Consider the following 53,905-nt stretch of genomic DNA (forward strand, 5'->3'; position numbering starts at 1 on the left):
CGCGTAAGCGTATCGTCGAGAAATCCGACGTGCCTGCGCTGCAGAACTGCCCGCAACGTCGTGGCGTGTGCACCCGTGTGTACACCACTACGCCGAAAAAACCTAACTCGGCACTGCGTAAAGTATGCCGTGTGCGTCTGACCAACGGTTTCGAGGTTTCCTCGTACATCGGTGGTGAAGGCCACAACCTGCAAGAGCACAGCGTGGTACTGATCCGCGGCGGTCGTGTAAAAGACTTGCCAGGTGTTCGTTACCACACCGTTCGCGGCTCCTTGGATACTTCCGGCGTTAAAGGCCGTAACCAGGGTCGTTCGAAGTACGGTACCAAGCGTCCGAAGTAATCGGCCGTTTTGCAGATTTTCATTTTATTGAGTCGATAAGAGTAAGGTCGGGCTTGCATCCACTGGATCTGTCCCGAACTAACCTGAAGACCGCTTGAGGGCTTATCATGCCAAGACGTCGCGTAGCAGCAAAGCGTGAGATTCTGGACGATCCGAAATACGGAAGCCAGATCCTCGCCAAATTCATGAACCACGTTATGGAAAGCGGCAAGAAAGCCGTTGCCGAGCGTATCGTTTATGGTGCCCTGGAAACCGTGAAGGCTCGTAAGGCCGGCACCGATCCCCTGGAACTCTTCGAAAAAGCACTCGACGCCATCGCTCCGCTGGTCGAAGTGAAGTCGCGCCGCGTTGGTGGTGCTACTTACCAGGTTCCGGTCGAGGTTCGTCCTTCCCGCCGTAACGCTCTGGCAATGCGCTGGTTGGTAGACTTCGCCCGTAAGCGTGGCGAGAAGTCTATGGCTCTGCGCTTGGCTGGCGAACTGCTGGATGCTGCTGAAGGTAAAGGTGCTGCTGTTAAGAAGCGTGAAGACGTGCACCGTATGGCCGAAGCCAACAAAGCTTTCTCGCACTACCGCTTCTAATTTTAGCTTCACTAATTTTGCGAGGGCTTTATGGCTCGTACTACTCCGATTAGTCGCTACCGTAACATCGGTATCGTCGCTCACGTGGATGCTGGTAAAACCACCACCACCGAGCGCGTCCTTTTTTACACCGGCAAAAGTCACAAAATGGGCGAGGTGCATGACGGCGCCGCGACCACAGACTGGATGGTGCAGGAGCAGGAGCGTGGTATTACCATTACTTCTGCTGCTATCACCGCCTTCTGGAAAGGTTCCGAGAAGCAGTATGCGCATGAGCACCGCTTCAACGTTATCGATACCCCAGGCCACGTAGACTTCACTATTGAAGTTGAGCGTTCCCTGCGCGTACTCGACGGCGCTGTCGTTGTATTCTGCGGTACTTCGGGTGTTGAGCCTCAGTCGGAAACCGTATGGCGTCAAGCCAACAAATACGGCGTTCCACGTCTTGTTTACGTAAACAAGATGGACCGTGCTGGTGCCAACTTCCTGCGCGTGATCGGTCAGATCAAACAGCGTCTGGGTCACACTCCGGTGCCGATTCAGCTGGCTATCGGTTCGGAAGATAACTTCCAGGGCCAGATCGACCTGATCAACATGCAGGCTGTTTACTGGAACGACTCTGACAAGGGTATGGTTCCTGTTCGCAAGGAAATCCCTGCGGACATGCTCGAGCTCGCCACCGAATGGCGCAGCAACATGGTTGAGGCTGCGGCCGAAGCCAGCGAAGAGCTGATGAACAAGTACCTGGAAGGCGAAGAGCTGTCGATCGAAGAGGTCAAGGCCGCTCTGCGTCAGCGCACTATCGCTGGCGAAATCGTTCTGGCTGTGTGCGGTTCGTCGTTCAAGAACAAGGGTGTTCCCCTGGTTCTCGACGCCGTTATCGACTTCCTGCCTGCTCCAACCGACATTCCTGCGATCAAGGGTTCCAACCCTGATAACGAGGAAGAGGAAATGGAGCGTCACGCAAGTGACGACGAGCCGTTCGCGGCACTGGCGTTCAAAATCGCTACCGACCCATTCGTGGGTACCTTGACCTTCGTCCGCGTTTACTCGGGCGTGTTGAACTCCGGCGACGGCGTGATTAACTCGGTTAAAGGTAAAAAAGAGCGCGTGGGTCGTATGGTGCAAATGCACGCAAACGCCCGTGAAGAGATCAAGGAAGTACGCGCTGGCGACATCGCGGCCCTGATCGGCATGAAGGACGTCACCACTGGTGAAACCCTCTGCAACGCTGACAAGCCAATCATCCTGGTTCGTATGGACTTCCCGGAGCCGGTTATTTCGGTTGCCGTAGAGCCTAAGACCAAGGATGACCAGGAAAAAATGGGTATCGCTCTGGGCAAACTGGCTCAGGAAGACCCGTCTTTCCGCGTTAAGACTGATGAAGAGACTGGTCAGACGATCATCTCCGGCATGGGCGAGCTGCACCTGGACATCCTGGTTGACCGGATGCGCCGTGAGTTCAACGTCGAAGCCAACATCGGCAAGCCTCAAGTTTCGTACCGTGAGCGCATCACGAAGAACTGCGAAATCGAAGGCAAGTTCGTTCGCCAGTCCGGCGGTCGTGGCCAGTTCGGCCACTGCTGGATCCGTTTTGCTCCTGCTGACGAAGGTCAGGAAGGTCTGCAATTCGTGAACGAAGTAGTAGGTGGTGTGGTTCCTAAGGAATACATCCCGGCTATCCAGAAGGGTATCGAAGAGCAGATGAAGAACGGCGTTGTTGCCGGCTATCCGCTGATCGGCCTGAAGGCTACCGTGTTCGATGGTTCTTACCACGACGTCGACTCCAACGAGATGGCGTTCAAGGTGGCTGCTTCCATGGCGACCAAGCAACTGGCCCAGAAGGGTGGCGGTGAGTTGCTCGAGCCGATCATGGCGGTAGAGGTTGTTACGCCTGAAGACTATATGGGTGATGTAATGGGCGACCTTAACCGTCGTCGCGGCATGATCCAGGGTATGGAAGACACAGTGTCCGGCAAGGTTATCCGTGCCGAGGTTCCACTGGGTGAGATGTTCGGTTATGCGACCGACGTTCGTTCCATGTCTCAGGGTCGCGCAAGCTACTCTATGGAATTCAAAAAATACGATACGGCTCCGTCGCACATCGTCGAATCCGTAACCAAAAAACAAGGCTGATTCAGCCCCTTTAGGCTAGGAGTTAATTGTCGTGGCTAAAGAAAAATTTGATCGTTCCCTACCGCACGTCAACGTTGGCACCATCGGTCACGTTGACCACGGTAAAACCACTCTGACCGCTGCTCTGACTCGCGTCTGCTCCGAAGTTTTCGGTTCGGCCGTAGTTGAATTCGACAAGATCGACAGCGCTCCAGAAGAAAAAGCTCGCGGTATCACCATCAACACCGCACACGTTGAGTACAACTCGCTGATCCGTCACTACGCTCACGTTGACTGCCCAGGTCACGCTGACTATGTGAAGAACATGATCACCGGTGCTGCTCAAATGGACGGCGCTATCCTGGTTTGCTCGGCCGCTGATGGTCCGATGCCACAAACCCGTGAGCACATCCTGCTGTCCCGTCAGGTAGGCGTTCCGTACATCGTGGTTTTCCTGAACAAGGCTGACCTGGTAGACGACGCTGAGCTGCTGGAACTGGTTGAGATGGAAGTTCGCGACCTGCTGTCCACCTACGACTTCCCGGGCGATGACACTCCAATCATCATCGGTTCGGCTCGTATGGCGCTGGAAGGCAAAGACGATAACGAGATGGGCACCACTGCCGTCAAGAAACTGGTTGAGACTCTGGACAGCTACATCCCAGAACCAGTTCGTATGATCGACAAGCCATTCCTGATGCCAATCGAAGACGTATTCTCGATCTCGGGTCGTGGTACTGTTGTGACTGGTCGTATCGAGCGCGGTATCGTTCGCGTTCAAGATGCACTGGAAATCGTTGGTCTGCGCGACACCACCACCACCACCTGCACCGGTGTTGAAATGTTCCGCAAACTGCTCGACGAAGGTCGTGCTGGCGAGAACTGCGGCGTTCTGCTGCGTGGTACCAAGCGTGACGACGTTGAGCGTGGTCAGGTTCTGGTCAAACCAGGTTCGGTTAAGCCGCACACCAAGTTCACCGCAGAAGTTTACGTTCTGAGCAAGGAAGAAGGCGGTCGTCACACTCCGTTCTTCAAAGGCTACCGTCCACAGTTCTACTTCCGTACTACTGACGTGACTGGTAACTGCGAGCTGCCAGAAGGCGTTGAAATGGTAATGCCAGGTGACAACATTCAGATGACTGTTACCCTGATCAAAACCATCGCGATGGAAGACGGTCTGCGTTTCGCTATCCGTGAAGGCGGTCGTACCGTCGGCGCTGGCGTCGTAGCCAAAATCATCGAGTAATTCTCTTTTATAGAGTCTGCTTGATGAATTGAAAAAGCCCCCGCTCAGCGGGGGCTTTTTTATTGGGTTGACACCTATCTGGGGCGTCTATAGAATTGCGCCTCCTTTTAACGGGCGTATTGCGCCCGGTGGGAATAGCAGCCGGAGTCTGAAATCCAATGCAAAATCAGCAAATCCGTATCAGGTTGAAGGCTTTTGACCATCGCCTGATCGACCAATCAACCCAGGAAATCGTGGAAACCGCGAAACGTACTGGTGCTCAAGTGCGTGGTCCAATTCCACTGCCTACCCGTAAAGAGCGGTTCACCGTTCTGGTTTCCCCGCACGTCAACAAAGACGCGCGTGACCAGTACGAAATCCGCACTCATAAGCGCGTTCTGGACATCGTCCAGCCAACGGATAAAACCGTTGATGCTCTTATGAAGCTTGATCTTGCGGCCGGTGTGGAAGTGCAGATCAGCCTCGGCTAAGACTCGGTCTTGGTCGTGTAACGCTCTGAAATGGGCGGCCATAGCGGGTGAAAGCCCCGTACACTCATGAGGTTTACAACATGACTATTGGTGTAGTCGGTCGTAAATGCGGTATGACCCGTATTTTCACCGAAGAAGGTGTCTCCATTCCGGTCACGGTCATTGAGATCGAGCCGAATCGCGTCACCCAGTTCAAAACTGAAGAGACCGATGGCTATCGTGCAGTGCAAGTCACTGTCGGCGAGCGTCGTGCTTCGCGTGTAACAGCAGCTCAGGCTGGCCACTTCGCTAAAGCGAACGTTGCCGCTGGTCGCACTACCATGGAATTCCGTCTTGAAGAAGGCGAGTACCAGGCTGGCGATCTGATCAACGCTGAAATCTTCGCCGCTGGTCAACTGGTTGATGTAACCGGTCAGTCCAAAGGTAAAGGCTTCCAGGGTACGATCAAGCGTTGGAATTTCCGCGGGCAAGATAACACCCACGGTAACTCCGTATCCCACCGCGTCCCAGGCTCTATCGGCCAGTGCCAGACTCCTGGTCGTGTATTCAAGGGCAAAAAAATGTCCGGTCATATGGGCGCTGAGCGCGTGACCGTGCAGTCCCTGGAAGTAGTGCGCGTGGACGCTGAACGCAATCTGTTGTTGGTCAAGGGCGCTGTTCCTGGCGCTACTGGCGGCAACCTGGTTGTACGTCCAGCAGCCAAGGCTCGCGGTTAAGGGGAAGCTGACATGCAATTAAATGTAAATGACGCTCAAGCGATCGAAGTTTCCGAACTGACATTTGGCGGCGAATTCAACGAGACGCTGGTTCACCAAGCAGTCGTGGCCTACATGGCCGGCGGCCGTCAAGGTAGCAAGCAGCAAAAGACCCGTTCCGACGTTCGTGGTGGCGGCAAGCGCCCATGGCGTCAGAAAGGTACTGGCCGTGCTCGTGCCGGTACTATCCGTAGCCCAATCTGGCGTGGCGGCGGTACCACTTTCGCAGCTCGTCCACAGGATCACTCCCAGAAGCTGAACAAGAAGATGTATCGCGCAGCAATGCGTTCCATCCTTGCTGAGCTGGTGCGTACTGATCGTCTGGTCGTGGTTCAGGATTTCGCTGTTGAAACTCCGAAAACCAAAGATCTGCTGGGCAAGCTGAACAACATGAGCCTGACCGATGTTCTCATCGTGTCGGACGCTGTTGATCAGAACCTGTACCTGGCTGCTCGTAACCTGCCACACGTAGATGTACGTGACGTGCAAGGTTCCGATCCAGTTAGTCTGATCGCATACGACAAGGTGTTGATCACCGTGTCGGCCGTGAAGAAATTCGAGGAGCTGCTGGGATGAACCAGGAACGCGTATTTAAAGTTCTGCTTGGCCCGCACGTTTCCGAGAAGGCTACGGTTCTGGCAGACAAGAAAGGCCAGTTCGTTTTCAAGGTTGCTACTGATGCAACCAAGCTGGAAATCAAGAAGGCCGTCGAAAGCCTGTTCAGCGTGAAAGTAGAGCGCGTCACTACCCTGAACGTTCTGGGTAAGAGCAAGCGCACTGCTCGCGGTCTGGGCAAGCGTAATGACTGGAAGAAGGCAGTTATCTCCCTTCAGCCAGGCCAAGATCTCGATTTCAGCAGCAGTGCTGAGTAAGGAAGGGGTGCATCATGGCAATCGTTAAATGCAAACCGACTTCCCCTGGCCGCCGTTTTGTGGTCAAGGTGGTCAACCAGGAGCTGCATAAAGGCGCTCCTCACGCACCGCTGCTCGAGAAAAAATCGAAGACTGGTGGTCGTAACAACAATGGCCGTATTACCACTCGTCACATCGGTGGTGGTCATAAGCAGCATTACCGTATGGTCGATTTCCGTCGCAACGACAAAGATGGCATCGTCGCCACTGTCGAGCGTATCGAATACGATCCAAACCGTACTGCTCACATCGCACTGCTGTGCTACGCAGACGGCGAGCGCCGCTACATCATCGCCCCTAAAGGCGTGAGTGCTGGCGACCAGCTGATCGCAGGCGCTCTGGCTCCAATCAAGCCAGGCAACGCTCTGCAACTGCGCAACATTCCAGTCGGTTCTACCGTACACGGCATCGAACTGAAGCCAGGTAAAGGCGCACAGATCGCTCGTTCCGCTGGTGCTTCGGCTCAGCTGATCGCTCGTGAAGGCGTGTACGTTACCCTGCGTCTGCGTTCCGGTGAAATGCGTAAAGTCCTGGCTGAATGCCGTGCGACCCTGGGCGAAGTCTCGAACTCCGAGCACAGCCTGCGTTCGCTGGGTAAAGCTGGTGCCAAACGCTGGCGTGGCGTTCGCCCAACCGTTCGTGGTGTTGCCATGAACCCGGTTGACCACCCACATGGTGGTGGTGAAGGTCGTACCTCTGGTGGTCGTCATCCGGTATCGCCATGGGGCTTCCCGACTAAGGGCGCGAAGACTCGTGGTAATAAGCGTACCGACAAAATGATCGTCCGTCGTCGCAAGTAAATAGAGGGATACGACAGTGCCACGTTCTCTGAAAAAAGGTCCTTTTATTGATCTTCACCTACTGAAGAAGATCGAAGTGGCGGCGGAAAAGAACGATCGCAAACCAATTAAAACCTGGTCGCGTCGTTCGATGATCCTGCCACAAATGGTCGGTCTGACCATCGCAGTACACAACGGCCGTCAGCACGTCCCAGTTCTCGTGAACGAAGACATGGTTGGCCATAAACTGGGCGAGTTCGCCGGTACCCGCACTTATCGTGGGCACGTGGCTGACAAGAAAGCCAAGCGTTAAGGGGTAAGGAAATGGAAGTAGCCGCTAAGTTGTCGGGCGCTCGAATCTCCGCCCAGAAAGCCCGCTTGGTCGCCGACCAGATCCGCGGGAAGAAGGTGGGCGAAGCGCTCAACCTGTTGGCTTTCAGCAGTAAGAAAGCCGCCGAGATCATGAAAAAAGTGCTGGAGTCGGCCGTAGCCAACGCCGAGCATAACGAAGGCGCAGACGTTGATGACCTGAAGGTCAGCACCGTTTTCGTCAACGAAGGGCGTTCGCTGAAGCGCATCATGCCACGTGCCAAAGGCCGTGCTGATCGCATCGTCAAGCGGTCTTGCCATATCACTGTCAAGGTTGCTGACAAGTAACGGAGTCGAAGAGATGGGTCAGAAAGTACATCCCATTGGCATTCGCCTGGGAATCGTCAAGGAGCACACCTCCGTCTGGTACGCAGACGGTCGGACTTATGCGGACTACTTGTTCGCTGATCTGAAGGTGCGTGAGTATCTCCAAGACAAACTAAAAAGCGCGTCCGTAAGCCGTATCGATATCCATCGTCCGGCCCAAACTGCACGTATCACCATCCACACCGCTCGTCCAGGTATCGTTATCGGGAAGAAAGGTGAAGATGTTGAGAAACTGCGTCAGGACCTGACCAAGCAAATGGGTGTGCCTGTGCACATCAATATCGAAGAGATCCGCAAGCCGGAACTCGACGGTATGCTGGTTGCGCAGAGCGTAGCTCAGCAGCTGGAGCGTCGCGTAATGTTCCGTCGCGCTATGAAGCGCGCAGTACAGAACGCCATGCGCATTGGTGCCAAAGGCATCAAAATCCAAGTGAGCGGTCGTCTCGGCGGTGCTGAAATCGCACGTACTGAATGGTATCGCGAAGGTCGTGTGCCACTGCACACCCTGCGTGCCGACATCGACTATGCCAACTACGAAGCTCACACCACTTATGGTGTGATCGGTGTAAAGGTTTGGATCTTCAAAGGCGAAGTAATTGGTGGTCGCCAAGAAGAGCTGAAGCCACAAGCACCAGCGCCTCGTAAAAAAGCTGCTAAGTAAGGGGTACGCCAAATGTTGCAACCAAAGCGTACGAAGTTCCGCAAGCAGATGACCGGCCACAACCGTGGTCTGGCACTGCGCGGTAGCAAAGTCAGCTTCGGCGAGTTCGCGCTGAAGTCTGTTGCTCGTGGTCGTCTCACCGCTCGTCAGATCGAGTCAGCGCGTCGTGCTCTGACCCGTCACGTAAAACGTGGCGGCAAGATCTGGATCCGTGTATTCCCGGACAAGCCGATCTCCAAAAAACCTCTCGAGGTTCGTATGGGTAAAGGTAAGGGTAACGTGGAGTACTGGGTTGCCCAGATTCAGCCAGGTAAAGTCCTGTATGAGATCGAGGGTGTTTCTGAAGAGCTGGCGCGTGAGGCTTTCGCCCTGGCTGCTGCAAAGCTGCCGCTCGCCACCTCCTTTGTTAAACGGACGGTGATGTGATGAAAGCGAATGAACTTCGTGAAAAATCCGCACAGCAGCTGAACGAGCAACTGCTCGGCTTGCTGCGCGACCAGTTCAATCTGCGCATGCAGAAAGCAACTGGCCAGTTGGGGCAGTCTCATCTGCTCTCGCAAGTTAAGCGTGACATCGCTCGCGTGAAGACTGTGCTCAACCAGCAGGCAGGTAAGTGATCATGGCTGAAGCCGAAAAAACTGTCCGTACGCTGACTGGCCGTGTTGTCAGCGACAAGATGGACAAAACCATCACCGTTCTGATCGAGCGTCGCGTTAAGCACCCGATCTACGGTAAATACGTTAAGCGTTCGACTAAGCTGCACGCGCACGACGAAACCAATCAGTGCCACATCGGCGACAAAGTCACTATTCGTGAAACTCGTCCGATGGCCAAGACCAAGTCTTGGGCGCTGGTTGATGTTCTCGAACGCGCTGTGGAAGTCTAAGGGCTAGGGGTCGGAGAAATTATATGATTCAGACTCAATCCATGCTCGATGTGGCCGATAACAGCGGCGCTCGCCGCGTTATGTGCATCAAGGTGCTGGGTGGCTCCCATCGTCGTTACGCTGGTATCGGTGACATCATCAAAGTTACCGTGAAGGAAGCAATTCCTCGCGGTAAGGTGAAAAAAGGCCAAGTGATGACTGCTGTTGTAGTCCGCACTCGTCACGGCGTACGTCGTGCTGATGGCTCCATTATCCGCTTTGATGGCAACGCTGCTGTTCTTCTGAACAACAAGCAAGAGCCGATCGGCACCCGTATCTTTGGGCCAGTGACCCGTGAACTTCGTACTGAGAAGTTCATGAAGATCGTCTCGCTCGCCCCAGAAGTGCTGTAAGGAGATCCGACATGCAAAAGATTCGTCGTGACGACGAGATCATCGTGATCGCCGGCAAAGACAAAGGTAAGCGCGGTAAGGTGCTGAAGGTTCTTGCTGACAACCGTCTGGTTGTTGGTGGTCTGAACCTGGTCAAGCGTCATACCAAGCCTAACCCGATGTCGGGCGTACAGGGCGGTATCGTCGAGAAAGAAGCGCCACTGCACGCTTCCAACGTCGCCATCTTCAACGGCGAAACCAACAAGGCTGACCGCGTTGGTTTCAAAGTAGAAGACGGTAAGAAAATTCGTGTCTTCAAGTCGACCCAAAAAGCGGTTGATGCTTGAACACTGCTAGGTAGAAGACCATGGCACGACTAAAAGAGATTTACCGGAAGGAAATCGCTCCGAAACTTAAGGAAGAACTTAAGCTTTCGAACGTGATGGAAGTTCCGCGCGTTACCAAAATCACCCTGAACATGGGTCTGGGCGAAGCGATCGGCGACAAAAAAGTCATCGAGCACGCTGTTGCTGACCTGGAAAAGATCACCGGCCAAAAAGTCGTTGTGACCTACGCTCGTAAATCCATCGCTGGCTTTAAAGTCCGTGAAGGATGGCCGATCGGCGTCAAGGTGACTCTGCGCCGTGAGCGTATGTACGAGTTCCTGGATCGTCTGCTGTCGATCTCCCTGCCTCGGGTTCGCGACTTCCGCGGCCTGAATGCCAAGTCCTTCGATGGTCGTGGCAACTACAGCATGGGCGTGAAAGAGCAGATCATTTTCCCGGAAATCGACTACGACAAGATCGATGCTCTCCGCGGTCTGGACATTACCCTGACCACCACTGCCAAGAACGATGATGAAGGCCGCGCTCTGCTGCGTGCTTTCAAATTCCCGTTCCGCAACTGATTGGAGTAGGAAAATGGCCAAGAAGAGCATGAAAAACCGTGAGCTGAAGCGTCAGCTCACTGTTGCCAAGTACGCCACCAAGCGTGCAGCGCTGAAAGCTATCATCGTCGATCTGAACGCAAGTCCAGAAGCGCGTTGGGAAGCTACCGTAGCTCTGCAGAAGCAACCACGTGACGCAAGCGCTTCGCGCATGCGTAACCGTTGCCGCCTGACTGGTCGTCCGCACGGCGTTTACCGCAAGTTCGGCCTGGGCCGTAACAAACTGCGTGAAGCGGCAATGCGTGGTGACGTTCCAGGTCTGGTTAAAGCCAGCTGGTAATCGCTGTCAAAGCCTTGATGGTCGGGGTCGCAAGAACCTGACCATCGGTGGCCTTGAATCTGAATCAAGCCCCTTTTGGGGCTTGATTCATTTCTGGGGTGTGTCTAGAATGACCGGCTCGCCTGAGCCCGTGTTTTTCATGCCCGGAGTTTCTCGGCGACAAGTAGTAGCCGCAAGGCTAATTTTTCTGTATTAGGAGCGTCTAGCCCATGAGTATGCAGGACCCGTTAGCGGACATGCTAACTCGAATCCGTAATGCCCAGATGGCTGAAAAGTCCGTCGTAAGCATGCCTTCTTCCACGTTGAAGGTGGCTGTAGCTAAAGTCCTGAAGGACGAAGGTTACATCGCGGGTTATCAGATCAGCAGCGAAACCAAACCACTGCTGTCTATCGAGCTGAAATATTTCGAAGGCCGTCCGGTTATCGAAGAAGTCAAGCGCGTTAGCCGTCCAGGCCTGCGTCAGTACAAGTCCGTCGAAGATCTGCCTAAAGTACGTGGCGGTCTCGGTGTGTCTATCGTCTCCACCAACAAAGGTGTGATGACTGATCGTGCTGCGCGCGCTGCCGGTGTCGGCGGCGAAGTTCTTTGCACTGTGTTCTAAGGGGGGATAAGCATGTCTCGCGTCGCTAAGAACCCCGTTAAGCTGCCAGCCGGTGTCGAAGTAAAATTCGCAGGCCAACAGCTTTCGGTGAAGGGTGCCAAGGGTACTCTTGAACTGAACATCCATTCGTCCGTTGAGATCGTTGAAGAAGCTGGTGAGCTGCGTTTCGCTGCTCGCAATGGCGATCAACAGACTCGCGCAATGGCCGGTACCACGCGTGCGTTGGTAAACAACATGGTCCAAGGCGTAAGCCAAGGCTTCGAGCGCAAGCTCCAGCTGGTCGGTGTTGGTTACAAGGCGCAAGCAAAAGGTCAGGTGCTGAACCTGGCTCTTGGCTTCTCGCACCCAGTGGATTACGAACTGCCGGAAGGCATCACCGCTGAGACTCCTAGCCAGACCGATATCCTGATCAAGGGCATCGACAAGCAGCTGGTAGGTCAAGTGGCCGCCGAGATCCGCGACTTCCGTCCACCAGAGCCGTACAAAGGCAAAGGTGTGCGCTACGCGGACGAAGTCGTCCGTCGTAAAGAAGCCAAGAAGAAGTAGGGCATAGCAAATGACCGACAAAAAAGTTACTCGACTGCGTCGCGCTCGCAAAGCACGCCTGAAAATGCACGAACTCGAAGTCGTGCGTCTCTGCGTGTTCCGCTCTTCGCAGCACATCTACGCCCAGGTCATTTCGGCCGACGGCAACAAAGTCCTGGCAAGCGCCTCGACTTTGGATAAAGAACTGCGTGATGGCGCCACTGGCAACATCGACGCGGCCACTAAGGTTGGCCAGCTGGTCGCTACGCGTGCTAAGGCCGCTGGCGTCTCGCAGGTGGCTTTCGACCGCTCTGGCTTCAAGTACCACGGCCGCGTTAAAGCGCTGGCTGATGCTGCTCGTGAAGCTGGGCTGGAGTTCTAAGTTATGTCAAATAACGACCAAAAGCGCGACGAAGGCTACATCGAGAAGCTGGTTCAAGTTAACCGCGTAGCCAAAACCGTTAAAGGCGGCCGTATCTTCACTTTCACCGCGTTGACCGTGGTTGGTGATGGTAAAGGGCGTGTTGGCTTCGGCCGTGGCAAGTCGCGTGAAGTGCCTGCTGCGATCCAGAAGGCAATGGAAGCTGCTCGCCGCAACATGATCCAAGTTGACCTGAACGGCACTACCCTGCAGTACGCAATGAAGTCCGCTCACGGCGCTTCGAAGGTGTACATGCAGCCTGCTTCTGAAGGTACCGGTATCATCGCTGGCGGCGCTATGCGTGCTGTCCTCGAAGTTGCTGGCGTTCAGAACGTTCTGGCCAAGTGCTACGGCTCGACTAACCCGGTAAACGTGGTTCACGCCACTTTCAAGGGTCTGAAAGCCATGCAATCTCCTGAGTCCATCGCTGCCAAGCGTGGCTTGACTGTCAAGGAGATCTTCTGATCATGGCTACCGTTAAAGTAACGCTGATCAAAAGCATGACCGGCCGCATCCCTAACCACAAACTGTGCGTTAAGGGTCTGGGTCTGCGTCGCATCGGTCACACTGTAGAAGTCCAGGATACTCCCGAGAATCGCGGGATGATCAACAAGGCCTACTACATGCTGCGTGTCGAGGGTTAATCGATGAAACTCAATGATCTGAGTCCAGCGCCGGGTTCCCGTCGCGAAAAGCATCGTCCGGGCCGTGGTATCGGTAGCGGTTTGGGTAAGACTGGTGGCCGCGGCCACAAAGGTCAAACCTCCCGCTCCGGTGGCACCATTGCTCCAGGCTTTGAAGGCGGTCAACAGCCGCTGCATCGTCGCCTGCCGAAGTTCGGTTTCGTTTCCCTGAAAGCCATGGACCGCGCAGAAGTGCGTCTGTCCGAGCTGGCTAAAGTGGAAGGCGACATCGTCACCGTGCAGTCCCTGAAAGATGCCAACGTGATCAACGTCAACGTACAGCGTGTGAAAATCATGCTGTCCGGTGAAGTGACTCGCGCTGTCACTATCGGCAAGGGAATCGGCGCCACCAAAGGTGCGCGTGCGGCTATCGAAGCAGCTGGCGGCAAGTTCGAGGAATAAATGGCTAAGCAAGGTGCTCTCTCTGCGCTCGGCAAAGGCGGTATGTCTGAACTCTGGGCTCGTCTGCGTTTTCTGTTCCTGGCGATTATCGTCTACCGAATAGGCGCACACATCCCGGTTCCAGGTATCAACCCTGACCGACTCGCAGACCTGTTTCGACAGAATGAGGGGACCATTCTTAGCTTGTTCAACATGTTCTCCGGCGGCGCGCTGGAACGGATGAGCATCTTTGCACTGGGGATCATGCCGTACATTTCGGCATCGATCATCATGCAACTGATGACAGCCGTCAGCCCGCAGCTGGAGCAGTTGAAGAAGGAAGGTGAAGCTGGCCGTCGCAAGATCAGCCAGTACACCCGCTACGGCACCGTCGTCCTCGCTCTCGTTCAGGCTATTGGCATGTCCATTGGTCTGGCGGGGCAGGGCGTTGCGTTCACTGGTGACTTTGGCTTCCATTTCGTCGCGGTATCCACTTTTGTGGCTGGTGCGATGTTCATGATGTGGCTGGGTGAGCAGATTACTGAGCGTGGTGTAGGCAACGGTATCTCGATGTTGATTTTTTCGGGTATCGTCGCCGGTCTTCCGAGAGCAATCGGGCAGTCTTTCGAGTCTGCGCGTCAGGGTGATATCAATATCTTCGCCTTGGTTGCCATCGGTTTGCTGGCAGTAGCGATTATCGGTTTCGTGGTGTTCATTGAGCGTGGTCAGCGTCGTATCGCTGTTCACTACGCCAAGCGTCAGCAGGGCCGCAAGGTTTTTGCTGCGCAGACAAGCCACTTGCCGCTGAAGGTGAACATGGCCGGCGTTATTCCGGCTATTTTCGCGAGCAGCATTTTGCTGTTCCCGGCTTCGTTGGGTGCCTGGTTTGGTCAGTCTGAAGGTATGGGCTGGTTGCAGGACATCTCGCAGTCGATCGCTCCTGGTCAGCCGTTGAATATTCTGCTGTTTAGTGCAGGGATTATTTTCTTCTGCTTCTTCTATACGGCGTTGATGTTCAATCCGAAAGACGTAGCGGAAAACCTGAAGAAGTCCGGTGCCTTTATTCCGGGCATCCGTCCAGGTGAGCAGTCTGCGCGCTACATTGATGGCGTACTGACTCGCTTGACCATGTTCGGTGCTCTTTACATGACGGCCGTGTGCCTGTTGCCCCAGTTCCTGGTGGTTGCAGCAAACGTTCCGTTCTACCTTGGCGGGACCTCGTTGCTGATCGTGGTCGTGGTTGTGATGGACTTCATGTCCCAAGTACAATCGCACCTCGTTTCGCACCAGTACGAATCCCTGATGAAGAAAGCCAACCTGAAGGGTTACGGCAGCGGCATGTTGCGCTGAGTACCCATAAGGTTCGAGGAGTTGGTGATGAAAGTTCGTGCATCGGTGAAAAAGCTGTGCCGTAACTGCAAGATTATTCGCCGCGAAGGTGTTGTTCGAGTAATTTGCAGCGCGGAACCGCGTCACAAACAGCGCCAAGGCTGAGTGTGATTGTGCTTCAAGCCCGGCAGCTAGTGCGCTGCCGGGTTGATTATTTGTTATTACAGCGATATTATCTCGCGCCCTATTTCTTGGCTTCCGGGGCGTAGGTAGCTGTCAATTGGAGTCCCACTGAATGGCCCGTATTGCAGGCGTTAACATTCCAGATAACAAGCATACTGTTATCTCGCTGACCTACATCTATGGTGTTGGTCGCACTACTGCGCAGAAAATCTGTGCAGACACTGGGGTAAACCCAGCAGCAAAGATCAAAGATCTGAGCGACGAGCAAATTGAACAGCTGCGTGGCGAAGTGGCGAAGTTCACCACTGAAGGTGACCTGCGTCGCGAAATCAACATGAAAATCAAGCGCTTGATGGACCTCGGTTGCTATCGCGGTCTGCGTCATCGTCGCGGTCTTCCAGTACGCGGTCAGCGTACCAAGACCAACGCGCGTACCCGTAAAGGTCCGCGTAAGCCGATCCGCAAGTAATCGCCCCAGCGAATCGACAGGAATTTAATCATGGCAAAACCTGCTGCTCGTCCTCGTAAAAAAGTTAAAAAGACAGTGGTTGATGGCATCGCCCACATCCATGCTTCTTTTAACAACACCATCGTGACCATTACCGACCGTCAAGGTAACGCTCTTTCCTGGGCTACCTCCGGTGGTTCGGGTTTCCGCGGTTCCCGCAAGTCCACCCCGTTCGCTGCTCAAGTAGCTGCTGAGCGTGCTGGTCAAGCTGCGCTGGAATACGGCCTGAAAAACCTCGACGTTAACGTCAAGGGTCCAGGTCCAGGTCGTGAATCCGCAGTCCGCGCTTTGAACGGCTGTGGCTACAAGATCGCCAGCATCACCGACGTGACGCCAATCCCGCACAACGGGTGCCGTCCGCCGAAGAAGCGCCGCGTGTAATCCAGGAGATTGTAAAGAATGGCTCGTTACATTGGTCCAAAATGCAAACTCGCTCGTCGCGAAGGCACCGATCTCTTCTTGAAGAGCGGCGTGCGCGCGATCGAATCGAAGTGCAACATTGAAGCAGCACCTGGTATCCACGGCCAACGCCGCGGTCGCCAGTCCGACTACGGCACCCAACTGCGTGAAAAGCAGAAGGTCCGTCGTATTTACGGCGTTCTCGAGCGTCAGTTCAGCGGCTACTACAAAGAAGCTGCTGGCAAGAAAGGTGCAACCGGTGAAAACCTGCTGCAACTGCTCGAATGCCGTCTGGACAACGTTGTATACCGTATGGGCTTTGGTTCGACTCGTGCCGAATCCCGTCAGCTGGTATCGCACAAGTCGATCAGCGTTAACGGTCAGACCGTAAACGTTCCGTCGTATCAGGTTCGTGCTGGTGACGTGGTCGCAGTTCGCGAGAAAGCAAAAAACCAACTTCGCATTGTCCAAGCTCTCGATCTGTGTGCCCAACGTGGCCGCGTAGAATGGGTAGAAGTAGACACTGAGAAGAAGTCGGGCGTTTTCAAGAACGTTCCTGCTCGCAGTGATCTGTCCGCCGACATCAACGAAAGCCTGATTGTCGAGCTCTACTCCAAGTAAGGGCTAGAAAATAGGTGCATCCATGCAGATTTCGGTAAATGAGTTCCTGACACCCCGCCACATTGATGTGCAGGTTGTCAGTCCAACCCGCGCCAAGATCACTCTCGAGCCTCTCGAGCGTGGTTTTGGCCACACCCTGGGCAACGCGCTGCGCCGCATCCTGTTGTCCTCAATGCCCGGCTGCGCAGTAGTCGAGGCCGAGATTGACGGTGTGCTCCACGAGTACAGCGCCATCGAAGGTGTACAGGAAGACGTAATTGAAATCCTGTTGAACCTTAAAGGTCTGGCCATCAAGCTGCACGGTCGTGACGAAGTTACGCTGACCTTGTCGAAGAAGGGTTCGGGGGTGGTTACCGCTGCCGATATTCAGCTGGATCATGATGTCGAGATCGTTAACCCCGATCACGTAATCGCTAACCTGGCGTCTAACGGCGCCCTGAACATGAAGCTCACCGTAGCTCGTGGTCGTGGTTATGAACCAGCCGACTCGCGTCAGAGCGATGAAGATGAAAGCCGCAGCATTGGTCGCTTGCAGCTTGACTCTTCGTTCAGCCCGGTTCGCCGTATCGCATACGTGGTGGAAAACGCCCGTGTCGAGCAGCGTACCAACCTGGACAAGCTGGTTATTGATCTGGAAACCAACGGTACTCTGGATCCTGAAGAGGCTATCCGCCGCGCTGCAACCATCCTGCAACAGCAGTTGGCTGCGTTCGTCGACCTCAAAGGTGACAGTGAGCCAGTGGTTGTCGAGCAGGAAGACGAGATCGATCCGATCCTGCTTCGCCCGGTTGACGATCTGGAACTGACTGTACGTTCGGCTAACTGCCTTAAGGCGGAAAACATCTACTACATCGGTGACCTGATTCAGCGTACCGAAGTAGAGCTGTTGAAGACTCCGAACCTGGGCAAGAAATCCTTGACTGAAATCAAGGACGTTCTGGCCTCCCGCGGTCTGTCCCTCGGCATGCGCCTCGACAACTGGCCGCCTGCAAGTCTTAAGAAGGACGACAAGGCGACTGCCTGATCGTCGTAATCACCGAACGTAGTGTTTGGTAAGGAATGAACCATGCGTCATCGTAAAAGTGGGCGTCACCTGAGCCGCACCAGCTCGCACCGCAAGGCCATGTTCCAAAACATGGCGGTGTCGTTGTTCGAGCACGAGCTGATCAAGACTACTCTGCCAAAAGCCAAAGAACTGCGCCGCGTTGCCGAGCCGCTGATCACTCTGGCCAAGACAGACAGCCTGGCTAACCGCCGTCTGGCTTTCGACCGTACTCGTTCGAAAGCTATCGTTGGTAAGCTCTTCAACGACCTGGGCAAGCGTTACGCTACCCGTGAGGGTGGCTACCTGCGCATCCTCAAGTGCGGTTTCCGCGCTGGCGACAACGCGCCTATGGCGTACGTCGAGTTGGTTGATCGTGCTACTGCTGGCGAAGCTGTATCCGCCGAGTAAGACGTCAGTCTGAAACGAAAAACCGGGCCTAGTGCCCGGTTTTTTGTGTCCGCAAGAAAAAGCGCTGTTCGTACAAGATTTTGACATTGTTCAGTTGTCACTATGTGCTGGGAAACATCATTAGTAATTATCTATCGATGGTTGCAAGTTAATGAATTTGTAGGTGTCACATCGATGATCAATACTTCCCAGCAAGCCGATTAGCCGGCAGTTTCAAGACTGACAGAGGAAGAAGACCGTATGAGCCAGATCAAAACGCTTACGACCGCCAGTGGCGCACCTGTCGCTGATAACCAGAATTCTCGCTCCGCCGGCCCTCGTGGCCCGTTGCTGCTCGACGATTTTCACCTGATCGAGAAGCTTGCCCATTTCAACCGTGAAAATATTCCTGAGCGCCGCGTACACGCCAAAGGCTCGGGTGCTTACGGTACTTTTACTGTTACCCGCGACATTACCGAGTACACCAGCGCCAAGCTGTTCGAATCTGTAGGCAAACAAACCCCGACATTCCTGCGTTTCTCTACCGTTGGCGGTGAGCGTGGTTCGGCTGACACCGAGCGTGATCCGCGCGGTTTTGCCCTGAAGTTTTACACCGAGGAAGGCAACTGGGACATCGTTGGCAACAATACTCCGGTGTTCTTCATTCGTGACCCGCTGAAGTTTCCCGACTTTATCCACACCCAGAAGCGTCTGCCGCAGAGCAACCTGAAAAGCGCGCAAATGATGTGGGACTTCTGGTCGCATTCGCCTGAAGCGCTGCACCAGGTGACCATCCTGTTCTCGGATCGCGGCATCCCCGACGGCTACCGTCATATGCACGGTTTTGGCAGCCACACCTACAGCCTGATCAACGCAAGAGGCGAGCGTCACTGGGTGAAATGGCACTACAAGACCCAGCAAGGGATCAAGAATCTCGCGCCGGCTGAAGCTGCTCGTCTGGCCGGTACCGATCCGGATTACGCGCAGCGTGACCTGTTCGAAGCCATTGAGCGTGGCGACTTTCCGAAATGGCGTGTGTGCATTCAGATCATGACCGAAGCTCAGGCTGCGGCGCATTACGAGAACCCGTTCGACGTGACCAAGACCTGGTCGCAGAAGGAATTCCCGCTGATCGAGGTCGGTGAGCTGGAGCTGAACCGCAATCCGCTGAACTACTTCGCCGAGGTTGAGCAAGCTGCATTTGGCCCTAGCAACATGGTGCCCGGTGTCGGTCTGTCGCCGGATCGCATGCTGCAAGGCCGCGTGTTCGCTTACGCCGATGCGCACCGTTACCGCGTGGGTACCAATCACCAACAATTGCCGGTAAACGCGCCGCGCAGCCCGGTGAACACTTATCAGCGCGACGGTTCGATGGCGTTCGGCAGCAACGGTGGTGCAGCGCCTAACTACGAACCTAACAGCTACATCGAATCACCGAAGCAAGCCCCGCACTACGCCGAACCCGCGCTGGCCTTGAGCGGTGCTGCTGATCGTTACGATCATCGCGAAGATACGGACTACTACAGCCACGCCGGTGCGCTGTTCCGCCTGATGAATGACGAGCAGAAGGCCTTGCTGGTCAGCAATATCGCCGGCGCCATGAGCGGTGTTTCGCCTGATGTGGTTGACCGTCAGTTGCAACATTTCTTCAAAGCTGACCCGGCGTATGGAGAAGCAGTCGCAAAGCTGCTCAACGTACAGCTTAACGAAGTCTAAACGAGAAGCAGAACCGCCCTCATTAGGGCGGTTTTTGCGTTATTTAGGCTGATTTTCTCAGAATATCTTCGCTTTTATTGCGCGAAACGGGGTGACCTTCCGGTCAGCTTGGTTCAAACTACAGACTTTCAAGCAGGGAGATGTAGGGCGATGCAAGGCCACCCAGACGTTATCGATTACCTCAACACGTTGCTGACCGGCGAACTGGCCGCGCGTGACCAATATTTTGTGCACTCGCGGATGTATGAGGACTGGGGTTTCACCAAGCTCTACGAACGAATCAACCACGAGATGGAAGAAGAAGCAGGTCACGCAGACGCATTGATGCGCCGGATCCTGATGCTCGAAGGCACCCCGCGCATGCGCCCGGACGATCTCGACGTCGGTACCACCGTGCCGGAGATGCTTGAAGCCGATCTGCGTCTTGAATACAAAGTTCGCGCCGCACTGTGCAAAGGCATTGAGCTGTGCGAGCAGCACAAGGACTACGTCAGTCGCGAGATTCTGCGTGTTCAGCTCAACGACACCGAAGAAGATCACACCTACTGGCTGGAAAAGCAGTTGGGCCTGATCAAACTCATCGGTCTCGAGAATTACCTGCAATCCCACACCTGATTGCACAGACACAAAAAAGCCCCTGTCACTGTTGAAGTGACAGGGGCTTTTTCGTTCCTGGCTTTTAAGCCCGGTCGCGAATCAACAACGGCTTGAGGTAATGACCCGTGTGAGACTGCTTCATCTCGGCCACTTCCTCAGGCGTGCCGGTGGCGATGATCTGCCCACCCTTGGAGCCGCCCTCCGGCCCTAGGTCCACCAACCAGTCGGCAGTCTTGATGACGTCCAGGTTGTGTTCGATCACCACCACGGTATTGCCGTGGTCGCGCAAGCGATGCAGCACGTCGAGCAACTGCTGGATATCGGCGAAGTGCAGGCCGGTGGTCGGCTCATCGAGGATATACAGGGTCTTGCCGGTGTCGCGCTTGGACAGCTCGCGTGACAGCTTGACCCGTTGCGCTTCACCACCGGACAGCGTGGTCGCCGACTGCCCGAGTTTGATGTACGACAGGCCCACATCCATCAACGTCTGCAGCTTGCGCGCCAGCGCCGGTACCGCGTCGAAGAACTCCCGGGCTTCCTCGATGGTCATCTCGAGGGTTTCGTGGATGCTCTTGCCCTTGTATTTGATCTCAAGGGTTTCGCGGTTGTAGCGTTTGCTCTTGCACACATCGCAGGGCACGTAGATGTCCGGCAGGAAGTGCATTTCCACTTTGATCAAGCCGTCGCCCTGGCACGCCTCGCAGCGACCGCCCTTGACGTTGAACGAGAAACGCCCCGGGCCGTAACCTCGGGAGCGTGACTCGGGCACGCCGGCGAACAGTTCGCGGATTGGCGTGAACAGCCCGGTGTAGGTGGCCGGATTGGAGCGCGGCGTACGGCCGATCGGGCTTTGGTCAATGTCGACGACTTTGTCGAGATGTTCCAGGCCTTTGATGCTGTCGTGCGCGGCCGCTTCCAGCGTGGTCGCACCATTAAGTGCAGTAGCGCTCAACGGGAACAGCGTGTTGTTGATCAGCGTCGATTTGCCCGAGCCGGAAACGCCGGTCACGCAGGTCAGCAGGCCGATCGGGATTTCGAGGTCGACGTTGCGCAGGTTGTTGCCGCGCGCGCCCTTGAGCGATAGCGTCAGCTTCTTGTTACGCGGCGTGCGTTTGGCCGGCACTTCGATCTTCACCCGGCCCGACAGATATTTACCGGTCAGGGAATCCGGGTGCGCCATGACTTCGGCCGGCGTACCTTCAGCCACGATCTGCCCGCCGTGCACCCCGGCGCCCGGGCCGATATCCACCACATAGTCAGCCAGACGAATCGCGTCTTCGTCGTGCTCGACCACGATCACCGTGTTGCCGATGTCGCGCAAGTGCTTGAGGGTGCCGAGCAAACGGTCGTTATCGCGCTGGTGCAGACCAATGGACGGTTCGTCGAGGATGTACAGCACCCCGACCAGACCGGCGCCGATCTGGCTCGCCAGACGAATGCGCTGCGCCTCGCCACCGGACAGGGTGTCGGCGCTACGATCCAGCGACAGATAGTCGAGGCCGACGTTGACCAGGAACTGCAGACGCTCGCGGATTTCCTTGAGGATCTTGTCGGCGATTTCGCCGCGACGGCCGGTCATCTTCAGCTCGCCGAAGTATTCGCAGGCATCGCCAATCGGCAGGTTGGTCACTGCCGGCAGGGTTTTCTCGCCAACCCACACGTGCCGCGCCTCGCGGCGCAGACGAGTGCCGCGGCAATCCGGGCAGGCTTGGGTGCTGAGGAACTTGGCCAGTTCTTCACGCACGCTGGCCGATTCGGTTTCGCGGTAGCGACGCTCAAGGTTCGGCACGATGCCTTCGAACGGGTGCGAACGTTTGACGATGTCGCCGCGATCGTTCAGATATTTGAAGTCGACATTCTGTGAGCCGCTGCCATGCAGAATGTGTTTCTGCTGTTCGGCGGTCAGCTCGTTGAACGGCTTCTCCAGGCTGAACTTGTAATGCGAAGCCAGCGAGCCGAGCATCTGGAAGTAATAGACGTTGCGCCTGTCCCAACCGCGAATCGCGCCCTCGGCGAGAGTCAGTTCACCATTGACCAGGCGCTTGATGTCGAAGAACTGCTTCACGCCCAGACCATCGCAGGTCGGGCAGGCGCCGGCCGGGTTGTTGAAGGAGAACAGCTTCGGCTCCAGCTCGCTGATGGCATGCCCGCAGATCGGGCAGGCAAAGCGCGCGGAGAAGATCATCTCTTCACCCGGCTCGTCGTCCATCGGCGCAACCAGGGCAATGCCGTCCGCCAGCTTCAGTGCGGTTTCGAAGGATTCGGCCAGACGCTGCTGCAGGTCGGCACGTACCTTGAACCGGTCGACGATCACATCGATCGAGTGCTTCTTCTGCTTGTCCAGTTTCGGCAGTTCGTCGAGCTCGCAGATCCGGCCGTTGACCCGGGCGCGGACGAAGCCTTGGGCGCGCAGTTCTTCGAACACCGACAAGTGTTCGCCCTTGCGCTCGCGGATCACCGGGGCCAGCAACATCAGTTTGCTGCCTTCCGGCTGGGCCAGCACCAGGTCGACCATCTGGCTGACGGTCTGCGCTTCCAGCGGAATGTCGTGATCGGGGCAGCGCGGCGTACCTACGCGTGCATAGAGCAGACGCAGGTAGTCGTAGATTTCGGTGATGGTGCCGACCGTGGAACGCGGGTTGTGCGAGGTCGACTTCTGTTCGATGGAGATCGCCGGCGACAAACCTTCAATGGTGTCGACGTCGGGTTTTTCCATCATCGACAGGAACTGCCGGGCGTAGGCCGACAGGGATTCGACATAGCGGCGCTGACCTTCGGCGTACAGCGTGTCGAAGGCCAGGGACGACTTGCCGGATCCGGACAGGCCGGTGATGACGATCAGTTTGTCCCGTGGCAGGGTCAGGTCGATGTTCTTCAGGTTGTGGGTACGGGCCCCACGTATCAGGATCTTGTCCAAAGTGGCCTCGCTCGGCGGGCGTCGAAAACGTAGGAGTATACGGGCAAATACTGGATGGATGCACACTATCAAACGAAGGGTTTTTTACCTTGCATGAAGAGAGTTTCATCTATACGCGTCATAGCGTCGCGATATACCCCGTCTTTCGATGGGACTGGTAGAATCGCCGCCGGTTCACACGAGGTTTTTCCATGCACGATCCCCACAGCGAACGCATGAGTGGCAGCGAGACCCGCGCAGCGAGCGGTCTGGCCCTGGTGTTCGCCTTCCGTATGCTTGGCATGTTCATGGTGTTGCCGGTACTGGCGACCTACGGCATGGACCTGGCGGGAGCGACCCCGGCCCTGATCGGGCTGGCGATTGGCGCTTACGGCCTGACCCAGGCGATTTTCCAGATTCCCTTCGGGATCATTTCCGACCGCATCGGCCGGCGTCCGGTGATTTTCCTCGGGCTGGTGGTGTTCGCCCTCGGCAGTGTGCTGGCGGCCCAGGCCGATTCGATCTGGGGCGTGATCGCCGGGCGCATCTTGCAGGGTGCCGGGGCGATTTCTGCTGCGGTGATGGCCCTGCTCTCCGACCTGACCCGTGAACAACACCGCACCAAAGCCATGGCGATGATCGGCATGACCATCGGCCTGTCGTTCGCCGTGGCCATGGTGGTCGGGCCGCTGCTGACCCGCGCATTCGGCCTGTCCGGGCTGTTCCTCGCGACGGGCGGCATGGCCCTGTTCGGGATCGTCATCGTGATGTTCATGGTGCCGAAATCCACCGGGCCGTTGAGCCATCGTGAATCCGGCGTGGCGCGTCAGGCCTTGATGCCGACGCTCAAACATCCGGATCTGCTGCGCCTGGATCTGGGCATTTTTGTGTTGCACGCGATGTTGATGTCGAGCTTCGTCGCCCTGCCGCTGGCACTGGTGGAAAAGGCCGGGTTGCCCAAGGAGCAGCACTGGTGGGTTTATCTCACTGCGCTACTGATCTCTTTCTTCGCCATGATCCCGTTCATCATCTACGGCGAGAAAAAACGCAAAATGAAACGAATTTTGCTCGGTGCCGTCCTGACGTTGATGCTCACTGAGCTATTCTTCTGGCAGTTCGGTGACAGCTTGCGGGCCCTGGTGATCGGCACGGTGGTGTTCTTCACCGCGTTCAATCTGCTGGAAGCTTCGTTGCCGTCGCTGATCAGCAAGGTTTCACCGGCAGGCGGGAAGGGCACGGCCATGGGCGTGTATTCCACCAGCCAGTTCCTCGGTTCGGCACTCGGCGGGATACTCGGCGGCTGGCTGTTTCAGCATGGCGGTCTGTCGGTTGTGTTCCTTGGATGTGCCGGTCTGGCTGCCATCTGGCTGGCCTTTGCTGTTACCATGCGCGAACCTCCCTACGTGACGAGCCTGCGCTTGCCGTTGTCGCCCGAGGCGATCCGCGAAGCGGGTCTGGTCGAGCGCCTCAAGGCCCTCGTAGGGGTAACAGATGCAGTGATAGTTGCTGATGAAGCGGCTGTTTACATCAAACTGGACAAAGAATTAGTGGATCGCGACACCCTCGAACGCCTGGTGAACAACCCGGCCGAGGCTGCTTGCGAAGCCTAGGAGAACGTTATGGCCCGTGGGGTTAACAAAGTCATATTGGTCGGCACTTGCGGCCAGGATCCCGAAGTTCGCTACCTGCCTAACGGTAACGCCGTGACCAACCTGAGTCTGGCAACCAGCGAACAATGGACCGACAAGCAAACCGGTCAGAAGGTCGAAAAGACCGAGTGGCACCGTGTTTCGATGTTCGGCAAGGTTGCCGAAATCGCCGGCGAATACCTGCGTAAAGGTTCACAGGTGTACATCGAAGGCAAGCTGCAGACCCGCGAGTGGGAAAAAGACGGTATCAAGCGTTACACCACTGAAATCGTGGTCGACATGCAAGGCACCATGCAACTGCTCGGCGGCCGTCCTCAACAGGGCGATCAACAAGGCGGTGGCAACAACTACCAGCAGCAGGCGCCACGTCAACAGGCTCCACGCCCGCAGCAGTCGGCTCCACAACAGCGTTCAGCCCCGGCTCCACAGCAGGCTGCACCGCAACCGGCTCCGGATTTCGACAGCTTCGATGACGACATTCCGTTCTGATTCGATGCTGCATCCGCGCTGAATAAAAAGGCCCGTCGTTCAACACGACGGGCCTTTTTTGTGGCGCAAGGTCCGCGATTAGCACTGATCTCCTGTGGGAGCGGGCTTGCTCGCGAAGGCGTCGGGTCAGTCAAAGCATTTGTTGAATGGCAGTCCGCTTTTGCGAGCAAGCCCGCTCCCACAGGTGCGGATGTATGCCTCAGTCGAGGATCAGGTGCGGCAGAAACCGGCTCGAATCCTTGGTGATCAGACTGTTGTCTTCGCGCACACCAATCCCAGCCGCTTGATCACCAATCACCCACGAGCCGATCAGGGTGTAGCTGTCATCGAACTTCGGTAATGGCGCAAATTCCTGCAGGATGAAGGGCGCGTCGGTGTAGGGCCCGTCCTCTTTGACGATCAGACCTTCCGCCGTTTGCAGTTCGATGTTGGCACCTTCGCGGGAGAAGTACGGTTTGCGTACCCATCCCTTGGGCACCGCACGGGTCGGATTCGGATCAAGGTGCGCCGCAAGCAGATTCGGATGCCCCTTGTGCAGCTCCCACAGCAAAGGCAGCGCGCCTTTGTTCGACAGGATCGATTTCCACGCCGGCTCAAAGAACTGCGTATCGCTGTCGGCAATTGCAGCACCGAACGGCTCGTGGAAGATGAATTCCCAGGCGTGCAGTTTGAACAGGTGCGGGATCCAGCGATCTTGCAGATCGACGAAGCGACCCTCGGCGGTCAGGCCGATGTCTTCGATGTCGATATGCCGGGATTCGATGCCGACTTTTTCCGCGATCAGGCGCAGGTAATCGGTGGTGCCCTTGTCTTCGACCGAGTCTTTCATCGAGGCAAAGTAGAACGGCCGCTTGAGCTGCAATTCGGCAAAGGCCTGATGCAACTTGGTGTCGATGCTGTTGAACTGGTCGGCGTGACGCGGCAGCATCCCGCGCTCGATGCACTGTTCCAGCCAGCCCCACTGAAACGCCGCCGCCTCATAGAGGCTGGTCGGCGTGTCGTAGTTGAGCTCCAGCAGCTTCGCCGGGCCGTTGCCGCTGTATGAAAAGTCCATGCGCCCGTACAGATGCGGATGACCTTCCAGCCAGGACGTGCGGATCATGTCGTAGTACGGCGCCGGGATGCTCAGGCGATCCAGCAACTCTTCGCTATGCACCACGCGATCGACCAGGTCCATGCACATCTCGTGCAGTTCGGTGGTCGGATCCTCCAGATCGTTTTCAATCTGCGCGAGCGTGAACTGGTAGTAGGCGCTTTCGTCCCAGTACGGTTCGTCATCGATGGTGTGGAACAGAAAGCCGAGGCTTTCGGCCGTCTGTTTCCAGTCGGGGCGCTCGGCGCAGTGGATCTTCTTCATGGTCAGCTGCTCGAACTGCCCCAGCCGCCCCAACCGCTGCGGGCGGAAGATTGGCTGCCGAAACCGCCGCGGGATGTCGACGAAGCGACGTTGACCGGTTTGCTTCGGGAGTTGTCGTAGCGGGTGTCGGTGCGAGTTGCCGGCGCCGATTCGATTTTGCGGTACTGCGCCGAGGTGTTGTAGGTCTGGCGGGTATCGCGGTCGCGATAGACCGTGCGGTTGGCGTTGTTGCTCATCGCATTGCCGATCAACCAGCCTGTGAGCCAGCCGTTACCTGCACCACCGGAACCGGAAGAGTGGGAGGTGCTTTGCGCATTCTGCGCAGCGGCGGTTTCACCGGCAGGCATCTGCGCATTGGCAATTGCATTCAGGTCCTGCGGCGCCTCACCGCTCTGTGGCACCTTGAAACCGCCGAGCTTCGGCACGAAGCGACCGTCGGAGTTTTTCTGGCACCAGTCGGCGGCAAAGTCTGCGTCGCACTTGGCTTTGTCGTCGTAGGCCGGTGCAATGCGTCGGTGCTCGGTCAATGCCGCGACATAGGCGTTCGAGCAGACATCGGCGGCCACTTCGGCGCCGACGCACTCCTCGACAGTTTGAAAGCGTTGCTGATCCTGCGCGGCAACCTCGCCGGAAATCGCCAGCGCCACCGAAGCGGCGAGAGACAGTTGAACGTACTTGCTGCGTTTCATCGAAGGCTTCCTGCCGATCAGTTGGACGGGGTCATGCACGCGGCGTTGAGCATGCCGACGCTGATGGCCACCGCGGCCACGTAGATACCGGAAGCGATTTCACCGTTGGCGATGCGCTGGGACGTGCCTTTGAGCACCAGCCCTGTGGCGAGGAAGGCCAGCAGTTGCACCACGGCCGCAATCACTGCCCACAGCACGAAATCGAGGACGTTGACCGAAAACGCGATCACATTGCTGGCCGGAATCGCGAAACCGATGATCGCCCCCGCGAGGGCAATGGCGGCGGCGATGTTGCCGGAGCGAATCAGCTCGAACTCTTTGTGTGGCGTGATGCGGGTGTAGACGAACTGAAACAGCATGAACAACAGCACGGCGCCGAGCAGGTAGACGACGAAACCGACCAGCGCGGTCTTGTTCAGGGAAACGGCCAGCACTTCCAGCATGGAAAACTTCCTTTTTTAAATGGTGCTCAAATCAGTCGTGTACAGCGAAATGCCCAGCGAGGTGCTCAGGCTGACGGTGCCTTCCTCGTCCTGTTCGACGGAGAACAGCAGCAGCTCGCGGCGATCGGTCAGGCCGGTCTCGCGGGCGTAGAGCATCGAGTGGTGTTCGATGGTGTAGGACTCGTCCGGGTTGATCACGTGTTCGGTCAGCGGCACCAGTTCGGTCTGGCCCTGCTCGGTGCCCCATTCGCGGCTGTACTGGACGCCGTCGTGGGTGTAGGTCGGCAGGCCGATCGGGCTGGCGGGGCCGGCGAGGCGCTGCAGTTCGGCGTCACTGTTGACGGTCACGTAACTGAGGTAGTTGAACAGGGTGACCGACTCGATCTGGTCGTCACCGGTGACGTGGATCTGTAGCCAGAAATCCTCGTCATTCATGTAATAGCGGTGCAGTTTGTTGGATTGGCCGAGGTCGACCCAGCCGGCGCTCCAGATTGCCTGATCGAATGGCACTCGCACTGACGTCGAGCCGTCGAGCAGCAGGGCGAGGGTCGAATCGAATCTGACAGCCTTGCCTTGCGCCATCCCGAGTGGGCCACTGGCAACGGTTGGCGTTGGCGCAGCGGACTGCCAGTTGCTGGTGCCCAGCAAATCTTTGAACCATCCCATGGGTACATTCCTTGAGGCGGGTGGAGGTGTGCGTCGTAAAAAGCGCCGCTAGTGTACCGGGCCGGGCGACGAACGAGCAGAGTCATTTGCACAGCACAAACCATGTGGGAGCGGGCTTGCTCGCGAATACGGTATGTCAGCTAGCAAATTGTTCACTGATACAGCGTATTCGCGAGCAAGCCCGCTCCCACAGGTTTTTTATCGCGGGGTTACTGCGTGGACTTCTGCTTCAGACGCTCAAGAATCGCATTGGCGCTGCCTTCGTTCGGCGTGATGCCGGCGTCGCGCAGTTTGCGTTCCAGGTCGTTGCCGGTCGAAGCGTCAGCCAGCTCATCGGCGGCACTCAGCTCGGCGGCGCGTTGCTGTTGCTTGGCCTGCAGACGGTTCAGGGTGCCGACCGCGGTTTCCAGTTTGCCGTTGGCGCCACCGCTGGCGATGGATGCGCTGACCTGCGCCTTCTGCACGCTTTCACGGGCCTTGGCCATGTCCACCTGCTGGCGCAGGCTCTTGATTCGCGACTCGGCCTTGCTGATGTCCTTGCGCATGTTTTCGGCATAGGTGCCGAACTCGTCGCTCTGGGCTTTCTCGGCGGTCAGATCGTTGGTCAGGGTCGAAATCGCTTCGGCCACTTCCATCGCCAGGTCTTCGCGGCCGGCGTTCAGCGCGGAAACAGCCTTGGCTTCCAGATCCTTGATCTTCGCGTCGTACTCGCTCACGCGGTCGGCGGCCAGCTTGTGCTTGGCCATGATGGTGACCAGCTCGCGGCGGGCGTTGGACAGCGCGGTGTCGGCGTCGCGGATTTCCTGGTCGAGGATGCGCAGGGCCTGTTGGTCGACGATCGCTTCGCCGACTTCATTGGCGCCGCCGCGCAGAGCGGTGAACAACTTGCTCCAGATGGACTGAGTCATTGGATATTCCCTGTTGATTACTTGAAGAAGTGTTCGAAGGCTTCACTCGCGCGCTGCACGTTGTCGACCAGGGTTTTCACCTCGGTGACGACGTTGGTCAGGCTCGAGTCGGCGCTGAGGGCGCCAAACATGTTGTAAACGGTCTGGCCGTTAGGCATCGACTCGATACCGATCGACGACAGCGGGAACATTTCCCGGCTGCGCAACACGGCGTCGTTGAAGGCGCGCACGTCAGTGATCGAGTCGATGTCCACCAGCACGGTGTCGACGATGATCTGTGCACCGGCCACGGCGATGTGAATCGGCAGACCGCCGAATTCGTTCATTTCCAGCTTGATGCTGGGTTCGGAGCTCTGGATCAGAGACAGCGTGATCTCGTGCGAAGCCACCTCGTCCAGTGCCTTGAGGGCGTTGAAGAGGCTATCGATGTTCCAGTTGTTGCCTGCGCTCATGTAATTCTCCGACATGAATGAGCCAGCCAGAATCGGTTGGCGTAGCTGTTGCTCCATCTGCTTGAGCAAGCTTCGGTTTTCCGGAAGTACCCAAGTTTCGTGTTTCACATAACCGGCGGCAGCCAGGCCCGCGCGCATCTGCTTCATGTAGAAGCTCGACGGCTTTTTCGCGGACAGTTTCGAGCGCTCTCCCTGTGGGCTCTCTGATGCAACGGTGGGGGAGCGACTTTTCATGGCAATGACTCCGTTATGAACATCTCACGCGTGAGCCACACTACAAGCAATTCAAAGTGCCATCAATGGCTCACGCGTGAGATTTTTATGACAGGCGAAAAAGCGGCGAATATCTAATGTAGGAGTGAGCCTGCTCGCGATTGCATCTGTCAGCTGGAAATCAGGTGACTGTTCCAACGCTATCGCGAGCAGGCTTACTCCTACAGGGTTCTGTGTGAGCAGCGGTCGTGCAAATTGCCGCGAATTTGCGCTGTTTCGTGCAGATTGAAACGGGCGTGGTGCCATCACCGGTTTAGCAAACCTTTGATCGGCCAGAGTTTTCCACAGGACGGTCGTTGGCCTGATCTCTGCACCCTTCACCGCTACATTCACCGAACCGCTGCAAGGGGGACGCATGACCCCGACGCCAGGCAGAAAAATCGTCGTCGCACACTCGGTGCGCGCTGGCGCGCCGCAACATGAAGTGCAGACCAACAAGGCACTGGCCCGTTGGCTGGCGCAAATTCTCGGGCTCAAATTTGCTGGCAGCTACGACCCGGAAAAACACCGCGGTCGTGACCTGTACTGGCTGCCCACGCAAACCATTGTCGGCGCCAGACAGGCGCAGGCACTGGGCATCAAAGGCGCACAGGACTTGTGGGGCGGATTCGTCGAACACGATTTCATCTGCACCAAAGCCATCAGCCACGGCCTGCGCAGTCATCTGGCCTACGCCCCGCGAGGCTGGGCGCCGCTGTTCTCCGAGCGTGTGCGCGACGTGGTGCTCGATGGCTTGACCGTGTTTGCCGTGGAAGATGCGCGACCCGCTGCCGAGCATCTGCTGTACAGCGGGCCGATCCGTCTGAAGCCGATTCACGCCTGCGCCGGTCGTGGCCAGGAAGTTATCAACAGCCTCGACGCGTTCGATGAAGTGCTCGCCCGAGCGGAGGTCGCCGAGCTGTTCCGCGATGGCGTGGTGCTGGAACAGGACTTGAGCAATGTGTTCACCCACAGCGTTGGCCAGTCATTCATCGGCGACAAAGTGCTGAGCTACTGCGGTGATCAATACTTGACCAAGGATGCTCAGGGTGAAGACGTCTATGGTGGTTCGAATCTGTTGGTCGTGCAGGGCGGTTATGCGGATCTGCTGGCGCTGGACTTGCCGGGCGATGTGCGCCTGGCCATCGAGCAGGCGCAGATTTTTGACCGGGCGGCAGACGAGGCCTATCCGGGTTTCTATGCCTCGCGGCGCAACTATGACGTCGCCCAGGGCCTGGACCACGATGGCAAACCTCGTAGCGGGGTACTCGAACAGTCCTGGCGCATGGGCGGTGCCAGCAGTGCGGAACTGGCCGCGCTGCAAAGCTTTGTCAACGATCCAGATATGCCGGCGATCCGCGTGTCGACGGTGGAGACCTACAACGATCAGACCCTGCCGGCCGACGCCATCGAAATCTATCGCGGGCCAGCGGAGAACAGCGACTTCCTTCTTAAATACGTAACGGTCAAATCCTATGACGGCTAGAAGCGAAAGTATTCAGATCGACATTGATGATGAACAGATGAGCGGGACGTTTCTCAGTCCAAAATCGAAAGTCCCCGGCGTGTTGTTTGTGCACGGTTGGGGCGGTAGCCAGGAGCGCGATCTGGAGCGCGCCAAGGGCATCGCCGGGCTTGGCTGTGTCTGCCTGACCTTCGACCTGCGTGGGCACACCGGTGGCACCGGCATTCCGTTGACTCGGGTCACGCGCGAGGACAACCTGCGCGACTTGCTCGCCGCCTACGATCGCCTGCTCGCGCACCCGGCGCTCGATACCTCGGCGATTGCGGTGGTTGGCACCAGTTATGGCGGTTACCTGGCTTCGATCCTCACCTCGTTGCGCCCGGTGCGCTGGCTGGCGCTGCGAGTGCCGGCGCTGTATCGCGACGAGCAATGGCACACGCCCAAGCGTGATCTGGACAAGGCTGACCTGCGGGATTACCGGGCGACGTTGGTCCGTGCTGACAGTAATCGTGCGCTGCACGCCTGTTCGCAATTCACCGGGGATGTGTTGCTGGTGGAATCGGAAACCGACGACTACGTGCCCCACGCGACGATCATGAGTTACCGCGCGGCCTGTCAGCAGACCCATTCGCTGACGCACCGGATCATCGACGGCGCCGACCATGCCTTGAGCGAGCCGGTTTCGCAGCAGGCCTATACCTCGATTTTGGTGGACTGGATTACCGAGATGGTGGTCGGTGAGCGGTTGAGCATTATTCAGTCCACATGATCTTTGGTGCCCTTTCGGACGCCATCGCGAGCAGGCTCACTCCTACAATTTGAAATGCGCTCCCCCTGTAGGAGTGAGCCTGCTCGCGATAGCCTTTTCAGTTTCACAACAAAATCAGGACGGTTTCTTCTCGATCCGCAACGCCTTGGCCTTGGCCTCCACCAGCAAATACATCACCACCGTAATCAGCAACGGCAGCAGAAAATAAATCGCCCGATACGCCAGCAACCCCGCCACCAGACTCCCGCGTGAAGCTTCGTGCTGCAGCAGCGCGACGAACACCGCCTCCAGCACCCCGAGTCCCGCCGGAATGTGCGTGATGACCCCGGCTATCGCACTGATCAGCAATACGCCGAGCACCAACGGATAATCCAGTTTGCTCGGCAGCAGAGTGAAAATCACCGCCGCCATCAGCGACCAGTTCAATGCGCCGAGCAGCAATTGCAGCACGGCCATGCGCAGTGACGGCAGGTTGATTTCCACCCCGCGAATCGACCACTCGCGGCGCTTCGAGAACTGGCACGCGGCGAGGTAACCGGCACTCAACAGCAGTAACAGCACGCCGATGCCCTGCAATGCATCGCTGCTGATTTTCCAGCCCGGCGGCATGCTCACCAGACCGCTGCTGAACACCGCGCCGGCAATCGTCATGTAGCCGAACCAGTTGGTCGCCAGGCTCAGGCCGAGGATTTTGGCGATGTTGCCTTTGCTCACACCCAGGCGCGAATACAGGCGATAGCGCATGGCGATCCCGCCGACCCAGGCACTGAGATTGAGGTTGAACGCATAGCTGATGATCCCCACCGGCAGGATCTGCTTCCAGGTCAGGTCCTGGCGAATGTAGGTGCGCCCGATCAGGTCGAAACTGGCGTAGGTGAGAAAGCTCAGCAGGGTCAAGCTGGCGGCGATGATCAGCGTGCGGACCTTGAAGTCAGCCAGGGTTTGCAGGACTTCCGCCCATTCGATGCGGCTGGCGAACATCGTCAGCAACACGATCAGCGCGAGGAAGAACAGCAGGGTCAGCGGGCGTTTCCAGCGACTCCAGCGAGAATGCACGGCAGGCGCCGATTGCGCATGGGAATGGCTCATGGGATATCTCCCCGAAACGGCTTGAGCCGCGGTTTGTGCGCCGGCAACCAACCGGCCATCGACGGGAAATGCCGCAGGAAGTGAAACACCAGAAATCCCGCGGTCATGTGCCAGATCCGCCCGCGTGGGGACATGTCGGCGTCCATCGCCTTGCAATGGTTCTGGCTCAGGTCTTCGAGGCGCTGGAACAAATGCTGATTGAACGCGCGGTCGCGGATCAGCACGTTGGCTTCGAGGTTGAGCGACAGGCTCAGCGGGTCGAGATTGCTCGAGCCGACCGTGCTCCATTCCTCATCCACCAAGGCGACTTTGCCGTGCAGCGGGCGCTGGCAATATTCGTGGATCTGCACGCCGGCCTTGAGCAGGTAGTCGTAGGTCATGCGCGCCGCCAGTTTCGCCACCAGCATGTCCGGCTGGCCTTGCAGGATCAGCCGCACCTCGACGCCACGGCGCGCCGCATTGCGGATCTCACGCAGCAGGCGGTAGCCGGGGAAGAAGTAGGCGTTGGCGATCACCACCCGACGTTTGGCCCGGCGCAATGCCTGCAAATACACGTCTTCGATGTCGGTGTGATGCTGATCGTTGTCGCGAAACACCAGCCGTACCTGACCGTCGTGATCGTTGAAAGCCATGTCCGCCCGGCGCTGACGGCGGCGCTGCCACCAGAACCGCGCACGCCCCGGCCTACCACTTTGCAGCAGGGCAAAATGATGAATGTCAGCGACCGCCGGCCCCTGAATCTGCACCGCGTAATCCTGTTTCGCCTCGGGGCCGAAATCGGCCAGGTGATCGCCGGAAAAGTTGATCCCGCCAATGAACGCGATCAGTCCGTCGACCACCACGATCTTGCGGTGCAGGCGGCGGAACCAGTTGGAGCGAAAACCCAGATGTTTGGGCGCCGGATCGAACATCTGCAGGTGCACGCCGGCATCGCTCAATGCCGCGAGATAACCGGTGGTCAATTCGCCACAACCAAAACCGTCGAGGCTGACAGTGGTGCGCACGCCGCGCTGGGCGGCGTCGATCAGGATCTGCTGCAACTCGGCACCGACCTTGTCTTCGAAAACGATGAAGGTCTCCAGCAGGATTTCACTCTTCGCCGCACGCATGGCGTCGAACACCCGGGGGAAATATTCCTCGCCGTTTTCCAGCAACTCGACGCGGTTGTTGCCCTGCCAGCCGTACTCGACATCGACATGCCCGGGCTCGCGCACCGGCGGGTTGATGCTGATCGGTGCCACGGCGGATTTCTCCAGCGGTGCGCTGCTCATAATTCGATCTCCACCGATAACGGGGCGTGGTCGGAAAGGTGTGACCAGGGCCGATTCGCCAGGACTGTCGGCTGGCTGGCCTTGAGGTTGCGCACGTAAATGCGGTCGAGCCGCAGCGTCGGCAGGCGTGCCGGAAAACTGCGCGCCGGTTTGCCGTGATGCTCGGCGAACACCTCGCGCAGACCGCAGGGTTCGAGCAACGCATCGGCGCGTTGACGCCAGTCATTGAAGTCACCGGCGACGATCACTGGGGCGTCAACCGGCAGCTCCGCCAGACGCTCGCCGAGCAGCTTCAGTTGTGCATTGCGATGGCTTTCGCGCAGACCCAGATGCACGCAGATCGCATGCACCTCGACGCCATCACCGGGCAGGCGCAGCACGCAATGCAGCAGGCCACGGTTTTCGTGGCCGCTGATCGAAACGTCGAGGTTGTCGTGGCGAATGATCTGGAATTTCGACAGCAACGCATTGCCGTGATCGCCCTCCGGATACACCGCGTTGCGCCCATAGGCGAACTGCGGCCACAGGCTGTCGGCGAGGAACTCGTATTGCGGCATCGTCGGCCAGTTGCTGTAGCGTTTTGGATGGTGTTCGTGGGTGCCGTGGACCTCCTGCAAAAACACCACGTCGGCCGCCACGCTACGCACCGCTTCGCGCAACTCCGGGAGGATGAAGCGTCGATTGAGGGCGGTGAAGCCCTTGTGGGTGTTGACCGTCAGCACGGTGAAACGGCGCACCGACACTTCAACGCTGGTCTGCTCGTCGGTGACCCCGACCGGCTCTGGAATACTCATGCCAACACCCCTTCGGCTGCCGGTTCGCCGGGGGTGGTGGCGAGCGTTTTATCCAGCTCAAAACGGTGCAGCAAACTGCGGGCGTCGTAGGGCGCGCGGACTTTGATGTCGTTGTCGAAATAGCAGAACACTTCACGGGATTTACGGGCCCGAGGCTTGAGGCGCGGCGCGATCAGATGCGCATCGCGCGGTTGCTGACCGTGGTGCCAGGCGTCGATGCGTTCGGCCCAACTCTGCAGCGCCGGTTCGCTATAGCCGCTGGCGTAAAGTGCCTCGGCACCGTGCAGACGCAGGTAGACGAAATCGCTGGTGAGGTCTTCGCGGTACGGCCACTTGCCGGCGGTGTCAGCAATCACCAGCGCGGTGTTGTAGCGTTTCAACAAGCGCACGAAGTCGGGGTCGATGAAGCTGTCGTTGCGAATTTCCACGGCATGGCGCAGCGGTTTTTTGCGCCAGGCCTTCAGGCTGGCGTGGCCGTGCAGGTGCGAGTCATGCTGGCGGGCGAGGGCGGCGGCCGCTTCAGTGTCGTGAGGGAGCAGGGCGAGGAAGTGTTCGAAACGCTCGGGATCGAATTTGAAGTTCGGCGGGAACTGCCAGAGGATCGGCCCGAGTTTTTCCTTGAGTTCCAGCACCCCGGAGGCGAAGAAATTCGCCAACGGTTTTTCGATCTCGCGCAAACGGCGAATGTGGGTGATGAAGCGCGGCGCCTTGACGCTGAACACGAAGTCGTCGGGCGTTTCGGCGTACCACTGGGCATAACGTTCGGGCCGTTGCAGGGCGTAGAACGATCCATTGATTTCGATGCTGTTGACGGCCCGCGAAGCGAATTGCAATTCGCGTTTCTGCGCCAGTCCTTTCGGGTAGAAATCCCCGCGCCACGGGGCGTAGCGCCAGCCGGAAATACCGATGTGAATCGTTGCCATGTCGCCCTCCCGTTGTCAGTCCTCGTACAGCCTGTGTCTGTTGATGACTGTGGGCGGTTCGGGAAAGTTTCGGTGGCGTTACGGACGGTACATCCCTGAGAGCAACACAAAGCTAATGTGGGAGGGGGCTTGCTCCCGAAAGCGGTGTATCAGTCGCCATTGATGCTGACTGACCCTCCGCCTTCGGGAGCAAGCCCCCTCCCACAGGGTTACTCAGTGACCCGTGAATACTCGGCCTTGAGCCGGTTCGGCATAGACCGGGCCGAGCCGATCCAGTCGACCGCTCCATGCGGTGAGTGCCAGCGCCACCAGCACCACCAGACCACCGATCCACGCCGTATGAATCAGGCCCAGATGCTCGACGATCAGCCCGCCGCCCCACGCCCCGCCGGCAATCCCGAGGTTGAACGCAGCAATGTTCAGCCCCGATGCCACGTCCACCGCCTGGGGTGTGTGATGTTCAGCCTGACGCACCACATACACCTGCAGACCCGGCACGTTGCCGAACGCCACCGCGCCCCACACCAGCACCGTGGCCAGCGCCAGCCATGGATTGCCGGCGGTGAAGGTCAGTACGAACAGCACGGCGGCGAGCAGGGCGAAGATGATTTTCAGGGCACTGATCGGCCCGCGTTTGTCCGCCAGTTTACCGCCCCAGATGTTGCCGACCGCCACCGACACGCCGTACACCAGCAACACCAGGCTGACGGTGCCGGCGCTGAAACCGGAGATGTCCTGAAGGATCGGCGCAAGGAAAGTGAAGGCGATGAACGAGCCGCCGTAACCGATCGCAGTCATGGCGTACACCAGCAACAGACGGGGTTGCTTCAGCACTTGCAGCTGTTGCAACAGGGACGCCGGTTTGCTGTGGGCGATGTTGTTGGGCACATACAGCAGGCTGCCGATGAAGGCGATCACACCCAGCGCCGAGACGGCGAGGAAGGTTTCGCGCCAGCCAAAATGCTGACCAATGAAAGTGCCTAGTGGTACGCCGGTGACCAAAGCCACGGTGAGGCCGGTGAACATGATCGCAATCGCACTGGCGGCTTTTTCCTTGGGCACCAGACTGGTGGCAATGGTCGAGCCGATGGAGAAGAACACCCCATGCGCCAGGCCGGTAACGATCCGCGCCAGCACCAGCGATTCGTAACTCGGCGCCATCCACGCCAGCAGGTTGCCGAGGGTGAATAGCACCATCAGCGACAGCAGCAACAGTTTGCGCGGGACTTTGCCGGTGAGGGCGGTCAGCACCGGCGCGCCAATGGCAACGCCCAATGCATAGAGGCTGACCAGCAGCCCGGCGGACGGCAGGCTGACACCGAGATCGGCGCCAATGGTGGGTAGCAGGCCAACGATAACGAACTCGGTCGTCCCGATGGCGAATGCGCTGAGGGTCAGCGCGAGCAAGGCAATGGGCATGACAGCACTCCGGTAGAGGTTTGAATGGAGCGCAGTGTCGGGGTTTGGGTTGTGCGGAAAAATACGGGGTTGGGCATTTGATATTTGCCTTGGACGCAAAGGTCAAAAGCGCTCCCCCTCACCCCAACCCTCTCCCCCAAAGGGGCGAGGGGGAAGGGAGCTGATCTCGGTTGCACTCAATATTGAGTTCGGCTGGATATTTCAGGTCGATGTAGCTCGAGAGCACAACTCGGTCGGCTCCCTCTCCCTCGGGGAGAGGGCTGGGGTGAGGGTGCTCTTGAACTTGCCAGACAATTACCGATCAGTTCCTTACAGGTTCAGCCAAGAGGGATCGGAGTTTTGATCAAGTTCAGGGTCGCTGTTTTGCTGGGGGCGCTGCTGTTGGGCGCTGGCCAGATGGTGCAAGCCGCCGCGTTGCCGGGCGTTCCGGCCACCGCTGAAGAACCGGCCAAACCCGAGCCGATCGTGCAGGGCGGCTTGCTCGGCGCGATCAGTACAAGCATCGACGACGTGCAGGACAAACTCGATCTCAACGAGCATCTGGTCGACGCCTGGCGCCTGCGGGCCGATCGCGCAGCGGACGAGGTCGACAAACTGGTCAACCAGCCGTCGGATCGTTCGGGCTGGAGCGTCGCCGGGGATTTCCTGATGTTGTCCGGCGTCTGGCTTGGCACTTTTGCGCTGCTCACGGTGCTCGGCAGCCTGCTGGCCAAGCGGCTGAGTCAGGGTCGTTGGCTGCGCACCCGCCAGCGCAGTCAGGACCTGGTGGGCTACCTGCTGCCGTACACGCTGCCAGCGCTGATCTGCTTGCCGCTGACGCTGTACGTCAGTCACTTTCTGCAAGCCTCGGTTGGGCGGGCGCTGGCGCTGTGTTTTGCCTACGCCACCAGCAGCGGGATTTTCTCCACCTCGATGCTGTTGTGCGTGGTGGTGATGTTCAACGTCGGCCACAAACGGCCCGCCGCGCGGATCATCCGCGACTACTGCCCGAAACCGCTGTTCCTGATCGGTTTTCTTGCTGCCCTCAGTGACGCGTTGACCAGCCCACAGATCGCCCGTCAATTAGGCGGCAACATCACCAGCAGCGTCGCGGTGTTCACCGGGTTGATCGCCTCGATCATCTTCGGTCTGCTGGTGATTCGCCTGCGCCGGCCGGTGGCGCACCTGATCCGCAACCGACCGCTGGCGCAGCGTCTGAAACAGCCGTCGTTGCAGGAGTCGCTGCGGATTTTTTCCGGGCTCTGGTACTGGCCGATCGTGTTGATGGTGCTGGTCTCGGCGGTCAATCTGATCGGCATCGGTGAGGACAACCAAAAGGCCCTGCGCTGCGCGCTGTTCACCACGGTGCTGCTGATCGGCACGGTGTTTCTCAGCACCATCCTCCAGCATTTGTTCAAGTCACGAAAAGCCGAAGCGATCCAGCGCAGCAGTGCCTACAAGGAGCGCTTTCTTAGCCTGTTGCATGCGTTGCTGCGGATCGTCATAGCGATTGCCTTCATCGATATTCTCGGGCGGATCTGGGGCGTCTCACTGCTCGATTTCGCCCAGAGCAGCACGGTCGGACGGGCGATCAGCAATGCGTTGAGCAGCATCGGCCTGATCTTCCTCGTCACGTGGCTGTTGTGGGTGGTGCTCGACACGGCGATTCAGGAAGCGCTGAAACCACCGGTCAGCAAACGCTCGTCGCGCCAGCCCAGCACTCGGGTGAAAACCATCCTGCCGCTGCTGCGTAACGCGATCAAAATCATCCTGGTGGTGATCTGCGCGATCACCACCATGGCCAACCTCGGGATCAACGTTGCGCCACTGTTGGCCGGTGCCGGGGTGGTCGGTCTGGCCATCGGTTTCGGTTCGCAGCAACTGGTGCAGGACGTGATCACCGGGTTGTTCATCATCATCGAAGACACGCTGTCGATCGGTGACTGGGTGGTGCTCGACTCCGGTCACGCCGGCACCGTCGAAGGCCTGACGATCCGCACCCTGCGCCTGCGTGACGGCAAGGGTTTCGTGCACTCGGTGCCGTTCGGCCAGATCAAGGCAGTGACCAACCAATCACGGCAGTTTGCCTACGCGTTTTTCTCGGTGCAGTTCACCTACGACACCGATGTCGACAAGGCCATCGAACTGATCCGCGAGACCGGCGATTCGATCCGCGAAGACCCGTTCCTCAAGTACAACCTGCAAGGGCCGCTGGATGTGTTCGGGGTGGACCGGATGGACTTGAACGGCGTGGTGCTGACGGCGCAGTTCCGTACCGTGTCGGGCGGGCAATATGCGGTGAGCCGGGCGTTCAACCAGCGTTTGAAAAAGCTTGTGGATAACAGTCCTGACGTGCACTTCGCGCAGACTTATCCACAGCAGGTTTTGTTGCCCAAGCGGCAGGGTGAGAAGGAGTTGGTGGCGAGCGAGGTGCCACAACGGTCGAGTACCTGACCGCCGGATTTTGTGGTGGGATTGCCGGCCTCTTCGCGAGCAAGCCCGCTCCCACATTGGATTGGTGAACGCCGCCGATCCCCTGTGGGAGCGGGCTTGCTCGCGAAAGGGCCGGAACTGTCGACATCAATGCCGGATCAGCTTGCTCCGCGCCTGTTCCATGGCCACCTGATCCAGCTCTGTCCAGAAAACCTGTTTGCCGGCAATCTCGGCAGCAACCGGCGCCCCATCGCGATACACCAACCGATTGCTCGCCAGCGCCGGCACTTTCGCCCCCGGCAACAACGTTCCGGCCAGGTTCAACGGATCCACCCCGCACACCGCGATCAAGCTGCCGTCATGTGCCCGGCGGCGCACTTCGCGCAGCAACGGAATCGCCTCCGGCAAGGCAAACTGTTCCCCCGCCAGACCACTGACAAACCGCCCGCCGCGAATCTCGCCACGGGCCTCCAGCCGATGAAACGTGCGCAGCAATTCGCGCCAGCTCGGCAGCCAGTCCGCCTCGCGCTCCAGCAGGCGCCAGAACACCACGCCGTAGCGGCGCAGCAAAGTCATGGCGACATGTTCGAGGGTTTCCGGCGAAGCGCTCTGGCTGTTCTCCATGAGCGGCCCGCGTCGCAATAACGCCCAGCGTCCGGCATCGTCCATGCCGCCGATAAACGCTCCACGTCCGCGACGACTGCTGCGTTGCTGGCGCTTGCTCGCCGGGGTGATCAGCGCACGCAGACCGGCGAAGCTGTCGGCGTTTACCAGGCCGGCGCCGACCAGTTCCTGCAAGGCGATTTCCAGCTCGGTGCGCAATAGGTGCGCTTCATGGATCAGTTCATCGAAAAACAGCGCACCGTGCTGACTCAGCGCCTCGTAGACCTTCTGCGTTTTCGCTGACAGTTCGCTGACCGGCGTTTGCTCGGCCAATCCACTCCACAACCCGACCTGACTGCGCGGCAGCAGCACAATCGGCGTACTGCGCAACGCCGTGCCGCTGACTTTCTGTCGGGCGCTGAGGCGCGTCCACACCAGTTTGCCGTTGCGGCACAGCTCATCCAGCCAGCTCGGCGAGTAGTCCTTCAGGCGTGCCGGGAGAATGTCGCTGTCCCACGCGGAGGCCGCCGCCGGGTAACCTTCGAACTGACCGACAATCGCCGGCAACACCACGTTGCCCTGACCTCGCGTAGCGGGGGACAGATGCTGCCAGTCGAACAGAAAACGCATGAAATCCTGCAGGGCCACCGGCTCGATTTCCCGGCGCAGACGCTTGACCGTGTAGCGATGAATGCGCGCCAGCAGATGCCGTTCGCACCATTCTTCAACGGCCACATTCGGAGTGAAATGACCGCGCAGCACATAGCCTTCCCGCTCCAGTTGCGCGAGCGCCTGCGCGACTTGTGTGGCGGGCAGCGCCAGTGGTTCGGCAATGGCGGCTAACGGCAGCGGGCCAAATGCGCCCAATCGCGCGCGGAGCACTTCGACCAGCGCTTCCTCGAACGTCCACGGCTCGTTGAAACCAGGCAAGGCCTGCTGCTGTGGTTGCAGCGTGGCGTGTGGATAAAGCGCCAACAGGCAGGTCAGGCGTTCTCGCGCCAGCCACAACGAGCCAGGCTGTGGATGTGTAGTGACGGTGAGGCCGTCTTCGCGAGCAGGCTCGCTCCCACAGTTGACTGTGTTCCAACTGGCGGAACCCGGTTGAATGTGGGAGCGAGCCTGCTCGCGAAGCTTTTCTTTTGCCGTTACTGGCGGAACGGCCAAGCGGCAGGCGCGACCGCTCGCAGTCAGCGCGTCAAGCCATTCGCGCCAGTGTTCGCCAGCCTGAACTTCAAGGTCGCTGATGCAGGCCAGGCTCATCAACGCCTCGTGCATTTCATCGATGTTGGCCGGCGTCGGCCACGCTTCTTCACGCACCGCGTTGATGGCGTCGGCGTCCAGCGCACCGAGATCATCGGTGGATTGCGGGTCGCTCCAGCGCCGGTTGAGCACCGCTTGGGTGCGGCGTTCTTCCAGCGGCGCATCGTCGAGAAAGCTGTACGGCCGCGCGCTGAGAATTTCTGCCGCCAGCGGTGACGGCGCCGGCAGGTCGCGGCTGATCAACCGCACCTCGCCGCGCTCCATGCGCCGCAGCAGATTGAGCCAGCCGTCGCTGTCCATGGCCTCGTGCAGGCAATCGTCGAGGGTCTGTTCCACCAGCGGATGTTCGGGAACCTCCCGTTCGCCGGCGAGGTTTTCCAGGCATGCGATCTGGTCGGGGAACACGCTGGCAATCAGGTCCTCGCTTTTCATCCGCTGCAATTGCGGCGCAACTTTGCGCCCGCCGGTAAAACGCGGCAACGCCAGCGCCACCCCGGCATTCCAGCGCCAGCGCACGCCGAACAACGGCGCGTCGAGAATCGCCTGAATCAGAATGTGCTCGGCGCTGTTGCTGTGCAGGTACCGCCAGACATCATCCAGCTCGAAACTGTGGCTGGTGGACAGCGACAGGACAATCGCGTCTTCGCTGGCAGCAGCCTGCAACTCGAAGTTGAAGGTGCGACAGAAACGCTTGCGCAGGGCCAGGCCCCAGGCGCGGTTGATGCGGCTGCCGAACGGTGAATGGATGATCAGTTGCGTGCCACCGGATTCATCGAAAAATCGCTCCATCAGCAGTGTGTCCTGCGAGGGCAGGGCGCCGAGGGTCAAGCGGGCGCGGGCGAGATAGTCCACCAGTTGTTCGGCGCTGGCGTGGTTCAGGCCGAGGGTTGCGGTCAGCCAGTCGAGCGCCGGTTGCAGATCACCGGGGCGGGCGCCGAGCAGGTCGTCGAGGGTCGCTTGCAGGCGCGCCACTGCCGCAGACAATTCATCACTGCGCCCCGGTGCTTCGCCGAGCCAGAACGGAATGGTCGGCGGCTGGCCTTGGGCATCCTCGACCCGCACCTTGCCGGTTTCCACCCGCAGTATTCGGTAGGAGGTATTGCCGAGCTGGAACACGTCACCCGCGATGCTTTCCACGGCAAAGTCTTCGTTGACGCTGCCGATGTTCAGACCCTGTGGTTCCAGCAGCACGCTGTAGTCGGCGTTGTCGGGGATGGTGCCGCCGCTGGTCACGGCGGTCAGTTGCGCGCCACGGCGGCCACGCAGGGTGCGGCTGACCGCATCGCGATGCAGATAAGCGCTGCGGATGCCCTGACGACCGTTGTAGCCTTCGGCGAGCATCGTCAGCAGCGCCTGATAGTGTTTTTCGTCGAGATCGCGGTACGGCGAGGCTTTGCGAAACAGCGCCAGCAGCGCATCTTCCGCCCATTCCCGGCAACTGACTTCAGCGATGATCTGCTGCGCCAGCACATCCAGCGGCGCTTCGGGGATGTGCAGGGTGTCGAGTTCGCCACGGCGTACGCAGTCGAGCAGGGCGGCGCATTCGATCAGGTCGTCGCGGGTGGTGGCGAACAAGCGACCCTTGGGCGTGCCGCCGACCTGGTGCCCGGAGCGACCGACTCTTTGCAGGAAACCGGCAATCGAACGCGGCGAGGCGATCTGGCAGACCAGATCGACTTCGCCGATATCAATGCCCAACTCCAGCGACGCAGTGGCGATCAGCACTTGCAGTTCGCCGCGCTTGAGCCGCTGTTCGGCGTCGAGACGGAACTCCTTGGCCAGACTGCCGTGGTGCGCCGCCACCGCCTGTTTGCCCAGACGTTCACTGAGGTGTCGGCTCAGGCGTTCGGCCAGACGCCGGGTGTTGACGAAAATCAGCGTGGTGCGGTGCTCGCGGGCCAACTCGGCGAGGCGGTCGTAGACCAATTCCCAGACATCGTTGGCCATCACTGCCGACAACGGCACCGGCGGCACTTCGATGCCCAGATCCCGTGGCCGGGCGTGGCCGATGTCGATGATCTCGCAGGGGCGATCGGTGCCGACCAGAAACCGCGCCACGGCATTGATGGGTTTTTGCGTGGCCGAAAGACCGATGCGGGTCAGTGGTTCTGCGCACAGCGCCTGCAGGCGTTCGAGGCTCAGCGCCAGATGACTGCCGCGTTTGCCAGCCGCGATGGCGTGAATCTCGTCGATGATCACCGTACGTGTGCTGCCGAGCATTTTGCGTCCGGACTCGGAGCCGAGCAGCACGTACAGCGATTCCGGGGTGGTCACCAGAATGTGCGGCGCGCGCTTGCGCATGGCGGCGCGGTCTTTTTGCGGGGTGTCGCCGGTGCGCACGGCGGTGGTGATTTGCAGTTCGGGCAGGCCCATCTGGCGTAATTGTTCGGTGATTCCCGCCAGCGGGTTCTGCAGGTTGATGCGGATGTCGTTGGACAACGCCTTGAGCGGCGAAACGTAGACGACGAGGGTTGCGTCGGGCAGGCCTTCGGGGTTTTCCAGGCCACGGTGGACGAGGTCGTCGAGCACGGCGAGGAATGCGGTGAGGGTTTTACCGGAGCCGGTGGGCGCGGCGATCAGTGTCGAGCGGCGCTGGCGGATCAACGGCCATGCGCGGGCCTGGGCGGCGGTGACCGTCGGGAAGGTGCTGCTGAACCAGGCGCTGACGGCGGGGTGGAAGCCTGCCAGGGCCGCGTCCTTGGGAATGGGCAGATTCATGGCTCAAGTTATGCGGGTGGGGGCGGGAAGATGCAAGTACCGCTGGGATCTTCAGCGTCTGGCCGGGCCTCTTCGATAGCAAGCCCGCTCCCACAGGGGAACGCGATCAACTGTAGGCGTGAGCCTGCTCGCGATGGGGCCAGTTGATTCAGCACAATTCCCGGCGATCTACACTTTACGGGTGACGGTTGCGCACTAAACCCGCAAAATGCAACGATTCCGGCAATTATCGATGACGGTGTCACCAGCACCGTCGCTAAAGCCATCGTTCCAATCAGACTGGGCCTGCTGACTCTATGCGAATGCGCCTTATGTTACTGGGCGGCGGAAATGCCCTTGGGCAGGCGCTGATTCGCCTCGGTGCGGAAGAAGACATCGGTTTCCTCGCCCCCCGCCCGCCAGAAGACGGCTGGGATGCCGCGAGCCTGACGCAACTGCTCGACGATACCCGTCCGGATGCGTTGATCAACCTCGCCTACTATTTCGACTGGTTCCAGGCCGAGACCGTCAGCGAACGCCGTCTGGCCGGGCAGGAACGCGCCATCGAGCGGCTGGCCGAACTGTGCCAGCACCACAACATCATCCTCGTGCAGCCTTCCAGCTATCGGGTGTTCGACGGTTCGCGGGCGACCGCCTACAGCGAGAAAGACGAGCCGGTGCCGCTGGGCTTGCGCGGTCAGGCGCTGTGGCGCATCGAGCAAAGTGTTCGCGCCACTTGCCCGCAACACGTGCTGCTGCGCTTCGGCTGGCTGCTCGATGACAGTCCTGAAGGCACCCTCGGGCGCTTCCTCGCCCGCGCCGAACAACCGGACGAATTGCTCATGGCCGATGACCGCCGGGGCAATCCGACACCGGTCGATGACGCGGCACGGGTGATCATTTCGGTGCTCAAGCAACTCGATTGCGCCGCGCCGCTGTGGGGTACTTACCATTACGCCGGCCACGAGGCGACCACGCCGCTGGCGCTGGGTCAGGCGATTCTGAGCGAAGCGCGCAACCTGCATCCGCTGGCGATCGAAGCGCCGACCGCGCAGGCCCATGCCGCGCGGCCGGACGCTGCCGAGGAACCGCAACACGCGGTACTCGCCTGCAAGAAAATTCTGCACACTTTCGGGATCAAGCCCCGCGCCTGGCGCGCCGGGCTCCCGGCTTTACTGGATAGGTTTTATCGTCATGGCTGAAGGCCCTGTTTTAATCACCGGCGGCGCCGGTTTCATCGGCTCGCACCTGACGGATGCATTGCTCGCCAGCGGCCATTCGGTGCGGATTCTCGATGATCTGTCGACCGGCAAACGCGCCAACCTGCCGCTGGACAATCCGCAGGTCGAACTGATCGTCGGTGGCGTTGCCGACGCCGCGCTGGTTGCGCAGGCCATGCAAGGCTGCAGCGCCGTCGCGCACCTGGCGGCGGTGGCCTCGGTGCAGGCTTCGGTGGACGATCCGGTGAAGACCCACCAGAGCAATTTCATTGGCACCCTGAATGTCTGCGAAGCGATGCGCCAGGCCGGAGTGAAGCGTGTGCTCTACGCGTCCAGCGCAGCGGTGTACGGTAACAACGGTGAAGGCGAGTCGATTGACGAAGACACGCCAAAAGCCCCGCTGACGCCGTATGCTTCGGACAAACTGGCCGGCGAACACTACTTCGATTTCTATCGTCGCCAGCATGGCCTGGAGCCGGTGATCTTCCGCTTCTTCAACATCTTCGGCCCGCGCCAGGATCCGTCTTCGCCGTACTCCGGGGTCATCAGCATCTTCAGCGAGCGGGCACAGAAAGGTCTGCCGATCACGGTGTTCGGCGATGGCGAGCAGACCCGTGATTTCCTCTATGTCGAGGATCTGGTCGACGTGCTGGTGCAGGCGATCGACAAGCCTGAAGTGGAAGTGGGGGCGATGAACGTCGGCTGGAATCAGGCAATGAACCTCAAGCAGATGCTGCAAGCGCTGCAGGAAGTGGTCGGCGAGTTGCCCCCGGTCAGCTACGGCCCGGCGCGCTCCGGCGACATCCGCCATTCGCGGGCGAACAACGCGCGTTTGCTGCAACGCTTCCAGCTGCCAGAGCCGACGCCGATGCGTGTGGGACTGGCGCGGTTGCTCGGCAAGTAGGTTTATCGCAGACATGAAAAAGGCGCCTTTTTACAGGCGCCTTTTTCACGGCCGGAATTTGTCGCTAATCCTGTGGCGAGGGGATTTCTCCCCGATCGATCACGAAGTGATCGTCGTCAGTTCTAAGCCTGCTCACCCAAAGCCTCATTCACCACCACGCGAATGTTCGACTGTTGCTTAGAACTTGTAGCCCAGACCCACCATGTACACAAACGGATCGACATCCACATTCACCTTGGCACGGGTGCCCGGCGCCACGGCGTTGTTCTCGACAGTCGCACGGGTGTCGATGTCCATGTAACGCACTTGGGCGTTGAGCATGATGTTGTCGGTCAGCATGTAGTCGGCACCGACCTGCCAGGCCAGGCCCCAGGAGTTTTTCGCCTTGAAGTTGCTGAAGCCGTTGGACTGGGCTTCGCTGCCGACGTGCTCGTCATAGATCCAGGTGTAGTTGATGCCGCCGCCGATGTACGGCTGGAACGGCGACTTGGAATCCAGCGGGTAGTACACGACGCTGAGGGTCGGCGGCAGGTGTTTCAGCGTACCGAGTTTGCCGTTGGCAGCTGGCAGCGCGGTGCCTTTGATTTTCACGTCATGCTCGAACGGCGAGGCGGCCAGCAACTCGATACCGATGTTGTTGGTCAGCATGTAGGCGAAGTTCAGACCCAGTTGGGTGTCGCTGCTCATGGTCGCCTTGCCGCCCAGGTTGGTGCCGCTCAACGGACCCTGATCGACCTTGACGCTGGAGCTGTCGGCTTTCGGGTTGACGGTGATCGCACCGGCGCGAACGATGATATCGCCGGCTTCGTGGGCGTGGGCGAGCGGGGCTGCGAGCGCGACTGCAAACAGCGCAGCGCTGAGCAAGGACTTGTTCATGGGAGCTCCAAAAGGACGTTAAAAATGTCTGATGTCCTATGGTATGAAGCCAACTGATACGGTCTTTTGACTCAGCTCAATGAAACAGTGAAGGGATGGTTTTTTGTGGAACCTTGGCCGGCCCCATCGCGAGCAGGCTCACTCCTGCATTTGGAATGCGTTCCCCTGTAGGAGTGAGCCTGCTCGCGATAGCAACTGATCCGGCAACTCAAAACCTCCGGGTATTACTCCGGCAGCTCATACACATAAATCTTGTCCGCCGCCATCTGATACCCGGCATCGGCCAGTTCGCTGGTGGACGCCTTGACCTGCAACGGTCCCTCGACCCAGTACGGCTGATACAGCTCGTCGAGCTTCACGCCCAACTCGCTTTTCACATGCACGATCTGGTTCGACGGCGGTGGCGGCACATGGATGCAGGCGCCGAAGTACGGCACCAGCAGGAAATCGGTGGTGCGGCCCTCTTCGTTGACTTCCAGCGGCACGATGTAACCCGGCAGGCGGATGTTCTGCCCGTCGAGACTCTGCACCACCGGAGCATTGGGCATGTCCTGTTTCGCCGCCGGCGCCGACTCGGCGGACAGCGCATCACTCATCTTCGACATGTCGTGCAACGGCGTCATGTTCGGCACTTCCGGCGCGGCGTCCGGCGGGATCATCTCCGACCAGGTCAGGTCTTTCGGCGCCGCCGCCCACACGGGCAGGGCAACCAGCAACAGCAGCGCAAGCACGGCGCGGGGCATGGTGAACATCCTCATAAACGGATCGACAGGCCATCGGCCAGGGATTGGCGATACGCGCGCCAGGCCGGCACGCTGCCCATCAGCAGCGCGGCAGCCAGAATGCCACCGAGCAGCGTCCATTCATACTCGCTCGGCCACGCCAGTGGCAGATACAAACCGTAATTGGCCTGCACATAACCCTGCGCGGCGGCGATGCCGATGTACAGCAATGCCAGTCCGGCGATTACGCCGGTCAGCGCCAGGGCAAAGGCTTCCAGCACCAGCAGGCTTGCGATGTGCCAAGGCCGCGCACCGACCGAACGCAGAATCGCCATCTCGCGGCGACGCTCGTTGAGGCTGGTGAGAATCGCCGTGAGCATGCCGATCAACCCGGTCAGCACCACGAACAGCGAGACCACGAACAAGGCTTTTTCCGCAGTACTCATCAGGCTCCACAACTCCTGCAAGGCCACGCCCGGGAGGATCGCCAGCATCGGCTCACCACGGTATTCGTTGATCTCGCGTTGCAGGGCGAAGGTGGAAATCTTGCTGTTGAGGCCGAGCATGAACGCGGTGATCGCCTGTGGCGTCAGGTCCATGTTGCGTGCCTGATCCGCCGTGATCCGGCCGTTGCCGCGCGCCGGCACGCCGTTGTGCCAGTCGATGTGAATCGCCTCCATGCCGCCGAGGCTGATGTGCAACGTGCGATCCACCGGGGTGCCCGTGCGCTTGAGAATGCCGACCACGGTGAACGGCTTGTCGTCATGCTTGACCAGACTGATCGCCGCCACGCCGTGGGCCAGCACCAGTTGGTCGCCGAGCTTGTAATGCAGCGCTTCGGCCACTTCGGCGCCGAGCACCACTTCGAACGGATCGGTGGCGAAGGCGCGGCCGTCGGCCAGTTCCAGGTGCTGCTGGCGACCGTACTGGTAATGCTCGAAATAGGCTTCGGTGGTGCCCATCACGCGGTAACCGCGATGCGAGTCGCCGAGGGACATCGGGATCGCCCACTTCACTTTCGGGTTGCTGGCGAAATGTTCGAAGCTGTCCCAACGGATGTTGTTGGTCGCGTTGCCGATGCGGAACACCGAGTACAGCAGCAGGTTCACCGAGCCGGAGCGGGCGCCGACGATCAGGTCGGTGCCGCTGATGGTGCTGGCGAAACTGGCCTTGGCCTCGGTGCGTACGCGCTCGACGGCGAGCAACAGGCAGACCGACAGGGCAATCGCGAACGCGGTGAGCAGGGCGGTAAAGCGGCGGTTGGCCAGGCTGGCCATGGCCAGACGAAACAGATACATCTCAGACCTCGGCAGACGTGGCGGCGCGATTGAGCTCGGCCAGGGACAGGTGACGGTCGAACAGCGGCGCAAGGCTCTGGTCGTGGCTGACGAACAGCAAGCTCGACCCGGCTTCGCGGCATTCGGCGAACAGCAGACGAATGAAGTTTTCCCGAGCGTCGTAATCCAGCGCCGAGGTCGGTTCGTCGGCGATCACCAGTTCCGGTTGGCCGATCAAGGCACGAGCGGCGGCGACCCTTTGCTGTTGACCGATCGACAGCGAATCGGCGCGACGACCGAGGATGCTTTCGTCCTTCAGGCCCAGATGGGCGAGCAGGGTGGCGGCGGCCTGATCGACGCTGCCGTGGCGCTGTTTCGCCCGTTCGGCACGCAGTTTGGAGAAGTGGCAGGGCAACTCGACGTTCTCGCGTACCGAGAGAAACGGCAGCAGGTTGAACTGCTGGAAGATGTAGCCAGTGTGATCGACGCGAAAGCGGTCGCGGGCGCCGGCACCGAGTTCGGTCAGTTCCTGGCCGAGCAGACGAATGCTGCCGCGCCCGGGTTTCTGCACGCCACCGAGCAGGCCGAGCAGGGTGGTCTTGCCACTGCCGCTGGGGCCTTTGAGGAACAGGGTTTCGCCCGGCTCCAGGCGAAACGCCGGGATGTCCAGCAGCGGCGGGTGACCGGGCCAGTTGAAGCCCAGGTCGGACAGTTCGATGAGTGCTTGGGTCATGGCACCAATTTCATGAAGTGAACACGTAACCCCTTGTGGGAGCGGGCTTGCTCGCGAATGCGGTGGATCAGCCAAATCCATGTTGACTGACCCACCGCATTCGCGAGCAAGCCCGCTCCCACAGGGGATTGTCGGTGTGATCAGAATTTCAGGGCAGCAGCCTTGGCCGTCACTTCCGTACCTTGCTGGCCGTTCGGGCCGATCAGTTGTACCTGAATTTTCTGGGTGGCCGGGAAGGTATTGAAGAGGTTCGCCAGATCCAGAGTCTTCAAGGCCCCCGGTGCAGCGCAACTGAATTGATAGTGCGCGTGGATTTCGCTGTGTTCATGGTGATGCGCTTCACCGCCCTTGGCATCGTGATCATCATCGTCATGGTCGTCGGCATCCGGTTTGTCGCCGAACAGCGGGCTTTCCAGTTCCTGGCTGGCGACTTTGCAACCAGCGGCGGCCGGCAGGCTGAACAGCGCCAGCGGGTTTTCCAGTTTGGCGCGGGCGGCGGCGACTTTGGCCTTGTCGGCGTCGCTGGTGGCGGCGTGTTCGAAGCCCACCAGGTTCATCGCCGGGCTCTCCAGTTCCAGTTCCAGGGTCTGGCCGTCGAGTGCGGCGTTCAGTCGGCCGACGCCATGTTCGTGGGCGCCGAGGCTGCCGTGCTCATGGTCATGATCGTGCTCATCGGCGGCATGGGCGATGGCCAGCGGCAACAGGGCAAACGGCAAAGCGAGCAGCAGACGACGCATGGCGGTCTCCGGAAAGTAAAGTGAAGAGTTTGTTATGTAATCTTATAACGAAAGTCCGCAGAGTTTGCCCGTGCGCTTGGCGTTGCACAAGTCCCGTGGGAGCATGCAGGTCAGAAATGTGCAGGAGCGAAGCAGATGTTGCGGATACGCGGAACCGTCGGCGCGATGCCGGTGGATTTGACGGTGGAGCTGGATGACAGCGATTGGGCAAAGCTTGGCGCAGCCCTTGGTGCGCAGTCGCAGGGCGATCAGCCTGAAGCGGCATTGAGCGCGCCGGCAGCGAAAACGCTGAACCAGGACGATGCGTTGTGGCAGGTCGCGCAGGATTTGTTGCGCAAGGCCAGGCAACTCAGCGGGCCGGATCTTCTGGAGCAGCTTGAGGGCCTGACCGGCAGCGCGGCGGCGGGCAAACGCCTGCTGGTGCGATTGCGCCACAGTTCACAGGTGAAAGTGGTGAGCGGCGGCGATACGCCGCTCTACAGCTGGAGCGAGTGAGCCGCAAAAGATCGCAGCCTGCGGCAGCTCCTACAGGTTCAGCGTTCATCCGCAAATACGGGTGAACACGATCGAATGGAGCTGCCGAAGGCTGCGATCTTTTGATCTTAATAAAGCGCAGCGAATACTTTACGGCGGTAAGCGGTCACCAGCGGGTGATCGTTGCCCAGCAGCTCGAACACCTGCAGCAACGTCTTGTGCGGCAGGCCCTCGCCATAGCTGCGGTTACGGATGAACAGCTTGAGCAAGGCCTCCAACGCCGCTTCGTATTGCTGACGCGCCAGTTGCTGGATCGCCAGTTGATACACCGCTTCGTCGTCCTGCGGATCTTTGGCCAGGCGCGCCTTGAGGTCGGCAGCGTCCGGCAGATCACGGGCAAGTCCCAGGAACTTGATCTGCGCCTTGGCCCCGGCCAGTTCAGCCTTGTGCTCATCGCTCTTGACCGCGTCGAGCACGGTTTGCGCTTCGCCCAGTTCGCCGCGTTCGGTCAGGCAGCGGGCGTAGAGGATCAGCGCCTTGGCGTTGCTGTTGTCTTCGGTAAGCATCACCACCAGCGCGGCTTCTGCTTCAGCGAAACGCCCTTCATCGAACAGCGCCTGCGCCTGTTCGAACGGATCGGCGGCGGCCGGCGGCGGCATTTGCACATGCGGCTCAAGCAAGGCGCGTACGGCGGATTCCGGTTGCGCACCGGCAAAACCGTCCACCGGTTGACCGTCCTTGAACAGCACCACGGTCGGCAGGCTGCGGATACCGAAGCGGGCCACGATGTCCTGCTCGATGTCGCAGTTGACCTTGGCCAGCAGCAGTTCGCCCTGATAGCTCTCGGCAATGCCTTGCAGCATCGGCATCAACGCCTTGCACGGCGCACACCACTCGGCCCAGAAATCCACCAGCACCGGTTTGTTGAAGGAAGCTTCGATCACCGACTGGTCGAAATCGGCAGTCGTGGCGTCGAAGATGTACGGCGTTTGCTGACTCATGGGGGATCTCGTAAAAGCGTGGATGGGGCAACTATACGGCTTGGCAGGGGGGCGGAAGCGGGGGCAGGTTTAGAGATGTGTTGCCTGATAGGACGCCTTCGCGAGCAGGCTCGCTCCCACATTTGGAATGCGTTACCCCTGTGGGAGCGAGCCTGCTCGCGAAGCTTTTAGCCACGCCGCGCATGGTAAAGGCTGACATGTCTGAACTCTTCCGGCTCTGCCAGATCCGGCAAGGTCATCGCCTCAAGCATTTCGATGCGCTCATATAACGGATGACGAAAATCCCGAACCCGCGAATCCGCCACCAGCGCCTCGCGGCCACGGCTGAGAAACGCATCGAGCAGCGGCAGGTTCTCACGGTCGTAGAGCACATCCGCCACCAGAATCAGATCAAAACGATCAGCCTCGGCAAAGAAGTCCGTCGAATAGCTCATCTGCACATCATTGAGTTCAGCATTGGCCCGGCACGCAGCAATCGCCAGCGGATCAAGATCGCAAGCCACCACCTCCAACGCCCCGGACTTCACCGCAGCAATCGCGGCGATCCCGGAACCGGCGCCGAAATCCAGCACCCGCTTGCCGCGCACCCACTCGGGAAACTCCGCCAGATAGCGCGCCACCGCCAGGCCGCTGGCCCAGCAGAAACTCCAATACGGCGGTTCGTGGAGGATGCGCCGGGTTTCGTCGGGGCTGAATTCGCGATCCATGTTATCGCCGTCGATCAGCCACAGCTGCAAATCGGTACCCGGCAATGCACAGGCCTTGAGCCGGGCATCACCGAGCAATTCACCTAACGCCAGTTGCAGGTCGAGCGGTGGCGTCATGGCGCTTTGACAAATTGCAGCTGGCCCAGCGCCTGAGTGGTCGGCTGGGTAATGGGTTGCGACGGCAGATGCAGGATCAACTGGCCGGACTGCGTGGCACGTCCGCGCAGCTCAACCCGCGCGCCGGCGGGGAATGCTTCGGGGTTGAAACGCAGACGGAACGGCAACGCCTGGTTATTGCCTATCAGCGTGGAACTGG

64 protein-coding genes (2 of these 64 only partly in view) are annotated in these 53,905 nt (G+C 59.1%); 42 read left to right on the plus strand and 22 right to left on the minus strand.

From position 1 onward, the window contains the following. From rpsL to bfr, 34 genes are all read left to right on the plus strand, one after another. Window positions 1–341: the 3' portion of a 30S ribosomal protein S12 gene (rpsL, locus tag JFU48_RS10210; RefSeq protein WP_003186084.1), read on the plus strand. Its footprint begins 31 nt before the window's first position; the window shows 341 of its 372 coding nt (coding positions 32–372); the start codon falls outside the window, past its left edge; the stop codon is at window positions 339–341. 107 nt (window positions 342–448) lie between these two features. Next, the gene (gene rpsG / locus JFU48_RS10215; RefSeq protein ID WP_003228745.1) at window positions 449–922 is read left to right on the plus strand and encodes a 30S ribosomal protein S7; all 474 of its coding nucleotides are present in this window, start codon (window positions 449–451) and stop codon (window positions 920–922) included. 30 nt (window positions 923–952) lie between these two features. Continuing rightward, a complete protein-coding gene (gene fusA, locus JFU48_RS10220; protein ID WP_201136443.1) occupies window positions 953–3,058 on the plus strand; it encodes an elongation factor G in 2,106 nt (701 codons plus the stop codon). A 31-nt stretch (window positions 3,059–3,089) separates the two neighbouring features. Further along, a complete protein-coding gene (gene tuf / locus JFU48_RS10225; RefSeq protein ID WP_024164425.1) occupies window positions 3,090–4,283 on the plus strand; it encodes an elongation factor Tu in 1,194 nt (397 codons plus the stop codon). Window positions 4,284–4,441: 158 nt separating this feature from the next. Further along, complete coding sequence (gene rpsJ / locus JFU48_RS10230) at window positions 4,442–4,753, plus strand: 30S ribosomal protein S10 (protein ID WP_003186070.1); 312 nt, start codon at window positions 4,442–4,444, stop codon at window positions 4,751–4,753. A gap of 80 nt (window positions 4,754–4,833) precedes the next feature. Next, window positions 4,834–5,469: a 50S ribosomal protein L3 gene (gene rplC, locus JFU48_RS10235; RefSeq protein WP_003228738.1), complete on the plus strand. Its 636-nt coding sequence runs from the start codon at window positions 4,834–4,836 to the stop codon at window positions 5,467–5,469. Between the two features lie 12 nt (window positions 5,470–5,481). After that, the gene (gene rplD / locus JFU48_RS10240; RefSeq protein WP_003228735.1) at window positions 5,482–6,084 is read left to right on the plus strand and encodes a 50S ribosomal protein L4; all 603 of its coding nucleotides are present in this window, start codon (window positions 5,482–5,484) and stop codon (window positions 6,082–6,084) included. Beyond that, window positions 6,081–6,380: a 50S ribosomal protein L23 gene (rplW, locus tag JFU48_RS10245; RefSeq protein WP_002555488.1), complete on the plus strand. Its 300-nt coding sequence runs from the start codon at window positions 6,081–6,083 to the stop codon at window positions 6,378–6,380. The genes rplD and rplW overlap by 4 nt, the downstream gene beginning before the upstream one ends. 14 nt (window positions 6,381–6,394) lie before the next feature. Next, a complete protein-coding gene (gene rplB, locus JFU48_RS10250) occupies window positions 6,395–7,219 on the plus strand; it encodes a 50S ribosomal protein L2 (protein WP_003228734.1) in 825 nt (274 codons plus the stop codon). A 16-nt stretch (window positions 7,220–7,235) separates the two neighbouring features. Beyond that, on the plus strand, window positions 7,236–7,511 hold the full coding sequence (gene rpsS / locus JFU48_RS10255; RefSeq protein WP_003228731.1) for a 30S ribosomal protein S19: 276 nt from the start codon (window positions 7,236–7,238) through the stop codon (window positions 7,509–7,511). 11 nt (window positions 7,512–7,522) lie between these two features. Further along, window positions 7,523–7,855, plus strand: a complete 333-nt coding sequence (rplV, locus tag JFU48_RS10260; protein ID WP_003103908.1) for a 50S ribosomal protein L22 — start codon at window positions 7,523–7,525, stop codon at window positions 7,853–7,855. A gap of 13 nt (window positions 7,856–7,868) precedes the next feature. After that, window positions 7,869–8,555: a 30S ribosomal protein S3 gene (rpsC, locus tag JFU48_RS10265; RefSeq protein ID WP_003176422.1), complete on the plus strand. Its 687-nt coding sequence runs from the start codon at window positions 7,869–7,871 to the stop codon at window positions 8,553–8,555. 12 nt (window positions 8,556–8,567) lie between these two features. After that, a complete protein-coding gene (gene rplP, locus JFU48_RS10270) occupies window positions 8,568–8,981 on the plus strand; it encodes a 50S ribosomal protein L16 (RefSeq protein WP_003228729.1) in 414 nt (137 codons plus the stop codon). Continuing rightward, entirely contained in the window at window positions 8,981–9,172 is a 192-nt protein-coding gene (rpmC, locus tag JFU48_RS10275; RefSeq protein ID WP_002555481.1) for a 50S ribosomal protein L29, read from the plus strand. The genes rplP and rpmC overlap by 1 nt, the downstream gene beginning before the upstream one ends. Before the next feature lie 2 nt (window positions 9,173–9,174). Beyond that, window positions 9,175–9,441, plus strand: coding sequence for a 30S ribosomal protein S17 (gene rpsQ, locus JFU48_RS10280; protein ID WP_003194644.1), 267 nt, complete (start codon window positions 9,175–9,177; stop codon window positions 9,439–9,441). 23 nt (window positions 9,442–9,464) lie between these two features. Continuing rightward, window positions 9,465–9,833 (plus strand): 50S ribosomal protein L14, encoded by a 369-nt coding sequence (gene rplN, locus JFU48_RS10285; protein ID WP_002555479.1) that lies wholly within the window; start codon window positions 9,465–9,467, stop codon window positions 9,831–9,833. Window positions 9,834–9,844: 11 nt separating this feature from the next. Continuing rightward, window positions 9,845–10,159, plus strand: a complete 315-nt coding sequence (gene rplX, locus JFU48_RS10290) for a 50S ribosomal protein L24 (RefSeq protein WP_003186046.1) — start codon at window positions 9,845–9,847, stop codon at window positions 10,157–10,159. Window positions 10,160–10,179: 20 nt separating this feature from the next. Next, window positions 10,180–10,719 (plus strand): 50S ribosomal protein L5, encoded by a 540-nt coding sequence (gene rplE, locus JFU48_RS10295; protein ID WP_003210069.1) that lies wholly within the window; start codon window positions 10,180–10,182, stop codon window positions 10,717–10,719. Window positions 10,720–10,732: 13 nt separating this feature from the next. Further along, window positions 10,733–11,038, plus strand: a complete 306-nt coding sequence (rpsN, locus tag JFU48_RS10300; RefSeq protein ID WP_003228726.1) for a 30S ribosomal protein S14 — start codon at window positions 10,733–10,735, stop codon at window positions 11,036–11,038. Window positions 11,039–11,247: 209 nt separating this feature from the next. Next, window positions 11,248–11,640 carry a 30S ribosomal protein S8 gene (rpsH, locus tag JFU48_RS10305; RefSeq protein WP_003228724.1) on the plus strand — a complete coding sequence of 131 codons (393 nt, stop codon included), beginning with the start codon at window positions 11,248–11,250 and terminating at the stop codon, window positions 11,638–11,640. Window positions 11,641–11,652: 12 nt separating this feature from the next. Continuing rightward, window positions 11,653–12,186 (plus strand): 50S ribosomal protein L6, encoded by a 534-nt coding sequence (gene rplF, locus JFU48_RS10310; protein WP_003228722.1) that lies wholly within the window; start codon window positions 11,653–11,655, stop codon window positions 12,184–12,186. Between the two features lie 10 nt (window positions 12,187–12,196). Beyond that, window positions 12,197–12,547 carry a 50S ribosomal protein L18 gene (gene rplR, locus JFU48_RS10315; RefSeq protein WP_003186037.1) on the plus strand — a complete coding sequence of 117 codons (351 nt, stop codon included), beginning with the start codon at window positions 12,197–12,199 and terminating at the stop codon, window positions 12,545–12,547. A 3-nt stretch (window positions 12,548–12,550) separates the two neighbouring features. Continuing rightward, a complete protein-coding gene (gene rpsE, locus JFU48_RS10320) occupies window positions 12,551–13,051 on the plus strand; it encodes a 30S ribosomal protein S5 (protein WP_003176409.1) in 501 nt (166 codons plus the stop codon). A gap of 2 nt (window positions 13,052–13,053) precedes the next feature. Beyond that, window positions 13,054–13,230, plus strand: a complete 177-nt coding sequence (rpmD, locus tag JFU48_RS10325; RefSeq protein ID WP_003176408.1) for a 50S ribosomal protein L30 — start codon at window positions 13,054–13,056, stop codon at window positions 13,228–13,230. 3 nt (window positions 13,231–13,233) lie between these two features. Continuing rightward, window positions 13,234–13,671: a 50S ribosomal protein L15 gene (rplO, locus tag JFU48_RS10330; RefSeq protein ID WP_003228720.1), complete on the plus strand. Its 438-nt coding sequence runs from the start codon at window positions 13,234–13,236 to the stop codon at window positions 13,669–13,671. Continuing rightward, window positions 13,672–15,000, plus strand: a complete 1,329-nt coding sequence (gene secY / locus JFU48_RS10335; protein WP_003228718.1) for a preprotein translocase subunit SecY — start codon at window positions 13,672–13,674, stop codon at window positions 14,998–15,000. A 27-nt stretch (window positions 15,001–15,027) separates the two neighbouring features. Beyond that, window positions 15,028–15,144 carry a 50S ribosomal protein L36 gene (gene rpmJ, locus JFU48_RS10340; protein WP_002555468.1) on the plus strand — a complete coding sequence of 39 codons (117 nt, stop codon included), beginning with the start codon at window positions 15,028–15,030 and terminating at the stop codon, window positions 15,142–15,144. Window positions 15,145–15,274: 130 nt separating this feature from the next. Continuing rightward, window positions 15,275–15,631, plus strand: coding sequence for a 30S ribosomal protein S13 (gene rpsM, locus JFU48_RS10345; RefSeq protein ID WP_008374135.1), 357 nt, complete (start codon window positions 15,275–15,277; stop codon window positions 15,629–15,631). Between the two features lie 30 nt (window positions 15,632–15,661). Next, the gene (rpsK, locus tag JFU48_RS10350; protein WP_002555466.1) at window positions 15,662–16,051 is read left to right on the plus strand and encodes a 30S ribosomal protein S11; all 390 of its coding nucleotides are present in this window, start codon (window positions 15,662–15,664) and stop codon (window positions 16,049–16,051) included. A gap of 18 nt (window positions 16,052–16,069) precedes the next feature. Next, window positions 16,070–16,690 (plus strand): 30S ribosomal protein S4, encoded by a 621-nt coding sequence (gene rpsD / locus JFU48_RS10355; RefSeq protein ID WP_003176404.1) that lies wholly within the window; start codon window positions 16,070–16,072, stop codon window positions 16,688–16,690. A gap of 22 nt (window positions 16,691–16,712) precedes the next feature. Beyond that, window positions 16,713–17,714, plus strand: coding sequence for a DNA-directed RNA polymerase subunit alpha (locus JFU48_RS10360; protein ID WP_003186012.1), 1,002 nt, complete (start codon window positions 16,713–16,715; stop codon window positions 17,712–17,714). A 42-nt stretch (window positions 17,715–17,756) separates the two neighbouring features. Then, window positions 17,757–18,143: a 50S ribosomal protein L17 gene (gene rplQ, locus JFU48_RS10365; protein ID WP_003176402.1), complete on the plus strand. Its 387-nt coding sequence runs from the start codon at window positions 17,757–17,759 to the stop codon at window positions 18,141–18,143. A 240-nt stretch (window positions 18,144–18,383) separates the two neighbouring features. Then, a complete protein-coding gene (locus tag JFU48_RS10370; protein ID WP_103483883.1) occupies window positions 18,384–19,838 on the plus strand; it encodes a catalase in 1,455 nt (484 codons plus the stop codon). Between the two features lie 150 nt (window positions 19,839–19,988). Further along, on the plus strand, window positions 19,989–20,453 hold the full coding sequence (bfr, locus tag JFU48_RS10375; protein WP_003228714.1) for a bacterioferritin: 465 nt from the start codon (window positions 19,989–19,991) through the stop codon (window positions 20,451–20,453). Between the two features lie 64 nt (window positions 20,454–20,517). Here bfr and uvrA read toward each other — a convergent pair whose 3' ends face one another. After that, window positions 20,518–23,352, minus strand: coding sequence for an excinuclease ABC subunit UvrA (gene uvrA, locus JFU48_RS10380; protein ID WP_003228713.1), 2,835 nt, complete (start codon window positions 23,350–23,352; stop codon window positions 20,518–20,520). Between the two features lie 191 nt (window positions 23,353–23,543). Here uvrA and JFU48_RS10385 point away from each other — a divergent pair, with 191 nt between their 5' ends. Further along, window positions 23,544–24,941 carry an MFS transporter gene (locus JFU48_RS10385; RefSeq protein WP_003228711.1) on the plus strand — a complete coding sequence of 466 codons (1,398 nt, stop codon included), beginning with the start codon at window positions 23,544–23,546 and terminating at the stop codon, window positions 24,939–24,941. A gap of 9 nt (window positions 24,942–24,950) precedes the next feature. Continuing rightward, window positions 24,951–25,469 (plus strand): single-stranded DNA-binding protein, encoded by a 519-nt coding sequence (locus JFU48_RS10390; RefSeq protein ID WP_003228709.1) that lies wholly within the window; start codon window positions 24,951–24,953, stop codon window positions 25,467–25,469. Window positions 25,470–25,668: 199 nt separating this feature from the next. On the opposite strand, the gene JFU48_RS10395 is transcribed toward JFU48_RS10390, so the two are convergent. The 7 genes from JFU48_RS10395 to JFU48_RS10425 form a co-directional block, all read right to left on the minus strand. Continuing rightward, window positions 25,669–26,826 (minus strand): glutathionylspermidine synthase family protein, encoded by a 1,158-nt coding sequence (locus tag JFU48_RS10395; RefSeq protein ID WP_201136444.1) that lies wholly within the window; start codon window positions 26,824–26,826, stop codon window positions 25,669–25,671. A 2-nt stretch (window positions 26,827–26,828) separates the two neighbouring features. Next, window positions 26,829–27,515 (minus strand): DUF1190 domain-containing protein, encoded by a 687-nt coding sequence (locus JFU48_RS10400; RefSeq protein WP_103522055.1) that lies wholly within the window; start codon window positions 27,513–27,515, stop codon window positions 26,829–26,831. A gap of 17 nt (window positions 27,516–27,532) precedes the next feature. Next, complete coding sequence (locus JFU48_RS10405) at window positions 27,533–27,958, minus strand: DUF350 domain-containing protein (RefSeq protein WP_003228704.1); 426 nt, start codon at window positions 27,956–27,958, stop codon at window positions 27,533–27,535. A gap of 15 nt (window positions 27,959–27,973) precedes the next feature. Continuing rightward, complete coding sequence (locus JFU48_RS10410) at window positions 27,974–28,624, minus strand: DUF2491 family protein (protein ID WP_003228702.1); 651 nt, start codon at window positions 28,622–28,624, stop codon at window positions 27,974–27,976. Window positions 28,625–28,833: 209 nt separating this feature from the next. Then, entirely contained in the window at window positions 28,834–29,532 is a 699-nt protein-coding gene (locus tag JFU48_RS10415; RefSeq protein WP_103483879.1) for a PspA/IM30 family protein, read from the minus strand. A gap of 17 nt (window positions 29,533–29,549) precedes the next feature. Then, window positions 29,550–30,218: a YjfI family protein gene (locus JFU48_RS10420; protein WP_201136445.1), complete on the minus strand. Its 669-nt coding sequence runs from the start codon at window positions 30,216–30,218 to the stop codon at window positions 29,550–29,552. Window positions 30,219–30,269: 51 nt separating this feature from the next. Next, the gene (locus tag JFU48_RS10425) at window positions 30,270–30,614 is read right to left on the minus strand and encodes a hypothetical protein (protein WP_201136446.1); all 345 of its coding nucleotides are present in this window, start codon (window positions 30,612–30,614) and stop codon (window positions 30,270–30,272) included. Between JFU48_RS10425 and JFU48_RS10430 the strand changes: the two genes are divergently transcribed. Together JFU48_RS10430 and JFU48_RS10435 are read left to right on the plus strand one after the other, a co-directional pair. Further along, a complete protein-coding gene (locus JFU48_RS10430) occupies window positions 30,613–31,722 on the plus strand; it encodes a DUF3182 family protein (RefSeq protein WP_201136447.1) in 1,110 nt (369 codons plus the stop codon). The genes JFU48_RS10425 and JFU48_RS10430 overlap by 2 nt on opposite strands. Continuing rightward, on the plus strand, window positions 31,712–32,470 hold the full coding sequence (locus tag JFU48_RS10435; protein ID WP_103483876.1) for an alpha/beta hydrolase family protein: 759 nt from the start codon (window positions 31,712–31,714) through the stop codon (window positions 32,468–32,470). The genes JFU48_RS10430 and JFU48_RS10435 overlap by 11 nt, the downstream gene beginning before the upstream one ends. Window positions 32,471–32,584: 114 nt before the next feature. On the opposite strand, the gene JFU48_RS10440 is transcribed toward JFU48_RS10435, so the two are convergent. The 5 genes from JFU48_RS10440 to JFU48_RS10460 all read right to left on the minus strand — a co-directional run bounded on the left by JFU48_RS10440 (window position 32,585) and on the right by JFU48_RS10460 (window position 37,966). Further along, a complete protein-coding gene (locus tag JFU48_RS10440) occupies window positions 32,585–33,559 on the minus strand; it encodes a lysylphosphatidylglycerol synthase domain-containing protein (protein ID WP_003228693.1) in 975 nt (324 codons plus the stop codon). After that, window positions 33,556–34,830, minus strand: a complete 1,275-nt coding sequence (gene clsB / locus JFU48_RS10445) for a cardiolipin synthase ClsB (protein ID WP_201136448.1) — start codon at window positions 34,828–34,830, stop codon at window positions 33,556–33,558. The genes JFU48_RS10440 and clsB overlap by 4 nt, the downstream gene beginning before the upstream one ends. Then, window positions 34,827–35,624, minus strand: coding sequence for an endonuclease/exonuclease/phosphatase family protein (locus tag JFU48_RS10450; RefSeq protein WP_103483874.1), 798 nt, complete (start codon window positions 35,622–35,624; stop codon window positions 34,827–34,829). Before JFU48_RS10450 ends, clsB begins: the two co-directional genes overlap by 4 nt. Further along, a complete protein-coding gene (locus JFU48_RS10455) occupies window positions 35,621–36,547 on the minus strand; it encodes a DUF72 domain-containing protein (protein ID WP_201136449.1) in 927 nt (308 codons plus the stop codon). Before JFU48_RS10455 ends, JFU48_RS10450 begins: the two co-directional genes overlap by 4 nt. A gap of 213 nt (window positions 36,548–36,760) precedes the next feature. Further along, entirely contained in the window at window positions 36,761–37,966 is a 1,206-nt protein-coding gene (locus tag JFU48_RS10460) for an MFS transporter (protein ID WP_103522049.1), read from the minus strand. 339 nt (window positions 37,967–38,305) lie between these two features. Here JFU48_RS10460 and JFU48_RS10465 point away from each other — a divergent pair, with 339 nt between their 5' ends. Further along, on the plus strand, window positions 38,306–40,399 hold the full coding sequence (locus JFU48_RS10465) for a mechanosensitive ion channel family protein (protein WP_201136450.1): 2,094 nt from the start codon (window positions 38,306–38,308) through the stop codon (window positions 40,397–40,399). Window positions 40,400–40,525: 126 nt separating this feature from the next. On the opposite strand, the gene JFU48_RS10470 is transcribed toward JFU48_RS10465, so the two are convergent. After that, on the minus strand, window positions 40,526–44,959 hold the full coding sequence (locus JFU48_RS10470; RefSeq protein ID WP_201136451.1) for a DEAD/DEAH box helicase: 4,434 nt from the start codon (window positions 44,957–44,959) through the stop codon (window positions 40,526–40,528). 296 nt (window positions 44,960–45,255) lie between these two features. Between JFU48_RS10470 and JFU48_RS10475 the strand changes: the two genes are divergently transcribed. Then, window positions 45,256–46,140: a sugar nucleotide-binding protein gene (locus tag JFU48_RS10475; protein WP_045122652.1), complete on the plus strand. Its 885-nt coding sequence runs from the start codon at window positions 45,256–45,258 to the stop codon at window positions 46,138–46,140. Next, window positions 46,133–47,062 (plus strand): NAD-dependent epimerase/dehydratase family protein, encoded by a 930-nt coding sequence (locus JFU48_RS10480; protein WP_201136452.1) that lies wholly within the window; start codon window positions 46,133–46,135, stop codon window positions 47,060–47,062. The genes JFU48_RS10475 and JFU48_RS10480 overlap by 8 nt, the downstream gene beginning before the upstream one ends. A 177-nt stretch (window positions 47,063–47,239) precedes the next feature. Here the strand turns inward: JFU48_RS10480 and JFU48_RS10485 are convergent, their stop codons facing one another. The 5 genes from JFU48_RS10485 to JFU48_RS10505 form a co-directional block, all read right to left on the minus strand. After that, window positions 47,240–47,938, minus strand: a complete 699-nt coding sequence (locus JFU48_RS10485; protein WP_003228675.1) for an OmpW/AlkL family protein — start codon at window positions 47,936–47,938, stop codon at window positions 47,240–47,242. 224 nt (window positions 47,939–48,162) lie between these two features. Continuing rightward, window positions 48,163–48,681, minus strand: coding sequence for a DUF3299 domain-containing protein (locus JFU48_RS10490; RefSeq protein ID WP_003228673.1), 519 nt, complete (start codon window positions 48,679–48,681; stop codon window positions 48,163–48,165). A gap of 11 nt (window positions 48,682–48,692) precedes the next feature. Beyond that, window positions 48,693–49,958 (minus strand): ABC transporter permease, encoded by a 1,266-nt coding sequence (locus JFU48_RS10495; protein ID WP_064589441.1) that lies wholly within the window; start codon window positions 49,956–49,958, stop codon window positions 48,693–48,695. A gap of 1 nt (window position 49,959) precedes the next feature. After that, the gene (locus JFU48_RS10500; RefSeq protein WP_007966120.1) at window positions 49,960–50,670 is read right to left on the minus strand and encodes an ABC transporter ATP-binding protein; all 711 of its coding nucleotides are present in this window, start codon (window positions 50,668–50,670) and stop codon (window positions 49,960–49,962) included. 140 nt (window positions 50,671–50,810) lie between these two features. After that, window positions 50,811–51,407 carry a DUF2796 domain-containing protein gene (locus JFU48_RS10505; protein ID WP_201136453.1) on the minus strand — a complete coding sequence of 199 codons (597 nt, stop codon included), beginning with the start codon at window positions 51,405–51,407 and terminating at the stop codon, window positions 50,811–50,813. A 135-nt stretch (window positions 51,408–51,542) separates the two neighbouring features. On the opposite strand from JFU48_RS10505, the gene JFU48_RS10510 reads away from it, so the two are divergent. After that, complete coding sequence (locus JFU48_RS10510; protein WP_201136454.1) at window positions 51,543–51,902, plus strand: hypothetical protein; 360 nt, start codon at window positions 51,543–51,545, stop codon at window positions 51,900–51,902. A gap of 107 nt (window positions 51,903–52,009) precedes the next feature. Here JFU48_RS10510 and trxA read toward each other — a convergent pair whose 3' ends face one another. From trxA to JFU48_RS10525, 3 genes are all read right to left on the minus strand, one after another. Continuing rightward, window positions 52,010–52,882: a thioredoxin gene (gene trxA / locus JFU48_RS10515; protein WP_201136455.1), complete on the minus strand. Its 873-nt coding sequence runs from the start codon at window positions 52,880–52,882 to the stop codon at window positions 52,010–52,012. Window positions 52,883–53,049: 167 nt separating this feature from the next. Further along, window positions 53,050–53,706 carry a class I SAM-dependent methyltransferase gene (locus JFU48_RS10520; protein WP_201136456.1) on the minus strand — a complete coding sequence of 219 codons (657 nt, stop codon included), beginning with the start codon at window positions 53,704–53,706 and terminating at the stop codon, window positions 53,050–53,052. Next, window positions 53,703–53,905, minus strand: partial view of a YbaY family lipoprotein gene (locus JFU48_RS10525; protein ID WP_003228658.1) — the final stretch only. 262 nt of this gene lie beyond the right edge of the window; only the last 203 of its 465 coding nucleotides appear in the window; its start codon lies off the right edge, out of view; its stop codon occupies window positions 53,703–53,705. Before JFU48_RS10525 ends, JFU48_RS10520 begins: the two co-directional genes overlap by 4 nt.

The organism is Pseudomonas sp. TH49, from assembly GCF_016650625.1.
Taxonomy (GTDB): Bacteria; Pseudomonadota; Gammaproteobacteria; order Pseudomonadales; family Pseudomonadaceae; genus Aquipseudomonas; species Aquipseudomonas fluorescens_H.

What these genes read in the sequence shown, in the direction of transcription:
- rpsG (WP_003228745.1), top strand. Translation starts at nt 449, where the DNA reads ATGCCAAGACGTCGCGTAGCAGCAAAGCGTGAGATTCTGGACGATCCG.
- fusA (WP_201136443.1), top strand. Translation starts at nt 953, where the DNA reads ATGGCTCGTACTACTCCGATTAGTCGCTACCGTAACATCGGTATCGTC.
- rpsJ (WP_003186070.1), top strand. Translation starts at nt 4,442, where the DNA reads ATGCAAAATCAGCAAATCCGTATCAGGTTGAAGGCTTTTGACCATCGC.
- rplC (WP_003228738.1), top strand. Translation starts at nt 4,834, where the DNA reads ATGACTATTGGTGTAGTCGGTCGTAAATGCGGTATGACCCGTATTTTC.
- rplD (WP_003228735.1), top strand. Translation starts at nt 5,482, where the DNA reads ATGCAATTAAATGTAAATGACGCTCAAGCGATCGAAGTTTCCGAACTG.
- rplW (WP_002555488.1), top strand. Translation starts at nt 6,081, where the DNA reads ATGAACCAGGAACGCGTATTTAAAGTTCTGCTTGGCCCGCACGTTTCC.
- rplB (WP_003228734.1), top strand. Translation starts at nt 6,395, where the DNA reads ATGGCAATCGTTAAATGCAAACCGACTTCCCCTGGCCGCCGTTTTGTG.
- rplV (WP_003103908.1), top strand. Translation starts at nt 7,523, where the DNA reads ATGGAAGTAGCCGCTAAGTTGTCGGGCGCTCGAATCTCCGCCCAGAAA.
- rpsC (WP_003176422.1), top strand. Translation starts at nt 7,869, where the DNA reads ATGGGTCAGAAAGTACATCCCATTGGCATTCGCCTGGGAATCGTCAAG.
- rplP (WP_003228729.1), top strand. Translation starts at nt 8,568, where the DNA reads ATGTTGCAACCAAAGCGTACGAAGTTCCGCAAGCAGATGACCGGCCAC.
- rpmC (WP_002555481.1), top strand. Translation starts at nt 8,981, where the DNA reads ATGAAAGCGAATGAACTTCGTGAAAAATCCGCACAGCAGCTGAACGAG.
- rpsQ (WP_003194644.1), top strand. Translation starts at nt 9,175, where the DNA reads ATGGCTGAAGCCGAAAAAACTGTCCGTACGCTGACTGGCCGTGTTGTC.
- rplN (WP_002555479.1), top strand. Translation starts at nt 9,465, where the DNA reads ATGATTCAGACTCAATCCATGCTCGATGTGGCCGATAACAGCGGCGCT.
- rplX (WP_003186046.1), top strand. Translation starts at nt 9,845, where the DNA reads ATGCAAAAGATTCGTCGTGACGACGAGATCATCGTGATCGCCGGCAAA.
- rplE (WP_003210069.1), top strand. Translation starts at nt 10,180, where the DNA reads ATGGCACGACTAAAAGAGATTTACCGGAAGGAAATCGCTCCGAAACTT.
- rpsN (WP_003228726.1), top strand. Translation starts at nt 10,733, where the DNA reads ATGGCCAAGAAGAGCATGAAAAACCGTGAGCTGAAGCGTCAGCTCACT.
- rpsH (WP_003228724.1), top strand. Translation starts at nt 11,248, where the DNA reads ATGAGTATGCAGGACCCGTTAGCGGACATGCTAACTCGAATCCGTAAT.
- rplF (WP_003228722.1), top strand. Translation starts at nt 11,653, where the DNA reads ATGTCTCGCGTCGCTAAGAACCCCGTTAAGCTGCCAGCCGGTGTCGAA.
- rplR (WP_003186037.1), top strand. Translation starts at nt 12,197, where the DNA reads ATGACCGACAAAAAAGTTACTCGACTGCGTCGCGCTCGCAAAGCACGC.
- rpsE (WP_003176409.1), top strand. Translation starts at nt 12,551, where the DNA reads ATGTCAAATAACGACCAAAAGCGCGACGAAGGCTACATCGAGAAGCTG.
- rpmD (WP_003176408.1), top strand. Translation starts at nt 13,054, where the DNA reads ATGGCTACCGTTAAAGTAACGCTGATCAAAAGCATGACCGGCCGCATC.
- rplO (WP_003228720.1), top strand. Translation starts at nt 13,234, where the DNA reads ATGAAACTCAATGATCTGAGTCCAGCGCCGGGTTCCCGTCGCGAAAAG.
- secY (WP_003228718.1), top strand. Translation starts at nt 13,672, where the DNA reads ATGGCTAAGCAAGGTGCTCTCTCTGCGCTCGGCAAAGGCGGTATGTCT.
- rpmJ (WP_002555468.1), top strand. Translation starts at nt 15,028, where the DNA reads ATGAAAGTTCGTGCATCGGTGAAAAAGCTGTGCCGTAACTGCAAGATT.
- rpsM (WP_008374135.1), top strand. Translation starts at nt 15,275, where the DNA reads ATGGCCCGTATTGCAGGCGTTAACATTCCAGATAACAAGCATACTGTT.
- rpsK (WP_002555466.1), top strand. Translation starts at nt 15,662, where the DNA reads ATGGCAAAACCTGCTGCTCGTCCTCGTAAAAAAGTTAAAAAGACAGTG.
- rpsD (WP_003176404.1), top strand. Translation starts at nt 16,070, where the DNA reads ATGGCTCGTTACATTGGTCCAAAATGCAAACTCGCTCGTCGCGAAGGC.
- JFU48_RS10360 (WP_003186012.1), top strand. Translation starts at nt 16,713, where the DNA reads ATGCAGATTTCGGTAAATGAGTTCCTGACACCCCGCCACATTGATGTG.
- rplQ (WP_003176402.1), top strand. Translation starts at nt 17,757, where the DNA reads ATGCGTCATCGTAAAAGTGGGCGTCACCTGAGCCGCACCAGCTCGCAC.
- JFU48_RS10370 (WP_103483883.1), top strand. Translation starts at nt 18,384, where the DNA reads ATGAGCCAGATCAAAACGCTTACGACCGCCAGTGGCGCACCTGTCGCT.
- bfr (WP_003228714.1), top strand. Translation starts at nt 19,989, where the DNA reads ATGCAAGGCCACCCAGACGTTATCGATTACCTCAACACGTTGCTGACC.
- JFU48_RS10385 (WP_003228711.1), top strand. Translation starts at nt 23,544, where the DNA reads ATGCACGATCCCCACAGCGAACGCATGAGTGGCAGCGAGACCCGCGCA.
- JFU48_RS10390 (WP_003228709.1), top strand. Translation starts at nt 24,951, where the DNA reads ATGGCCCGTGGGGTTAACAAAGTCATATTGGTCGGCACTTGCGGCCAG.
- JFU48_RS10395 (WP_201136444.1), bottom strand. Translation starts at nt 26,826, where the DNA reads ATGAAGAAGATCCACTGCGCCGAGCGCCCCGACTGGAAACAGACGGCC.
- JFU48_RS10400 (WP_103522055.1), bottom strand. Translation starts at nt 27,515, where the DNA reads ATGAAACGCAGCAAGTACGTTCAACTGTCTCTCGCCGCTTCGGTGGCG.
- JFU48_RS10405 (WP_003228704.1), bottom strand. Translation starts at nt 27,958, where the DNA reads ATGCTGGAAGTGCTGGCCGTTTCCCTGAACAAGACCGCGCTGGTCGGT.
- JFU48_RS10410 (WP_003228702.1), bottom strand. Translation starts at nt 28,624, where the DNA reads ATGGGATGGTTCAAAGATTTGCTGGGCACCAGCAACTGGCAGTCCGCT.
- JFU48_RS10415 (WP_103483879.1), bottom strand. Translation starts at nt 29,532, where the DNA reads ATGACTCAGTCCATCTGGAGCAAGTTGTTCACCGCTCTGCGCGGCGGC.
- JFU48_RS10420 (WP_201136445.1), bottom strand. Translation starts at nt 30,218, where the DNA reads ATGAAAAGTCGCTCCCCCACCGTTGCATCAGAGAGCCCACAGGGAGAG.
- JFU48_RS10430 (WP_201136447.1), top strand. Translation starts at nt 30,613, where the DNA reads ATGACCCCGACGCCAGGCAGAAAAATCGTCGTCGCACACTCGGTGCGC.
- JFU48_RS10425 (WP_201136446.1), bottom strand. Translation starts at nt 30,614, where the DNA reads ATGCGTCCCCCTTGCAGCGGTTCGGTGAATGTAGCGGTGAAGGGTGCA.
- JFU48_RS10435 (WP_103483876.1), top strand. Translation starts at nt 31,712, where the DNA reads ATGACGGCTAGAAGCGAAAGTATTCAGATCGACATTGATGATGAACAG.
- JFU48_RS10440 (WP_003228693.1), bottom strand. Translation starts at nt 33,559, where the DNA reads ATGAGCCATTCCCATGCGCAATCGGCGCCTGCCGTGCATTCTCGCTGG.
- clsB (WP_201136448.1), bottom strand. Translation starts at nt 34,830, where the DNA reads ATGAGCAGCGCACCGCTGGAGAAATCCGCCGTGGCACCGATCAGCATC.
- JFU48_RS10450 (WP_103483874.1), bottom strand. Translation starts at nt 35,624, where the DNA reads ATGAGTATTCCAGAGCCGGTCGGGGTCACCGACGAGCAGACCAGCGTT.
- JFU48_RS10455 (WP_201136449.1), bottom strand. Translation starts at nt 36,547, where the DNA reads ATGGCAACGATTCACATCGGTATTTCCGGCTGGCGCTACGCCCCGTGG.
- JFU48_RS10460 (WP_103522049.1), bottom strand. Translation starts at nt 37,966, where the DNA reads ATGCCCATTGCCTTGCTCGCGCTGACCCTCAGCGCATTCGCCATCGGG.
- JFU48_RS10470 (WP_201136451.1), bottom strand. Translation starts at nt 44,959, where the DNA reads ATGAATCTGCCCATTCCCAAGGACGCGGCCCTGGCAGGCTTCCACCCC.
- JFU48_RS10475 (WP_045122652.1), top strand. Translation starts at nt 45,256, where the DNA reads ATGCGAATGCGCCTTATGTTACTGGGCGGCGGAAATGCCCTTGGGCAG.
- JFU48_RS10480 (WP_201136452.1), top strand. Translation starts at nt 46,133, where the DNA reads ATGGCTGAAGGCCCTGTTTTAATCACCGGCGGCGCCGGTTTCATCGGC.
- JFU48_RS10485 (WP_003228675.1), bottom strand. Translation starts at nt 47,938, where the DNA reads ATGAACAAGTCCTTGCTCAGCGCTGCGCTGTTTGCAGTCGCGCTCGCA.
- JFU48_RS10490 (WP_003228673.1), bottom strand. Translation starts at nt 48,681, where the DNA reads ATGCCCCGCGCCGTGCTTGCGCTGCTGTTGCTGGTTGCCCTGCCCGTG.
- JFU48_RS10495 (WP_064589441.1), bottom strand. Translation starts at nt 49,958, where the DNA reads ATGTATCTGTTTCGTCTGGCCATGGCCAGCCTGGCCAACCGCCGCTTT.
- JFU48_RS10500 (WP_007966120.1), bottom strand. Translation starts at nt 50,670, where the DNA reads ATGACCCAAGCACTCATCGAACTGTCCGACCTGGGCTTCAACTGGCCC.
- JFU48_RS10505 (WP_201136453.1), bottom strand. Translation starts at nt 51,407, where the DNA reads ATGCGTCGTCTGCTGCTCGCTTTGCCGTTTGCCCTGTTGCCGCTGGCC.
- JFU48_RS10510 (WP_201136454.1), top strand. Translation starts at nt 51,543, where the DNA reads ATGTTGCGGATACGCGGAACCGTCGGCGCGATGCCGGTGGATTTGACG.
- trxA (WP_201136455.1), bottom strand. Translation starts at nt 52,882, where the DNA reads ATGAGTCAGCAAACGCCGTACATCTTCGACGCCACGACTGCCGATTTC.
- JFU48_RS10520 (WP_201136456.1), bottom strand. Translation starts at nt 53,706, where the DNA reads ATGACGCCACCGCTCGACCTGCAACTGGCGTTAGGTGAATTGCTCGGT.